Below are 57,671 nucleotides of genomic sequence, written 5' to 3'. Positions count from 1 at the left end.
GCCGCCGCCTACATCGGCACGCGCACGCCGGCGCAGATTTCCGACTACATGCGCTCGAAGGAGGGCGGGGCGCTGCTGAAGACGGTGCTGGCCGCCAACCTGAGCTCGGTCGCGCCCATTCCCGACGGCACGGTGATCCCCGCCAACCCGATCGACGCCATTGCGGCCGACAAGTACGTCAAGGTGCCCACCATCGCCGGCAACACGCGCGACGAGGGCAAGCTCTTCGCCTCGCTGCTGCCGCTGTTCGGAGGCGCGCCCGGCTGGAAGATCGACGACGCCAAGCGCCTCACGCTGATGATGAACTTCGACCCCGACGCCGCCGCGCAGCCGCTGACCTCGGCCGACATCATCGACACGTCCTACCTGCCGGTAGATACGGCCGTCACGGGCTACAACGCCAAGACCCGGCTCATCACCAAGCTGCTGTTCGAGGCCAACCGCGACAACCTGCTCGACACCATGAAGACGCGCCAGTCCAACCTGTGGAGCTACCGGCTCGACTGGGCGCAGGAGGCGTACCCGTGGAACGAGGTGTACGGCGCCGCGCATGCGTTCGACCTGCCGTTCGTGTTCGGCAATTTCGGTCCGTCGGTGCTGTCGAACACCATCGGCGGCAAGGCCAACGAGAAGGGGCGCCTGGCGCTGTCGGCCGCGGTCATGGCGAGCGTGGGCGCGTTCATGCGCAATGGCGACCCGAATACGCCCGAACTTGGTGCAACCTGGGCGCCGTGGCCGTCGAAGCTGTTGTTCGACGCCACCCTCACGACGCTGAAAAACGGCGTGGAGTGAGCCGCTTCGTTCAATCGTGCAGTGCGGGTTTGTGTCATTGTGGAAGTGGCCGAAGCTTGCGTGAATCCTTTGATCGCCAAGTTTTCATGAAGTCATTTCTTTTAGGAGTCCGTAGATGCTGGGTTTGATGCAAGACCAACCGCTTTTGATCTCATCGCTGATCGAGTTCGTCGAGCGCCACAACGGCGACGGCGAGATCGTCTCGCGCCGTGTCGAAGGCGATATCCACCGCTGCACGTGGCGCGACATCGCATCGCGCGCCAGGCAGGTGGCCAATGCGCTGGACGGCGAGCAACTGCTGTTCAGCGACCGCATCGCCACGCTGGCCTGGAACGGCTACCGCCACCTGGAGCTGTACTACGGCGTGAGCGGCAGCGGCCGCGTGCTGCACACCATCAACCCGCGCCTGCACCCCGACCAGATCGCGTGGATCGCCAACCACGCCGAAGACCAGATCCTGTGCTTCGACCTGAGCTTCCTGCCGCTGGTGCAGGCGGTGCATGCCAAGTGCCCCACGATCCGCAAGTGGGTGGCGCTGTGCGACGCCGACAAGCTGCCCGCCGACAGCGGCGTGCCCAACCTGGTGAGCTACGAGAGCTGGATGGGTTCGCAGTCCACCGACTACGACTGGCCCAGCTTCGACGAGAACTCGGCCTCGAGCATGTGCTACACGAGCGGCACCACGGGCAACCCCAAGGCCGCGCTGTACAGCCACCGTTCCACGCTGCTGCACGCGTACGCCGCCGCGCTGCCCGACGTCATGCGCCTGTCGGCACAGGATTCGGTGCTGCCGGTGGTGCCGATGTTCCACGTCAACGCGTGGGGCATTCCGTATTCGGCGGCGCTGGTGGGCTGCAAGGTGGTGTTCCCGGGCCCGGCGCTGGACGGCAAGTCGGTGTACGAGCTGATCGAGGCCGAAGGCGTGACGTTTGCGGCCGGCGTGCCCACCGTGTGGCAGATGCTGCTGGGCCACATGCAGGCCAACGGCCTGAAGTTCAGCAAGCTCAACCGCACGGTGATCGGCGGCTCGGCCTGCCCGCCGGCCATGATCACGGCGTTCCAGGCGCTCTACAACGTCGAGGTGCTGCATGCCTGGGGCATGACCGAGATGAGCCCGCTGGGCACGCTGTGCACGCTGAAGAACAAGCACCTGTCGCTGCCGGCCGATGCGCAGCTGCAGATCCGCATGAAGCAGGGCCGCGCCATCTTCGGCGTCGACATGAAGATCGTCGACGGCGAGGGCAACGAGCTGCCGTGGGACGGCAAGGCCTACGGCGACCTGCTGGTCAAGGGCCCGTGGATCGTGAAGGAATACTTCAAGGGCGAGGGCGGCAACCCGCTCGTTGCCGATGCGCAGAACCGCGGCTGGTTCCCCACCGGCGACGTGGCCACCATCGACGCCGAGGGCTACCTGCAGATCACCGACCGCAGCAAGGACGTGATCAAGTCCGGCGGCGAGTGGATCAGCTCCATCGAGATCGAGAACATCGCCGTCGCGCACCCTGGCGTGGCCATGGCCGCATGCATCGGCGTGTTCCACCCCAAGTGGGACGAGCGCCCGATCATCGCCGTGGCCAAGAAGCCCGGCGGCGAGGTCACCCGAGAAGAACTGCTGAAGTTCTACGAAGGCAAGACCGCCAAGTGGCAGATCCCCGATGACGTGGTGTTCGTCGACGCCATTCCGATCGGCGCCACCGGAAAGATCCTGAAGACCAAGCTGCGCGAGCTGCTCAAGGACTACAAGCTTCCCACCACCACCCCCTGAACCCACAGGCAAAGCCCTGCCGCACTGTCGCGCACGCGATAGGAAAGCCGCCTCGGCGGCCTTCCTTCCGGGCAATCCCTGTGCGGTGAAAAAAAGGGCGCTTGTACGCTGCGATCCCGCCATTCAAAAACTGGAGACTCTTCATGCAATTTGCTATCAAGTCAGTAGCTGCCTGCGTAATGTTGGTGAGCGCCGCCGCCGCATTCGCTCAAAAAGGCGAGACCGTCAAAGTCGCCTGGCTCGACCCGCTTTCGGGCCTCATGGCCGCGGTCGGCACCAACCAGCTCAAGACCACGCAATTCCTTGCTGAAGAGTTCAACAAGAAGAACCAGTCGGGCGTGAAGTTCGAGATCATCGGCATCGACAACAAGCTCAGCCCGCAGGAGACCACCGCCGCGCTGCGTTCCGCGCAGGACCAGGGCGCGCGTTACATCATGCAGGGCAACGGCTCGGGCCCGGCGCTGGCGATCATCGACGCCATCGAGAAGAACAACTCGCGCAACCCCGGCAAGGAGTTGCTGTTCATGAACTATGCGGCGGTCGACCCCGACCTGACTAACAGCAAGTGCAGCTACTGGCACTTCCGGGTGGACGCCGACACCTCCATGAAGATGGAGGCGCTCACCACCTGGATGAAGGACCAGCCCGACATCAAGAAGGTCTACCTGCTTGGCCAGAACTACGCCCACGGCGTGCAGGTGGCCAAGTACGCCAAGGAAGACCTGAAGGCCAAGCGCCCCGACATCCAGGTCGTGGGCGAAGACCTGCACCCGCTCGCGCAGGTGCGCGACTTCTCGCCGTACATCGCCAAGATCAAGGCCTCGGGCGCCGACACGGTCATTACCGGCAACTGGGGCTCCGACCTGTCGCTGCTCATCAAGGCGGCCAACGACTCGGGCCTGAACGTCAAGTTCCTGACCTACTACGCGCCGGGCGCCGGCACCCCCACGGCCATGGGCGCCACGTCCGACGGCAAGGTCTACACCGTGGCCTACGCCCACTACAACATGGGCGGCGAGATTCAGCAGCTGCTCAACGGCTACAAGAAGCGCATGAACGACGACCTGACGCAGGCCTCGATCTACCACGTGTTCGCGCTGCTGGACGCGGCCTTCGCCAAGACCAAGTCGACCGACCCCGTGAAGGTGGCCGCGGCGCTGGAAGGCATGAAGATCAAGAGCTTCAACGGCGAGGTCGAGATGCGCAAGACCGACCACCAGCTGCAGCAGGGCCTCTATATCTCCCGCTGGGAAAAGGCCAGCGCCAAGTACCCCTACGACGCCGAGAACACCGGCTACACGAACGTGCCCGTGAAGTACTACGAGTCGTACGTGGCGAGCACGCCCACGTCGTGCCAGATGAAGCGTCCCTGACCACCTGAGGCCCGGGGACTTCCAGGGCTTGCGGGCGGTATTTGTTCACGCTTTTTCGCATGCTTCCTACCCGCCGGTAGCAGCGATCTACCCGCGGGTAGCAAGCCGGTGAAAAAGCGGTGTCGCATGGGCGATAGAAACGGGCCTTCGGGGCCCCTTCTTACGGGCATTCCCTGAGGAGAGGGGCACCAAAGGCTTGTACGCTCGTGCAGGATTTTGATTCGGTTCTGATTCGGTTTGACCAGGAGATATAGATTGAATTTCGCTCTGAAAATCGCTGCCGCGGCCGTCATCGCGGCCACCGCCACCGGTGCTCTCGCCCAGAAGGGTGAAACCGTCAAGATCGCATGGCTCGACCCGCTCTCCGGCCTCATGGCCGCGGTCGGCACGAACCAGCTCAAGACCTTCCAGTTCTTCGCCGAAGAGTTCAACAAGAAGAACGCGGCCGGCGTGAAGTTCGAGATCATCGGCATCGACAACAAGCTCAGCCCGCAGGAAACCACCAGCGCGCTGCGCTCGGCCCTCGACCAGGGCGCGCGCTACATCGTGCAGGGCAACGGCTCCGGCCCTGCGCTGGCCATCATCGACGCGCTGGAGAAGAACAACGCGCGCAACCCCGGCAAGGAAGCGCTGTACCTGAACTACGCGGCGGTCGACCCCGACCTGACCAACAGCAAGTGCAGCTACTGGCAGTACCGCTTCGACGCCGACACGTCGATGAAGATGGAAGCGCTGACCACCTACATGAAGGACCAGCCGGAGATCAAGAAGGTCTACATCATCGGCCAGAACTATGCGCACGGCCAGCAGGTCTCCAAGTTCGCCAAGGAAGACCTGAAGCACAAGCGCCCCGACATCCAGATCGTCGGCGACGACCTGCATCCGCTGGCCCAGGTGCGCGACTTCGCGCCCTACATCGCCAAGATCAAGGCCTCGGGCGCCGACACCGTCATCACCGGCAACTGGGGCTCCGACCTGGCGCTGCTGATCAAGGCGGCCAACGACTCGGGCCTGAACGTCAAGTTCTACACCTACTACGCCGTGACCACCGGCACGCCGACCGCCATGGGCTCGGCGTCCGACGGCAAGGTGTACCAGGTCGGCTACGCCCACTACAACATGGGCGGCGACATGCAGAAGTACGCCGAGGACTTCAAGAAGAAGTTCAACGACGACCTCTACACCACCGACGTGTACACCGTGTTCCAGGCGCTCACCGAGGCCTTCGTGAAGACCAAGTCGACCGACCCCGTGAAGGTGGCGGCCGCCATGGAAGGCCTGAAGTTCAAGAGCTTCAACGGCGACGTCGAGCTGCGCAAGACCGACCACCAGCTGCAGCAGGGCCTGTACATCACCAAGTGGGAAAAGGCCAGCGCCAAGTACCCGTACAGCCCGGAGAACACCGGCTACACGCTGGCGCCCGTGAAGTTCTACGACGCCTACGTGGCGAGCACGCCCACCTCCTGCCAGATGAAGCGTCCGTCCTGAGTCCGGGAACACACCCACGCGGTCGAGGCCCGACTTCAACACTCGGGCCTTTTTCTTTTTTCACCTGACACGAAAGACCGATGAACGTCGAATTCTTCGTCATCTCGCTGCTCAACGGCGTGAGCTACGGCTTGCTGTTGTTCATGTTGAGCTCCGGCCTCACGCTGATCTTCAGCATGATGGGCGTGCTCAACTTCGCGCATGCCAGCTTCTACATGCTGGGCGCCTACTTTGCCTACACGCTGTCGAACGTCGTCGGCTTCTGGCCGGCGCTCTTCATCGCACCCTTGCTCGTGTTCGCGCTGGGCGCGGCGTTCGAGCGCTACTGCCTGCGGCGCGTGCACAAGTTCGGCCATGTGCCGGAGTTGCTGGTGACCTTCGGTCTTTCCTACCTCATCCTGGAGCTGGTGCAGCTGGTGTGGGGCCGCTCCACGGTACCTTACGGCCTGCCGCAGGCGCTGCAGGGCCCGCTCTTCACGCTCTACGGCACGCAGTTCCCCAAGTCGCGCTCGTTCATCATGCTGGTGGCGGTGCTGATGCTGGTGTCGGTGTGGCTGCTGCTCACGCGCACGCGCATCGGCCTGGTGATCCAGGCGGCGCTGAAGCACCCCGACATGGTCGAGGCGCTGGGCCACAACGTGCCGCGCGTGTTCATGCTGGTGTTCGGCGGCGGCGCCGCGCTGGCCGGGCTGGCCGGCGTGGTCGGCGGCAACACCTACGTCACCGAGCCGGCCATGGCGGGCTCGGTCGGCTCCATCATCTTCGTGGTGGTGGTGGTCGGCGGCATGGGTTCGCTGGCGGGCGCCTTCCTGGCCTCGCTGATCATCGGCGTGGTGCAGACCTTCGCCGTGGCCATGGACCAGTCGCTGGCGACCGGCCTGCAGGCGCTGGGCATGGCGGTGACCGACCAGACCTTCGGCTACGAACTGCTCAAGCTCACCATCTCGCAGGTCGCGCCCATCCTGCCGTATCTGTTCCTGGTGCTGATCCTCATCTTCAGGCCCAAGGGTCTTCTCGGCACGCGGGAGGACTGACGCCATGACCACTGCAACCACCACCACGCCGGCCGCGCCGGCCAAGGCGCCGACCCGGTACTACCGGTTCAAGCCGCTGAACATCGGCCGCATCCTGATCTGGTCGCTGTTCGCGCTGCTGCTGATCGTGGCGCCGATGCTCTTCAAGAGCAGCCTGGCGCTCACCATGCTGTCGCAGATCGGCTACCTGATCATCATCTGCCTGAGCTACAACATCCTGCTGGGGCAGGGCGGCATGCTCAGCTTCGGGCATGCGGTGTACGTCGGGCTGGGCTCGTTCATCGCCATCCACGCGATGAACATGGCCAGCGCCGGCCAGCTGCCGATCCCGCTGGTGCTCATTCCGCTCGTGGGCGGGCTGGGCGGCCTGTTCTTCGCCGTGATCTTCGGCTACGTGTCGACCAAGAAGTCGGGCACCACCTTCGCGATGATCACGCTCGGCCTGGGCGAGCTGGTCGCGGCCATGGCGCTGATGTTCCCGAGCTTCTTCGGCGGCGAGGGCGGCATCACCACCAACCGCGTGTACGGCACCTCGTTCTTCGGCATCACCTTCGGGCCGCAGAACCAGGTGTACTACCTGATCGCCGTGTACTGCTTCATCTGCACCGCGCTGATGTTCGCCTTCACCGGCACGCCGCTGGGCCGCATGCTGAACGCGGTGCGCGACAACCCCGAGCGCGTGGAGTTCATCGGCTACAACACGCAGCGCGTGCGCTACTACGCCTTCATCATCGCGGGCTTCTTCGCGGGCATCGGCGGCGGGCTGGCGGCCATCAACTTCGAGATCGTGAACGCGGCTGACAGCCTGAACGGGCTGCGCTCGGGCAGCTACCTGCTGTTCACCTTCCTGGGCGGCGCCACCTTCTTCTTCGGGCCGATCATCGGCGCGGCGCTGCTGGTGTTCGCGCTGGTGCTGCTGTCGGAGCTCAGCAAGGCCTGGCTGCTGTACGTGGGCCTGGTGTTCCTGCTGATGGTGATGTTCGCCCCCGGCGGCGTGGCGAGCCTGATCATGATGAACGTGCGCGTGGCGCTGTTCGGCAAGATCAAGCGCTTCTACCTGCTGTACGTGGGCCTGTTCGTCGGCGCGGCCATCATGCTGGCCGGCGCGGCGGCCGTCGTGGAAATGATCTATCACATGCAGCTCAACGCAGCGCTCGGCCCCATGGTGGCGTTCGCGGGCCTGCAGCTGGACACCTCCTCGGCCACGAGCTGGATCGTCGCGGTGGCATTGCTGGCGGTGGGCCTGGGCATCTTCGAGGTGATGCGCAGGCGCTTCGCGAAGGTCTGGGGCCAGGCGCAGGAAGAAATCGAAGCCGAGATCAAGCGGCGGGAGACGGCATGACCTATTCACTCGAACTCAAGGGCCTGCGCAAGAGCTTCGGCAAGACCGACATCATCCGCGGGGTCGACCTGGCGGTGAACGCGGGCGAGCGCATCGCCATCATCGGGCCGAACGGCGCGGGCAAGTCCACGCTGTTCAACCTGATCAGCGGGCGCCTGGCGCCCACCAGCGGCGAGGTGCTGCTGAACGGCCAGCGCATCGACGGCAAGCAGCCGTACGAGATCAATCGGCTCGGGCTGTCGCGCAGCTTCCAGATCACCAACATCTTTCCCAAGCTGAGCGTGTTCGAGAACCTGCGCTGCGGCGTGCTGTGGAGCCTGGGCTACAAGTACAGCTTCCTGCGCTTCCTCTCGAACCTGGACGACGCCAACGAGCGCACCGAAGAGCTCATCAAGCAGATCGGCCTGGAGAAGAAGCGCGACGTGCATGCGGTGAACCTCACCTATGCCGAGCAGCGCGCGCTCGAGATCGGCGTGACCATTGCGGGCGGCGCCAGCGTGATCCTGCTGGACGAGCCCACGGCCGGCATGAGCAAGACCGAGACCTCGCACTTCATCTCGCTCATCAAGCACGTCACGGTCGGCAAGACGCTGCTGACGGTGGAGCACGACATGGGTGTGGTGTTCGGCCTGGCCGACAAGATCGCGGTGGTGGTGTACGGCGAGGTGATTGCCTTCGACACGCCGGCGGCAGTGCGTGCCAATGCGCGCGTGCAAGAGGCTTATCTCGGTTCCTCCGTGGCCGATGCACAAGGAGCTGGACACTGACATGCTGAAGCTCAAAGACATCCACGCCTACTACGGCAAGAGCCATGTGCTGCATGGCGTCTCGTTCGACGTGAACCCCGGCGAAATCGTCGCGCTGCTGGGCCGCAACGGCTCGGGCCGCTCGACCACCGCCAAGGCCATCATGGGCCTGGTGCATGCCGAGGGCGGCCTGCACTGGAAGGGGCAGAACATCCTGCGGCGCAAGGCCTACGAAATTGCGCACTTCGGCATCGGCTACGTGCCCGAGAACCGCGACATCTTCCCCAAGCTCACGGTGCACCAGAACCTGCTGCTGGGGCAGAAGGGCAGCGGCAAGGGCAGCCGCTGGCAGTTCGATGACATGTACGCCATGTTCCCGCGCCTGAAGGAGCGCCAGCACACCGAGGCCGGCGTGCTCTCGGGCGGCGAGCAGCAGATGCTCACGCTGTGCCGCACGCTCATGGGCGACCCCGACCTGATCATCATCGACGAGCCGACCGAAGGCCTTGCGCCCAAGATCGTCGAGCTGGTGGGGCAGTACCTGCGCACGCTGAAGGACAAGGGCATCTCGGTGCTGCTGATCGAGCAGAAGCTCACCATCGCGATGCAGATCTCGGACCGCGCGCTCGTCATGGGCCACGGCAGCATCGTGTTCGACGGCACGCCCGACAGCCTGCGCGCCGACGCGACCACTCGCAAGGAATGGTTGGAAGTCTGATACCCCCAAGGGGATCCGGGCCGTGCCCCGGACCCCTTGTCCCGGCAGCGACTGCATGCCATTGTTGCGACGCGACAAAAGCCTAGAATCCCCCGAAAAAGAACACTCGTGCTTTTTCTTCTTTTTCTTCACACACCAAGGAACGCAGCATGACGGCTGAATACAAAGTGCTCGGCGATGTCGCCGTGATCACCATGACCAACCCTCCGGTCAACGGTCTCGGTTTCTCGACGCGCATCGGCATCACCGATGGCCTGGCCAAGGCCAATGCCGACGACGCCGTCAAGGCCATCGTCATCACCGGCGCCGGCAAGGCGTTCTCGGGCGGCGCGGACATCAAGGAGTTCGGCACGCCCAAGGCGCTGCAGGAGCCCAACCTGCTGAGCGTGATCCTCGCGCTCGAAGCCTCGGCCAAGCCCATCGTCGCGGCCATCCACTCGGTGTGCATGGGCGGCGGACTCGAGCTGGCGCTGGGTTGCCACTACCGCATTGCCGCACCGGGCACCAGCGTTGCGCTGCCCGAAGTGAAGCTGGGCCTCATTCCCGGCGCCGGCGGCACGCAGCGCCTGCCGCGCGTGCTCGGCGTGGAGACCGCACTGAACATGATCGTGAGCGGCGAGCCCGTGAAGAGCGAACTGCTCGCGAGCCTGCCCGGCCAGAAGCTGTTCGACCGCCTGGCCGCATCGGCCGAGTCGGTGTTCGAAGAGGCCGTGGCCTTCGCCAAGAGCGTGGCCGGCAAGACCGGTGAGGCGCTGCCGCTGGTGCGCAACCTGCCGTGCAAGCACCCGCAGGGCGACGCCTACTTCCAGTTCGCCAAGAACATGGTCGCCGGCATGTCGAAGAACTACCCGGCACCGCTGCAATGCGTGGACGCCGTGCAGGCTGCCACCCAGATGAAGTTCGACGCCGGCATGGCCGAAGAGCGCCGCATCTTCACCTCGCTGATGTTCACGCCCGAATCGCTGGCCCTGCGCCACCTGTTCATGGCCGAGCGCGCCGCGAGCAAGATCCCCGACGTGGCCGACGACACGCCCAAGCGCGAGATCAAGGCCGTGGGCGTCATCGGTGCCGGCACCATGGGCGGCGGCATCTCGATGAACTTCCTGAACGCGGGCATCCCCGTGAAGATCCTCGAGATGAAGCAGGAAGCGCTCGACCGCGGCGTGGCCACCATCAAGAAGAACTACGAAGCCCAGGTCAAGAAGGGCAAGCTCAAGCAGGACAAGTACGAGCAACGCATGGCGCTCCTGAGCACCACGCTGAGCTACGACGACCTGAAGGACGCCGACCTGATCATCGAAGCCGTGTTCGAAGAACTCGGCGTGAAAGAAAAAGTGTTCAAGGAACTCGACCGCGTCGCCAAGAAGGGCGCGATCCTGGCCTCGAACACTTCGACGCTGGACGTCGACAAGATCGCCGCCTTCACCGACCGTCCGCAGGACGTGGTCGGCATGCACTTCTTCAGCCCCGCCAACGTGATGAAGCTGCTCGAAGTGGTGCGCGGCAAGGCCACGGGCAAGGACGTGCTGGCCACGGTCATGGCCATCGGCAAGAAGATCAAGAAGACGGCAGTGGTCTCGGGCGTGTGCGACGGCTTCATCGGCAACCGCATGATCGAGCAGTACTCGCGCCAGGCCGGCTTCCTGCTGGACGAAGGCGCCACGCCGCAGCAGGTCGACAAGGCCGTCGAGAAGTTCGGCTTTGCCATGGGCCCGTTCCGCATGGGCGATCTGGCCGGCAACGACATCGGCTGGGCCATCCGCAAGCGCCGCGCCACCGAACGCGCCGACATGAAGTACAGCCGCACGGCCGACAAGCTGTGCGAGCTGGGCCGCTTCGGCCAGAAGACCGGGGCAGGGTGGTACGACTACCAGGCCGGCAAGCGCGACGCGATTCCGTCGGAGCTCGTCAACAAGATGATCGAAGACCACCGCAAGGAACTGGGCATCACGCCGCGCAAGATTTCCGACGAGGAAATCGTGCAACGCCTGGTGTACGCCCTGGTCAACGAAGGCGCGCACATCCTGGAAGACGGCATCGCGTCGAAGTCGGGCGACATCGACATGGTGTACCTGACCGGCTACGGCTTCCCGATCTGGCGCGGCGGCCCGATGCACTACGCATCGCAAGTCGGCCTGTACAACGTGGCCGAGACGATGAAGCGCTTCGCCAAGAACCCGCGCGACGACGCCGAGTTCTGGCAGCCCGCGCCGCTGATCCAGAAGCTGGTGGCCGAAGGCAAGTCCTTCAGCTGAGACCGAGCCGGAATCAGGACCAGGACCAGGACCAGGATTTAGACCGCCCATGTTGAAACGCATCTTCCTCGGGCTGCTGCTGGCCATCGTGCTGCTGGTGGCGGTCGTGGCGGTCAAGACCTGGACCACGCCATCGCAGCAATTGGCGGTGGCGCCCGCACCCAAGCTGGACATCGACCTGCAGGCGGCCGCCAAGCGGCTGTCGACAGCCATCACGTTCCGCACGGTGTCGGGCATGGACGACCCGGCCGCCAACGCGGCCGAGTTCGACAAGCTGCACGCCTACCTGGCGCAGCAGTTCCCCAAGGTGCACGCCACCCTCAAGAAGGAAGTGGTGGGCAACAAGGCGCTGCTCTACACCTGGACCGGCACCGACCCTTCGGCCAAGCCCGTCGCGCTGATGGCGCACCAGGACATGGTGCCCATCGCCCCGGGCACCGAGAAGGCCTGGACGGTCGACCCCTTCGCCGGCGAGATCAAGGACGGCTTCGTCTGGGGCCGCGGCACGCTCGACAACAAGAGCAATCTTTTCGCGCAGATGGAAGCCATCGAGCTGCTCATCGGCGCCGGCTTCAAGCCGAAGCAGACCGTCTACCTCGTGATGGGCGACGACGAAGAAGTGAGCGGCCTGCGTGGCGCGCTGCCCATCGCCGAGCTGCTCAAGTCGCGCAACGTGCGCCTGGACTGGGTGCTCGACGAAGGCCTGCTGGTGCTCGACGGCGTGCTGCCGGGCCTGAGCAAGCCGGCGGCGCTCATCGGCCTGGCGGAGAAGGGTTACGGCACGTTTTTCCTGTCGCTTGACACCGCGCCCGGCCATTCGTCGATGCCACCGCAGCACAGCGCCATCGGCAGCATGAGCGCGGCGCTCGCGCGGCTCGAGGCCAACCCGATGCCCGGCGGCATCAAGGGCATTGCCGGCCAGATGTTCGGCACGCTCGCGCCCGAGATGAGCGGCGTGAACCGCGTGATGCTGTCCAACCTGTGGCTCACCGAGCCCGTGGTGCGCGGCATTCTCGAGAAGAGCCCCAGCAGCAACGCGATGCTGCGCACGACCACCGCGCTGACGATCATCCGCGCGGGCAACAAGGACAACGTGCTGCCCGGCCGCGCCGAGGCCGCCGTCAACTTCCGCATCCTGCCGGGCGACACGCTCGCCAGCACCGAGGCGCACCTGCGCAAGCAACTGGCCAACGACGACATCAAGATCAAGCCGTACCCCGGCAACGCCGAGCCGTCGCCGGTGTCGCCGACCGACAGCACCGGCTACCGCGCGATCCAGCAGGCCGTGCGCCAGACCTTTCCCGACGCGGTGGTGGCCCCCGGCCTCATGACCGCCGCGACCGACTCGCGCCACTTCAGCCTCGTGAGCGACGCCGTCTTCCGCTTCTCGCCGTTCCGGCTGAAGGGCGAGGACCTGGCGCGCATCCACGGCAACAACGAACGCCTGGCCATCTCGAACTACGGCGAGATGATCGGCTTCTATCACCAGCTCCTGAGCAACACCAACGCTGCTCCGGCGCAATGACGACCACCTCTTTTCCCTTCCATCTTCAAAGGACCTCACCATGACCAGCGCCGTCATCGTTTCCACCGCCCGCACGCCGCTCGCGAAGAGCTGGAAGGGTGCCTTCAACATGACGCACGGCGCCACGCTCGGCGGCCACGCGGTGCAACACGCGGTGCAGCGCGCCGGCATCGACCCCGCCTCGGTGGACGACGTCATCATGGGTTGCGCCACGCCCGAAGGCGCGACCGGCTCCAACATCGCACGCCAGATCGCACTGCGCGCCGGCCTGCCGGTCACCACGTCGGGCATGACCATCAACCGCTTCTGCTCGTCGGGCCTGCAGACCATCGCCACCGCCGCCCAGCGCATCATCGCGGGCGAGGGCGAGGTCTATGTGGCCGGCGGCGTGGAGAGCATCTCGTGCGTGCAGAACGAAGCCAACAAGCACATGCTGGCCGACCCGTGGCTCGTGAAGCACAAGCCAGAGATCTACTGGAACATGCTGCAGACGGCCGAGCAGGTCGCCAAGCGCTACAACATCGCCCGTGACGCCATGGACGAGTACGGCGCGCAAAGCCAGCAGCGCGCGACCGCCGCGCTGGAAGCGGGCCTGTTCAAGGCCGAGATCGCCCCCATCACCGTGCTGGCCGGCGTGGCCGACCCGGTGCTGGGCCTGCGCACCAAGGAAGTCACCATCGAGAACGACGAAGGCATTCGTCCCGGCACCACCAAGGAAGGCATCAGCGGCATCCGCCCGGCCATCCCCGGCGGCGTGATCTCGGCCGGCAATGCCAGCCAGTTCTCCGACGGCGGCGGTGCCTGCGTGGTGGTTGACGAGAAGTACGCCGAGCAGAAGGGCCTGAAGCCCCTGGGCCGTTTCCTCGGCTTCGCCGTGGCCGGCTGCGAACCCGACGAGATGGGCATCGGCCCCGTCTTCGCCATTCCCAAGGTGCTCAAGCGCCTGGGCCTCACGGTCAACGACATCGACCTGTGGGAGCTGAACGAAGCCTTCGCCGTGCAAGTGATCTACTGCCGCGACAAGCTGGGCATTCCGGGCGACCGCCTGAACGTGAACGGCGGCGCCATCGCCGTGGGCCACCCCTACGGCGTGAGCGGCCAGCGCCTCACGGGCCACGCGCTCATCGAAGGCAAGCGCCGCGGCGCCAAGAAGGTCGTGGTCACGATGTGCATCGGCGGCGGCATGGGTGCCGCGGGCGTGTTCGAGGTCTTGTAAGCATGTCCGGCTTGGGCCACGACCAGGAGGTCTCGCCCGAAGCCGTTCTGGCCTACGGGCGCCGCGTGCTGGCATCGCAGCCGTTCAGTGCGCTGATCGGTGCGGAGTTGCACGCGTTCGGGCCGGGCGAGGCCGAGCTTCAGCTGCCGCTCACCGCGCAGCTGAAGCAGCAAAACGGCTTTGCCCACGGCGGCATCGTGAGCTACATGGCCGACAACGCGCTCACCTTCGCCGGTGGCAGCGCATTGCGCGTGCCGGTGGTGACCTCCGAATTCAAGATCAACTACGTGCGGCCCGCCCTGGGCGACCGGTTGATCGCACGCGCCCGCACGGCGCATGCCGGCAGCTCGCAGGCCGTCTGCACCTGCGAGGTGTTCGTGGTGAACGACGGCATCGAAAAGCTCTGCGCGCTGGCGCAGGGCACGATCGCCAGGCTGCCCGATCCCCCGAAGAAGCAGCAAGTAGCGCCCTGAAAAGCAGCAAGTAGCAAGAAGAGACACCATCATGAGCCTGCGTTCCACCCTCGACTTCCTGCTCTACGACTGGCTCGACGCCGAGTCGCTCAACCAGCGCGAACGCTTTTCCGATCACTCGCGCGAGACCTTCGACGCGGTGCTCGACACCTGCGAGCGCATCGCGCGCGAGAAGTACGCGCCGTTCAACCGCACGGTGGACACGCAGGAGCCGCATTTCGACGGCGAGAAGGTCATCCTGCCGCAGGCCACGCACGACGCGCACAAGGCCTTCGTCGAATCGGGAATGATGAGCGCCGCGCAGGACTACGACATCGGCGGCATGCAGCTGCCGTACACGCTGTCCGCCGCCGCCAACAGCTTCTTCGCGATGGCTTCGGTGAGCATCGGCTCCAACATGCTCACCAGCGGCAACGCCAACCTGCTGATGGTGCACGGCACCGGGATGCAGAAAGAGGTGTTCGCCAAGAATGAATTTTCCGGCCGCTGGGCCGGCACCATGTGCCTGTCGGAGCCGCAGGCCGGTTCGTCGCTGAGCGACGTGGCCACGCGCGCAGTCCCTGACGGCGACGACTTTCAGGACGACCCGCTGGGCCCGCGCTACCGCCTCATGGGCAACAAGATGTGGATCTCCTCGGGCGACCACGAGCTGACCGAGAACATCGTGCACATCGTGCTGGCCAAGATCCCCGACGAAAACGGCAAGCTGGTGCCCGGCACGCGCGGCATCTCGCTGTTCATCGTGCCCAAGCGCATGGTCGACACGCTGGGCGAACTCACCGGCCAGCGCAACGACGTGGCGCTGGCGGGCCTGAACCACAAGCTGGGCTGGCGCGGCACCACCAACACGCTGCTGAACTTCGGCGAGGGCAAGTACCCGGTCGGCGGCAAGGCCGGCGCGGTGGGCTACCTGGTCGGCGCGCCCGGCAAGGGCCTGCACTGCATGTTCCACATGATGAACGAGGCGCGCATCGGCGTCGGCACGGCGGCCACCATGCTCGGCATGGCGGGCTACCACGCCTCGCTGGAATACGCCAAGGGCCGCCCGCAGGGCCGGCTGGTGAAGAAGGCCGAAGCGGCCGGCGCCGCGGTGACCAAGGACTCGGCCGCGCCGCAGGTGCGCATCATCGAGCACGCCGACGTGCGCCGCATGCTGCTCGCGCAGAAGGCGTACTGCGAAGGCGCGCTGGCGCTGGAGCTGTACTGCGCCCGCCTGGTCGACGAGCAGAAGACCGGCGACGCACAGGCCGCCGACGACGCGCGCCTGCTGCTCGAAGTGCTCACGCCCATCGCCAAGAGCTGGCCCAGCGAGTGGTGCCTGGAAGCCAATTCGCTGGCCATCCAGGTGCACGGCGGCTACGGCTACACGCGCGACTTTCCGGTGGAGCAGTACTGGCGCGACAACCGCCTGAACATGATCCACGAGGGCACGCACGGCATCCAGGCGGCCGACCTGCTGGGGCGCAAGGTGCTGATGGAGAAGGGCCGCGGCCTGCAGCTGCTGGCCGGGCGCATGACCGACACCATCGCCCGCGCGGCCGAGGTGCCGGCACTGGCGGCGCACGCCAAGGCGCTGGGCGCCGCGCTGCAGCGCATCGGCAGCGCCACCGAGGCCGCCTGGTCCACCGGCGACCCGGCGGACGCACTGGCCAACGCCGTGCCGTACATGCAGGCCTTCGGCCACACCGTGCTGGCCTGGATCTGGCTGGACGTGGCACAGCGCGCCCTGCAAGGCGACGCGCAAAAGACCCGGGCAGTAACAGCTGGCAAGATCGGCGCCACGGACTATTTCTTCCACTACGAGCTGCCGAAAATCGGTGCCTGGCTCAACGTGGTCGAAACCCGCGACCCGACCTGTACCGCTTTGCCCGAGGACGCCTTTTGATGGCCATCAACAATCCGCCGAACCCCACCCCCTCCACCCCGCCCGCCGCCAAGCCGCCGAAGCCGTACGCCCGGCTCGAGAAGTGGATCTGGATCCTGATCTACGGCGGTTTGTTCGCCTTCATCCTGGGCATCGCCACCGGCCGCACCGACACCGCGCTGGGCTGGTCCATCGCCGTGCCCGGCGGCATCGTGGCCGTGGCCGGCTTCGTGCTGATCTACGTGCGCTCGCGCCTGCCCAACACCCCCACCAAATAAGACGAGAAAGACGAGGCCCGCCATGCTCAAGCACATCGTGATGTGGAAGTTCAAGGAACACGCCGAAGGCACCGACAAGGCGACCAACCTGCTGAAGGCCAAGGCGCTTCTCGACGCCTGCGCCAAGCTGTCGCCCGGCACGCACCGCTTCGAGGTGGCCATTGCCCAGCCCGGCCTGGAAGCCACCTACGACCTGGTCCTGTACGCGGAATTCACCGACGCCGCCGCGCTCGCGGCCTATTCGGAGCATCCGCAGCACGTGGCACTGAAGCCGTTCATCGGCGCCGTGCGCGAAGCGCGCCAGTGCATGGACTACGAGATCTGACCCACCCGAACCCCGGAGACAACCCATGACCGCCCGCACCGTTCAAAAACTGTTCGACCTCACCGGCAAGACCGCCCTCATCACCGGCGGCTCGCGCGGCCTGGGGCTGCAGATGGCCCATGCGCTCGGCGAAGCCGGCGCGAAGATCATGCTGAGCTCGCGCAAGGCCGACGACCTGGAGCAGGCGGCCGCCGAGCTGCAGGCCGCCGGCATCGACGCGCGCTGGATCGCCGCCGACTGCGCCCGCGAGGAAGACACCCGCCGCCTGGCCGACGAGACGCTGGAGCGCATGGGCGCGGTCGACATCCTCGTGAACAACGCGGGCGCCAGCTGGGGTTCGCCGGCCGAGAGCCACCCGGTCGAGGCCTGGGACAAGGTGATGAACCTCAACGTGCGCGGCTACTTCATCCTGTCGCAGCACATTGCCAACGCCTACATGATCCCGAAGAAGGCAGGGCGCATCATCAACATCGCGTCGATCGCCGGCCTGAACGGCAACCCGCCCGAGATGCAGACGCTGGCCTACAACACCTCCAAGACCGCCGTCATCGGCTTCACGCGCACGCTGGCCGCCGAATGGGGCCGCTACAACATCAACGTGAACGCGATCTGCCCGGGCTTCTTCATGACGAAGATGGCCGCCGGCCTGATCAAGTCGCTGGGCGAGGAAAAGATGGCGGCGCAGGCGCCGCTGGGCCGCCTGGGCGACGACGAGGACCTGAAGGGCCTCGCGCTGCTGTACGCGAGCGATGCCGGCAAGCACATCACCGGCCAGTGGCTGGCGGTGGACGGCGGTGTGAGCGTGGTGCTGGGTGCGGCCTGACATGTCTTCTTCCTCTTCCGATACCAGCGACATCAACATCCGCTCGTACACGAGCCAGATCCCGTTCGCGCGCCACCTCGGCTTCGAGCTGACGAAGTTCGAGGGCGGCGAGTCCGAGATCCTGTACACCGCCAAGCCCGAGCACCTGAACACCTTCGACGTGACGCACGGCGGCGCCTGCATGACGCTGCTCGACATCACCATGGCGGCGGCCGCGCGCAGCGTGTCGCCCGAGACCGGCGTGGTCACCATCGAGATGAAGACCAGCTTCATGCAGCCTTCGGTCGGCCCGCTGCATGCGCGCGGCACGCTCATCCACCGCACCGCGACGCTGGCCTTCACCGAAGCCAAGATCTACGACGAGCAGGAGCGCGTGTGCGCCCATGCCACCGGCACCTTCAAGTACGTGAAGCGCCGGCTGCCGACCGGTCCCGCGAGCGCCAACGAGATGCGCCCGCCGTCCACCGATTGACCGACCGACCGACCGACCGATCGAATGATCGACTGATCGACTGATCGACTGAACCAGATTCCCCAGGAGCCCGACATGCCCACCAACAAGCAGATTCACCTCGACAACCGTCCCGACGGCGAAGCCGTTGCCGGCAACTTCAAGCTCGTGAGCGCCGAGACCCCCGCGCTCGCCGACAACCAGGTGCTGGTGCGCCACCACTACATGAGCCTGGACCCGTACATGCGCGGGCGCATGAACGACTCCAAGAGCTACGCGCAGCCGCAGCCGCTGGGCCAGACCATGCAGGGCGGCACGGTGGGCGAAGTGGTCGAGAGCAAGCACCCCAAGTACGTCGTGGGCGACAAGGTGGTCGGCTTCGGCGGCTGGCAGGAATACAGCGTGGTCGACGCCTCGCAGCCCGGCGCGCTGAAGAAGGTCGACACCACGCACGTGCCGCTGTCGCACTACCTGGGCGCCGTCGGCATGCCCGGCGTCACCGCCTGGTACGGCCTGGTGAAGATCATTGCGCCCAAGGCCGGTGAAACGGTGGTCATCACCGCCGCCAGCGGCGCGGTGGGCAGCGCCTTCGGTGCGCTGGCCAAGGCGCGCGGCTGCCGCGTGGTCGGCATTGCCGGCGGCCCCGACAAGTGCAAGTACGTGACCGACGAGCTCGGTTTCGACGCCTGCATCGACTACCGCCAGCACCCCGACGTGAAGTCGATGAGCGCGGCGCTGAAGGAAGCCTGCCCCAAGGGCATCGACGGCTACTTCGAGAACGTCGGCGGCTACATCTTCGACGCCGTGCTGCTGCGCGCCAACGCCTTCGCCCGCGTGGCGCTGTGCGGAATGATCGCGGGCTACGACGGCGCGCCGCTGCCGCTGGCGAACCCGGCACTGATCCTCATCAACCGCATGAAGATCGAAGGCTTCATCGTCAGCGAGCACATGGAAGTGTGGCCCGAGGCGCTCGCCGAACTGGGCACGCTGGTGGGCACCGGCAAGCTCAAGCCGCGCGAGTCTGTTGCGCAAGGCATCGAGGCGGCGCCCGAGGCCTTCCTGGGCCTGCTGAAGGGCCGGAACTTCGGCAAGCAACTCGTCAAGCTGATCTGAATGCCCCGATGAACTGAGGCGCACGGCAAAGGAGGCCGGTCATGGCAACGACGCACGAGGTCTTCAACCAGCCCGCACCGCTGGTCGACTACAACCTGTTCGACACCCACCGCTCCCTGCGCGATGCGCTGAAGTTCAACGCGCCCACCCTGCAGACCACGCAGCTGCACGAGCTGGGCGCTACCCTCGGCTCGGCCGGCATGCAGGCGCATGCGCGGCTGGCCAACGTCCACACGCCCGAGCTGCACACGCACGACCGCTTCGGCCGCCGCATCGACGAGGTGGAGTTCCATCCGAGCTACCACGCGCTGATGACCGCCGCGGTGGGCGCGGGGCTGCACGGCACGCCGTGGACCGGCACCTCGGCCTCGCCGCACATGCTGCGCGCGGCGGGCTTCATGCTCTTCACCGAGCTGGAGCCGTCCATCCTTTGCCCGGTCTCCATGACCTATGCGGCCACGCCCGCGCTGCGCGGCAACGCGGCCGTGTACGCCGAGTGGGGACCGAAGCTCGCGAGCCTCCGGTACGACCCGGCCCTGAAAGTCTTCAGCGACAAGCCCGGCCTGACCATGGGCATGGGCATGACCGAGAAGCAGGGCGGCTCCGACGTGCGGGCCAACACCACGAAAGCCGTGCGCGACGGAAGCGACGCCTGGGGCGCGCGCTATGCCCTCACGGGCCACAAGTGGTTCTTCTCGGCGCCGATGTGCGACGCCTTCCTGGTGCTGGCGCAGGCGCCGGCCGGGCTCAGCTGCTTCTTCCTGCCGCGCGTGCTGCCCGACGGCACGCGCAACGCCATCCACGTGCAGCGCCTGAAGGACAAGCTCGGCAACAAGGCCAACGCGAGTTCGGAGGTCGAGTTCCACGGCGCCACCGCCTGGCTCGTGGGCGAGGAGGGCCGCGGCATTCCGCAGATCCTCGAGATGGGCACCATGACCCGGCTCGACTGCGCGCTGGGCACCAGCGGGCTCATGCGCCAGTCGCTGGCCATCGCGCTCGACCACGCCGCGCAGCGCCACGCCTTCGGCAAGCCGCTGATCGAACAGCCGCTCATGAAGAACGTGCTGGCCGACCTCGCGCTGGAAAGCGAAGCGGCCACGGCCCTTGCCATTCGCCTGGCAAAGGCCTTCGACCATCCGGATGACGAGCACGAGCGCCTGATGGCCCGCCTGCTCACGCCGGTCGCCAAGTTCTGGATCTGCAAGCGCGGCAGCCACTTCGCGCAGGAAGCCATGGAGTGCCTCGGCGGCAACGGCTATGTGGAAGAGGGCGGCGAAGGCGTCATGGCGCGCATCTACCGCGAGATGCCGCTCAACTCCATCTGGGAGGGCGCGGGCAACATCATGGCGCTCGACCTGCTGCGCGGCCTGCGCAAGGGCGACGCGGTCGCGGCGCTGGCCAAGGAACTCGCGCCCGCGCGCGGCCAGCACGCCGCACTCGACCGCCTGGCCGATGCCTTGCCGGCGCGCGTCGAGGCCATGGCCTCCGAGGCGCAGGCGCGCCGTCTGGCACAGGACGTGGCGCTCGCCGTGCAAGCTGCACTGCTCGCGCAGACGGCGCCAGCCGCGGTGGTTGGCGCATTCTGTGCGTCCCGCCTGGGCGGCGACTGGGGCCATGCCTTCGGCACGCTCGGCGCCGGCACCGATTTCGATGCAATCCTCCAGCGCGCGCAACCTCGTTGAGCGCGCGCCGAATTTTCAAACCAAAGACTCACGGGAAACACGACATGGCCGACCTGATCCTCCACCACTACCTGACCTCGCCGTTCTCCGAGAAGGTGCGCCTGATCCTCGGCGCCAAGAAGCTGCCGTGGAAGTCGGTGTTCATTCCGCCGATCATGCCCAAGCCCGAGGTGGAGGTTCTCACCGGCGGCTACCGCAAGACGCCGTTCCTGCAGATCGGCGCGGACATGTACTGCGACAGCGCGCTCATCGCCGACGTGCTCGAGCACCTGCAGCCCGAACCCACGCTCTACCCCGAGCCCGAGAAGGGCCTGTCGCGGATCCTCGCGCAGTGGGCCGACACCACGCTGTTCTGGGCCTCCATGGCCTGGAACCTGCAGCCCAAGGGCGCGGCCGAGGTGTTCGCCAAGGCGCCGCCCGAGGCGCTGAAGGCCTTCGGCGAAGACCGCGGCAAGATGAGCGCCGGCAACATGACCCGCCTGCGCCCGGCCGACGCCACCAGCGCCTACAAGTCGTACCTGCGCCGCCTGTCGGACATGCTCGACGACAAGCCCTTCTTGCTCGGCGAGGTGCCCAGCATCGCCGACTTCTCGGCGTACCACTCGCTCTGGTACACGCGGCGCATCGAGGCGGTGCGGACCATCCTCGAGCTGACGCCCGCGGTGGTCGACTGGATGGACCGCATGGCCGCCATCGGCCATGGCGCGCCCGAGAAGTTCACCGCCGACGAGGCCATTGCCGTGGCCAAGGCCGCCACGCCGCACACGCTGCTGACCGACAGCACCTTCCAGGACGACCACGGCATTGCGCTGGGCAGCGCCGTCACCATCCGCGCCGAGAGCTTCGGCCTGGAGGAAACGCCCGGCACGCTGGTCGCGGCCACGCGCACCCACTACACGCTGGCGCGCAGCAGCGAGCGAACGGGCACGGTGCATGTGCACTTTCCGCGCATCGGCTATGTGCTGAAGGCGGCCGAAGCCTGAACCGGGGCCGAAGCCCCGGCCGGGGCACCTTCGTGACTGCGCTCGCGCGCGTTCCGTATTTCAATTGCAGCTCCAACGTCAGAGACATTCAACAGAAGGACACCGGCAAATGATTCAGGACTTCAAGGGCAAGACCGCCGTTCTCACCGGCGCGGGCTCGGGCTTCGGCCTGGAGTGCGCGCGCATCGGCGCCGCCCGCGGCATGAACCTCGTGCTGGTCGACGTGCAGCAGGACGCACTCGACAAGGCCGCGGCCGAAATGGAAGCCGCCGGCGCGCAGGTGCTGGCGCGCAAGGTCGACGTGTCCGACGCCGGACAGATGGAAGCCCTGGCCGCCGCGGTGAAGGAACGCTTCGGCGCGCCGCACTTCGTGTTCAACAACGCGGGCGTGGGCGCCGGCGGCCTGGTGTGGGAAAACACCGTGGCCGACTGGGAATGGGTGCTGGGCGTCGACCTGTGGGGCGTGATCCACGGCGTGCGCCTGTTCACGCCCATGATGCTCGAGGCCGCCGCCAAGGACCCGGCCTACCGCGGCCACATCACCAACACCGCCAGCATGGCCGGCCTGCTCACGCCGCCGAACATGGGCATCTACAACGCCGCCAAGGCGGCCGTGGTGAGCCTCACCGAGACCATGTACCAGGACCTGAACCTGGTCACCGACCAGATCGGCGCGAGCCTGCTGTGCCCGTACTTCGTGCCCACCGGCATCACCAGCAGCGAGCGCAACCGCCCCAACGCGCCCAAGGACAGCGAGCTCACCAAGAGCCAGCTCATCGGCCAGGCCATGAGCAACAAGGCGGTGAGCAGCGGCAAGATCACCGCCGCCGAAGTGGCCGCCAAGGTGTTCGACGCCATCTCCGACAACCAGTTCTACGTGTTCAGCCACCCGAAGGCGCTGGGCAACGTGAAGAGCCGCATGGAGAACATCGTGTCGGGCGTCAACCCGGCCGACCCGTTCCTGGAGCGGCCGGAGATCGGGCAGAAGCTGCGCGAGCAGCTGCGCTCGGCCTGACACAGGCTTGGGAGCCAAGGCTTCCTCAGGAGGCCTGCAGCTCGCCCACCAGCGCATCGACGCGATCGAGCGCTTCGGCAATCGACCGGTCGAGCAGGTCACCCGGGTCTTCGGCGTGCTCGATGGCCACGCTGTGGACTTCGGTGAGCCCCAGCAACGCCAACGGGCTCGCGATGCCGGGCGTCAGCAGGTCCATCTGCGCCTGGAACCCGCCCGGCCCGTAGCCGCTGCTGCCGCACGAACTCAGCAGCACCGTGCGGCGATGGCGCTCCGCCAGCAGCGGCACGTACGGGTTCTCGCGGCTGCGGTCGAAATCGAAGGTGGCGCCGATGCGCACGATGTTGTCGATCCATGACTTCAGCGGCGCCGGCATGCCGAAGTTGTACATCGGCACGCCGATCACCAGCACATCCGCGCGGCGGAGCTCCGCGATCAGCGCGTCGCTCTCCGCGAGCACGGCGTGCATCCACGGCTCGCGCTCGGCCGGCGGCGTGTAGCCCGACGCAATCCATTCGCCCGTGACGTGGCCCGGCGGCGTGGCGCCGATGTCGCGGTAGATCACTTCGTCCTGCGGGCGCGCGGCGCGCCATGTCGTCACGAAGCGGTGGCCGAGGCGGCGCGAATGCGAGCCGTGCGCGTGGGTGCCTGACAGGCCGGGGCGGGCGCTGGCGTCGATGTGGAGCAGGGTGGTCATGGCGGGGTCCTTGGTGCGGAGTTGCGGAGTAGGTGTATGAGATGGGTGAGGTGAATTCAGCTGTCTGCTTGACACGGTTTTCAATCTATCCAAGCATCCGGAGCGCGACAAACGACGAATTCTTTGCGCCGCTGAAAAATAAATTCATCCATGGCCAACCTGCGTCAACTCCCGCCGCTGGCCGCGCTGCGCGCCTTCGAGGCCGCCGCGCGGCACTGCAGCGCCAAGCTCGCGGCGAACGAACTCTCGGTCACGCCCACGGCCATCAGCCACCAGGTGCGCCAGCTGGAAGACGCGCTGGGCGTGGCGCTCTTCATTCGCCAGCCGCGGCAACTGGTGCTCACGCCGCAGGGCAGGGAACTGCAGGCGGTGCTGAGCGAGTCGTTCAACGCCATGGCCCATGCGGTGGCCCGACTGCGTGCGCCGCCGCAGCGCCAGGCCATCACGCTGTCGGCCACGCCGGCGGTGGCGGCGCGCTGGCTGCTGCCGCGCGTGAGCGGCCTGCGCGCGCTGCATCCGCGGCTCGACCTGCGCATTCACGCGTCGCACGAGGCGGTTGCGCTCGACGGCGTCACGGCCGACATCGCCGTCCGCTACGGCAAGGGCCAGTGGCCCGGCATGGTGGCCGAGAAGCTGTTCGACAACGTCTTCGCACCCGCCTGCAGCCCCGCGCTCAAGCTGCGCCGGCGCGGCGACCTGAAGCGGCACACGCTGCTGCATTTCGCGGTGCCCGGCAGCAAGACCCAGCCCGGCACGTGGACCGCGTGGCAGCAGCAGGCGCAGGTGCCCGCGCTCGACGTGTCGGCCGGGCCCGTGTTTTCCGACGAGACCCACACCGTGTCGGCCGCGCTGCAGGGCCAGGGCGTGGCGCTGATGAGCCTCGCGCTGATCGCCGACGAACTGCGCGCGGGCAACCTCGTGCAGCCTTTCGGGCCGCAGTTGCCGGGCCTGCCGTTCTACCTGGTGTGCCCGCAGGCGCGCCGTGCCGATCCCGCGGTGGCGGCGGTGTTCGATTGGGTGAAGGGGCTGCAGCCGCCGGGCGAGGCGGCCTGATCTGAAATGAGGGTCACACCGAAGCCCGGTAAGGTTCAGCTCTTTTCAACGGAGACACGCTCTTGCCAAACCTGACCAGCCGCCTGCTGGGTCCCCTGGACCCCTCCGAGACCTTCTGGGGCGAGCAAGCCGATGTGCAGCTCGCCGGCGAAGCCGTGCGGGTCTGGTACTTCGTGCACGGCGCCGACGGGCAGGCCGTGCTCGACGATGCCGAACGCATGCTCGATCACCTCGATGCGCTGGACGCCGCTGCGCGCAGGGCCATCGGCGCGCAGCTTGCAGAGGAGGGCTCGACGGTCGCGGAGTTCAAGGAATTCCACGTCGAGGACATCGGCGACATGGCCCACACGTTGTTCAACACCACGAACCTCGACGAAGTCACCGGCGAAGTCTTCATGGCCTCCCTGGTGCTCAACGCCGTGGCCGTGACGCCCGGCAGCGCGTCGCGCGCGATCTCGCTGGACTACGCCGTGGGGGCGGGCAAGCCCACCGACCAGGTGCTGATGGTGAGCTTCTCGCCGACCGGAGAAGTAACAGACATCGCGCACGAAAGCTGAGCCGCCAGCGCATAAAAAAGTTGCGTGGCGACAACGGCCCCGAAGGATTTACCAACGGGTGCTAACAAAGTCACAAAATTGCCGAATTCAACCCAAGAGACTGCCGCGCTTCGGAAACGTTTTGAGATGCTTTTGAAAACCTAAAGGCTACTATCGAAGGCATCAGGAAGATCAAAAAGACCAGGCAGACAAGGACAATCATGGAGACCTACCCAACCCTTCGCCAAGCCACAGGCGTTGCCCGCACCCTGAGCAAGCACTCGTCTTGCACCATGGTGGTTTATCGCGTGGACGACGAAAAGTTCGTTGCCGCGCATTCCACCGACCGTGTGGAGGGCACCATCGAAGGCGTGTACCGCGACGGTTATGTCGTGCAGACGCTGCTCACCAAGAAGACCTGACGGGCGGCCGGCTCGCTCCCCCCATTCCATGAAGCCTCCTGCGGGAGGCTTTTTGCTGGGCGCTCCAAGACCCTGCGGGCGATGCGGTGTTGTCACCGCTTCGCCGCAAGAGCTTCACTAGAATCGCCGCTCCCTTGGGGAGTAGCCGGCTTCCGGACTTCGGAAGCGCTCGCGTCAACATACTCGGTTCGCACCTTGCGACCGTGGCGCGAGCAGCCGAAAGGTTGGCGAGACCAGCGGTGCACGAACGCGGCTTTGGCCGGCGGGTTCGTGTGCCGCGGCGTCTTGAACCGGCCTTGCTTGCTACTTCCAACATGAACATCGCCTCCACGATTCTTCTCGCATTCGCCATGTCGACGGATGCTTTCGCCGCTGCTGTCGGCAAAGGCGCGGCCCTGCGCAAACCCTCCTGGCGCGAAGCCTTGCGCACCGGGCTCATCTTCGGCGTCATCGAGGCGCTGACCCCCGTCATCGGCTGGGCCGCCGGCCTGGCGGCCGCCAGCTACGTCGCGCGGTGGGACCACTGGATTGCCGTGACGCTGCTCAGCGTGCTGGGCCTGCGGATGATCTGGGCCGGCTTCGGCGCGCCCGACGCGATCGACGAGAAGCCCAGCCGCAACACCTTCTGGACCCTGGCCATCACCGGCTTCGCCACCAGCATCGACGCGATGGCGGTGGGTGTCGGCCTGGCCTTCATCAACGTCAACATCGCCTGGACCGCGCTGGCCATCGGCCTGGCGACGTTCACCATGGTCACGCTCGGCGTGATGGTGGGGCGCGTGCTGGGCGCGGTGGTCGGCAAGCGCGCGGAGATTCTGGGCGGTGTGGTGCTGATCGGGATCGGGTTCCTGATTCTTTACGAGCACCTGAACGGCATGGCTTGAGCGACGTCGGCACGGCCCCGGCCGGTATCCTCGCCGGGTCGTCCATCCACCCGCACCGCACCTCATGATCGAAAGCACGCTCCCCGATTTCAAGTTGCCCGAAGCCGAGGACGACTACGACCGCCGCCTGCTGGCGGATGTCACCCGCATCGGCTGGCACCACGTGCATGTCGAGGGCGACGGCGACGGGCCGGCCTTCGCTTTCTCGCTGGGCTTCTACGCCAACTACCGCCAGCCCGAAGTCATCGTCTTCGGCCTTCCCCCGAAGACGGCCCAGCAGTTCCTGAACATCGTGGCCGTCAAGGTCGCGGGCGCTGGCGGAGCGCTTGTTCCGTTCAAGGCCTACGAAGACATCGCCGAGGGCGTGCGCATCGCATTCGTGCCGGTCGCGCGGCGGCACTACCCCGAATACCTCGGCTACGCGGGTTGGTTCTATGCGTCGATCAAGGCCGACCTGCCGGTGCTGCAGATGGTGTGGCCCGACAGGCAAGGTCTCTTTCCTTGGGAGCAGGGCTGGGACACCAGCTTCGCCTCCGCGCAGCCGATGCTGTGCGACAAGGAAGACCAGCCCGCCGGCGCCGACGCCGGCGATGACTGGCCCTTCGACAGCCCGCCGAACGTCATGTGCTTCACGGTGCGCGGCATCCTCGAAGACGCGAAGCCGATCCTCATGGTGTCCCGGGACGAGGAAGACGGCGCCTGGCAGTTCCTGACCGGCGACGCGTTCGAGATGGCCGACGCGAAGCTCGTCTCGCTGCAGAGCATGGTCGAGCGCGACGCGAGCCTTCGGGCACTGGCCGACATGCCCGCGGGCTGGATGGCATGGCGAGAGAGCCCGGCGTCGGCGTGGAGCCGGCAGGCGCAGAGCCAGCAGACGGACGACTGAACGACGACCGAGCGCCGGGGCTGCGCGCCGCGCTTGCCTTGCTCTTACTGCGAACTCGGCACGGCCTGCATCAGCAGTGTCAGCGCCTTGCGCAGGCTCGCGACCGAAGCCTGCTCGCCCTTGTCGTAGCCCATGCGAACCACCACGAGGTCGTGCGACGGCACGATCAACACCACCTGGCCGCCGGCACCGAGCATGTAGTAGGCCGTGGTCGGCACGGGCCACGTGCTGGTGCCGTTGAGCCAGAAGAAGCCGCCGTAGATCGGGCGCTTGTCCGCGGCCCAGGCCGGTGCGAGCGTGCTCACGAACTTGACGAAACCTTCGGGCAGCAGGCGCTCGCCGTTCCACACGCCGTCCTGCAGGTAGAGGTTGGCCAGCCGCGCCCAGTCGCGCGCCGACATGAAGTCGTAGCCCTGCGCCAGGAAGTTGCCGTAGGGGTCGGTCTCCAGCGTCATGGTGCGGATGCCGATCTTGTCGAACAGCGCGCGCTGCGGGAACGACAGGTATTCTTCGCCGCGTTTCTCGACCGCGAGCCGGACCAGGTAGTTCGCCAGCACCGGGTCGGTGTTGCGGTAGCGCCCAACAGTGTTCGGCGGCCATTGCTGCGGACGGGTGGCCGCGTAGTTGAACGCATTGATGCGCCCGGTGTAGAAGTAGATGTGATCGGGGTAGGTGCCGTTGGGGTCGAAGTCGGGATCGTCCGGCGCCTTGATGCGCAGCCCGCTCGACATGTGCAGGATGTCGGAGATGCGGATCTCCTTGCGCTTGTCGCCGTCCGCTTGCCACTCCGGAATGGGCGCGCGCTGGTCGAGCTGGTATTCGCCCTGCTTGATGAGCGTGCCCAGCAAGGTGGCGGTCACGCTCTTGCCCATCGACCACGACTCCAGCGGCGTCGTCGCATTGATGCCGCTCATGTAGCGCTCGCCGACGACGCGTCCCTTGTGCGTGACGACGAAGGCGGCCGTATAGGCCTGCGGCACTTCGAAGGCGGCGTCGACCGCCTGGCCCAGCTTCGTGGCGTCGATGCCGGGCGCGGCTCCCGCGGGCATCACGTTGCCCATCGGCCAGTCCTGCGTCGCGGGATCGGGGAGGGTGCTGGTGACGGTCACGGGCGTGAAGAACACGCCGTCCTTGCCGGGCGGCAGCGTGATGCAGCCTTGCGAGCCGAAGTAGCGCGCCACCAGCGTCGTGCCGTTCGGCATGGTGATGCGAACTTCCTTCTTCGCGCGATCGACCACCGGCTTGCCGACCTTGCTGCGCTGCGCGTACGGGCCGGTGAAGTAGCCGACGCTCTCCGCGGCAACATCGGGGTCGAGGCCGGTGATGAATGCGGCGGAGCACATGGCCTTGGCGTAGCCCGACGTGTTGAGCTCCAGCGGATCTCCGGGCGGCGGAACGTAAGGGGTGTCGAGTTCGTAGGTTCTCGCGCGTGCGATGAGCGCTTCGCGTGCCGGCAACTCGGGCGCTGGCGCTCCGGTTGCGGGTGGTGCGACGCCTGTGCCGAAGCCGACGCCGATGCCTCCTCCGCCACCGCCCCCACCACCGCCTCCGCATGAGGTCAAAGCTATTACAAGAAGCGCACCTGTTGCAATGGCAAGAGGGACGCGGGCAATCCTCGTCATGAACTCTCCTCGTTTTTTTGTTGGCGCGTGAGTCTCTCCAAAGGCGTGACGAAGTGCAAGCCTTGCGTTCAGCTTGTGCTCAGTCTCCTGCAGCCTGCGAAACGATCCAGTCCCACACCGCACGAACCGGCGCTTCGTTCTCCCGCCCATTGGCCACCGCCAGAAAGTAGCTGCCCGTATCGAGCGCAGGTCCGAAGGGCTGCACGAGCGCGCCGCTGCGGATCTCCGGCGCCGACAGCGTGACGCTCAGCAGCGCAACGCCGTGCCCGCCGAGCGCGGCGAGCATCGCGTGCGATTCGTCGGAGAACGACAGCGCCGCTGACTTCATCGCGCGACCCCTCGGCGGCGCGATGCCTGCTTCGCGGAACCAGCGCGGCCACACGGCGGGTGCGATCGCATGCGGCTGCCAGTCGCAGTGAATCAGCTGGTGCTTCGGCAGGTCCGCGACGCGCTTGAGGCCGAGCATCGGACTGCACAGCGGCACATACCGCTCGGACATCAGCTCGCGCGACACCAGCCCCGGCCAGTTGCCGCGGCCCGAGCGGATGGCGATGTCGGCGTCGCCACGCGCAAGGTCGACCAGCGTGTCGCTCGCATGCAACCGCAGCTCGACGCCAGGGCAGGCGGTGCGAAAGGCCTCGATGCGCGGCAGCACCCAGCGCGCCGCAAAGGCGGTGTTGGTGGTCAGCGTCACGGCCTGCGATGCCGCAGGCCTGCGCAGCTTGTCGACGCCGGCCTCGAGCACGTCGAAGCCCGTGCGCAGGTCGTCGAAGAGCCGCTGCCCGGCGGGCGTCAGCGCGAGCTGCCGCGTGAGCCGGCGAAACAGCGGCTGGCCGAGCGTGTCTTCCAGCGCACGCACCTGGTGGCTGATGGCCGACGGCGTGACCGACAACTCGAGCGCCGCGCGCTGGAAGCTCAGGTGCGCGGCCGCAGCCTCGAAGGCGCGCAGCGCCAGGAGCGGCGGCAGCCGGCGGGCAGGGCGGACAGAGCTGACAGATGAGCCAGGCTCGTTCATGGAGAGAGAAACGATCGTTTGTGAGGCATGGCTTTCGTCCATAAATTCAGGGCCTTGGCAGCCATTGTGGCAGCGCAGGACGAAACAGATTCACTCATCCATCACCACCATGACCCTGAACCTCCTCCACATCGACGCCAGCGCCCGCCCTGGCCGTTCCGGCACCGACCCGCACGGCTCGCACACGCGCCGTCTCTCCGCGCGCTTCGTGGAGCGCTGGCGCGCGGCGCGGCCCGACGACCGCATCGACTACCTCGACGTAGGGCAGCGCCCGCCGTCGCACGTGGACGGCCGCTGGATCCACGCGGCCTTCACGCCACCCGCCGCGCGCGAGCCGTGGATGGCGGATGCGCTGGCCGAAAGCGATCGCCTGGTCGACCAGCTCATTGCGGCCGACCTGGTCGTGATCGGCCTGCCCATGTACAACTTCAGCGTGCCGGCGCAGTTCAAGGCCTGGATCGACAACATCGTGCGCGTGGGCCGCACCTTCGGCTTCGACCGCGCGCGCGGCGCGGTGCCTTACTGGCCGCTGCTCGCCGATGCGGGCAAGCGCGTCGTGCTGCTCGGCGCGCGCGGCGACCATGGCTACGACAAGGGCGGGCGCATCGCGCACCTGAACCACACGGAAGACAGCGTGCGTTCGGCGCTGGGCTACATCGGCATCACCGAGGTGTTCGAAGCGGCGGTGGAGTCCGACGAGTTCGGTGGAGAGCAGCTCGCACTGTCGCTGCGGCGAGCGGAGGAGCGCGTCGACGGGCTGGTCGACACGCTGCTGCACGGCGCCAGCACCGGCACCGGCTTCAGGCCGTCAGCGTCTTGCGAAACCCGATCGATAGCCGGTTCCAGCTGTTGATGGTGTTGACGGCCATCGTCAGGTTCACCTGCTCGGCCTCGCTGAACTGCGCGGCCAGCGCCTCGTAGGCGGCATCGGGCACGTGCGTGCGCGCCACGTCGGTCAGGGCTTCGGTCCAGGCCAGCGCGGCGCATTCGCGTTCGGTGAAGAAGGGCGTCTCGCGCCACACGCCGAGCGTGGCCAGGCGGCGGTCGGTCTCGCCGGCCTTGCGCAGGTCGGCCGTGTGCAGGTCGATGCAATAGGCGCAGCCGTTGATCTGCGAGGCACGCAGCTTCACCAGGTCGACCAGTTGGGGGTCGAGGCCGAGCTTGCCGACGGCCACTTCGAGCGCAATCAGCGCCTTGATGGCTTCGGGGGAGGCTTTGTAGAAATCGAGGCGGGCTTGCATGGTGCGGGTTCCTTCGTTCGGTGGTGGTTGAATGTGGCCTCGATGCTAGGAGCGAGGCGCGCCGCCGCGGGCTGCCAATCCGGCGCATTCGCAGGAGACCAATCCGATGGAATTGCACGTCGTCATCGAAGGCGACAAGGACCTGGCCGGCCAGCTGTACCGGCAGCTCAAGGACGCCATTCGCAGCGGCCGGCTGGCCGCGGGCGAGAAGCTGCCGCCGTCGCGCCTGTTCGCCGAACAGCTGGGGCTGTCGCGCAAGACGGTGTCGCAGGCCTATGCCCGGCTGACCCTCGACAAGCTGCTGACCGGCCGTGTCGGCAGCGGCACCTTCGTGGCGGACGGCGCGGCGCGCCGGCAGGCACCGGTGGCGCCGGCCCGGCCGCTGGCGGGCGCGGCCATGGCCGAGCACTGGCGCGGCATGCGCACGCCGTTGCGGCACCCGGCGCCGGCCGGCAGTTCGCGCTACGAGTTCATCGGCGGCGCACCGGCGCGCGACCTGTTCCCGCATGCGGACTGGCGCCGCTGCGTGCTGCATGCGCTGCGCCAGGGCGCGCGCTCGCGCGGGCTGTATGGCGACGCCGAAGGCCTGCGCGAACTGCGCGACGGCATCGCGCGGCATGCGAGCTTTTCACGCGGGGTGCGCTGCGCGGCGGCCGACATCCTGGTGACCAACGGCGCGCAGCAGGCGCTCGACCTCATCGCACGCGTGCTGGTGGAGCCGGGCAGCACGGTGGCCATGGAGGAGCCCGGCTACCCGCCCGCGCGGCTGCTGCTGAGCGCGCAGGGCGCGAACGTGATCGGCGTACCGGTCGATGGCGAAGGCCTGGTGGTCGAGCGCATTCCCGACGGCACGCGGCTGATCTACGTGACGCCCGCGCACCAGTTTCCGCTGGGCATGCCGATGAGCGAGCGCCGCCGCAAGGCGCTGCTGGCGCGCGCGGCGGCGCTGGGTGCCGTGGTGATCGAGGACGACTACGACAGCGAGTTCCGCTACGAGGGCCGCCCCACCGATTCGCTGCAGAGCATGGACACGCACGGCTGCGTGGCGTTCGTCGGCACCTTCTCGAAGACGCTGTCGCCCGACCTGCGGCTGGGCTACCTGATCGCGCCGCCGGCCGTGCTGGAGGCCGTGGGCACGGCCAAGCACTTGACTGACTGGCACACCTCCACGCCGGCCCAGTGGGCGTTGGCCAAGTTCATGGCCGACGGCGACCTGCACAAGCACATTCGCCGCTGCCATGCCGCCTATGCGGCGCGGCGCGAGCGCATCGTGCGGCGCTTCGCGGACGACCTGTCGCCGTGGTTCGAGCTGGTGCCCGCCACGGCCGGCATCCACCTGGCGGCGCTGTGCAGGCGCGAGTTCGACGTGGCGCAGCTCATCGCGCTGGCGCGCCGCGTCGACGTGGGGTTGTATCCGCTCGCGCCGTTCTTCCACTTCTCGGCGCCGCGGCAGGGGCTGATGCTGGGCTACGGCGCGATCGACGAGACCGACATCGACCCGGCGCTCGACCGCGTGAGGGACGTGCTGCAGCAGCTTGGCTGAGCAGCAGCAGCAGCAGCAGCGGGCGGCTGAGCGGACGTGGCGGTGCGCGCGTCGTCCCAGCCGCCGCCGAGCGCCTTGTACAGGTTGACGGTGTTCACCGCCTGCTTGAGCTGCAGCTCGATGCCCTGGCGCCGCTCCAGGTACAGCTCGCGCTGCGCGTCGGCGCCGGCAAAGTAGTCTTCCAGCCCGTTGCGAAAGCGCGTGCGCGAGATCGACGCGACCCTGTCGAGCGCCTGCACGCGCGCCTGCTGCGCCTCGATCTGCGGGCGCAGGTGGCTGTCGGCGATGAGCGCGTTGGCCGTCTCGCGCAGCGCCTGCTGCACCGCGTACTCGTAGCTGGCCATGGCGGCGGCCAGCCGTTCTTCGTTCGCGCTCAGGTTGGCCGAGCGGCGGCCCCAGTCGAAGATGGGCAGCGACACGCCCAGCACCGTGGCCCAGCTGCGGTTGCCCGAACTCAGCAGGCTGGAGAACTCGCTGCTCAGCCCGCCCGCCACGGCCGTGAGCGAGAAGGTCGGATAGAACGCCGCCTTGGCCGCGCCCACGCCCGAGTTGGCGGCCTCCACGCGCGCATAGGCCGCCAGCAGGTCGGGGCGGCGCTGCAGCAGGCTGGCCGGCAGGCCCACGGGCACGTCGGCCACCGAACGCTCGGGCCAGGGGCGCTGCATGCCGATGTTCGCCGGCACGGGCTGGCCGACCAGCACGGCCAGCCATTGCAGGTCCTGCCCCACGCGCATGCGGAACTCCTCGCGCTGCACATTGGCACGTTCCACCAGCGACTGCGAACGCAGCACGTTCAGGTCCGACGTGCCACCCACGGTGCGGGCGCGCTGCATCACGCGGGTGCTGTCGCTCTGGCTGGCCAGGTCGCTCTCGGCCAGCGCGAGCAAGGCGCGGTCGGCCCGCAGCGTGAGGTAGGCGTTCGACACCTCGCCGACCAGGTTCATGCGCGCGGCCCACAGGTCACGTTCGCTGGCCAGCGCCTGCGCACCGGCCTGCTTCACGCTCGCATCGACGTGGCCGAAGAAGTCGAGCTCGTACGCGGTGATGCCGGCCTGCACCGCGTAGGTGGTGCCCACGCTGCCCACGGCCTGGTTGTTGGTGACGATGCCGTCGGGGCTCAGCGAAGTGGTCACGTTGCCGCGGCCGACCGAGCCGGCCAGCCCGATCTCGGGGAACAGGCTCGAACGCGTGCCGCCGTACACGGCGCGCGCCTCGCGGGCCTTGGCGGCGTACACGCGCAGGTCGCGGTTCTGCAGCAGCGCGCTGGCGATGAGGCCGCGCAGTTCCTCGTCGCGCACGAAGGCGTGCCGGGCCACGGGTTGCGCGGCGGCGCTGCCGGTGCCCTCGGCCCATTGCGCGGGCACGACCACGTCGGCGTTCTTCAGCGCCGGCGTGAGGTTGCAGCCCGACAGCACCAGCACGCCGATCAGCAGCACCGCGACCATGGGCAGCGGCGCGGCGAAGGCGCGCGTCCACGCAACGCGCATGCGCGGCCATTGCCAGCCCGCGCTGCCCAGGAAGGCAAGCGCGGCGCGGCCCGGCTTCACCTGCGTGGCGACGTGGCTCGGCGGCAGGCTGAAGACGTGGCGGATCAGGTGGTCGTGCAGCACCTCGTCGTGGTCGAAGGCCAGCTCCACGCCTTTGGGCGAACGGCCCTTGAGCAGCGCCGACACCCAGCCCACGCGGTCGACATGCAGGTCCAGCCGCTCGCCGACGGGCATACGCCGCAGCAGGGCGCTTTCGCGCAGCAGCGCGCCGTCGACCGCGATCTCCACGAAGCGCGTCGCGCCCACGCCCGCGGTGCTGCGCAGGGTGGTGTCGGCGTCGTACGGAAAGCGCTCGTCGTGCGCGGGGCGCGGGCGGTCGATGCAGGCGATGAGCGCGGCCAGGCAGTACACGGTGGTCACGATGGTCCACACCACGTTGAGCATGTCGCCGGTGGTCATGGCGCTGCCGATGGCGCCCAGCGCCGCCGCTTCCATGGCCGCGATGAGCCCGCCGAAGGCCAGCACCATGTTCCAGTGCACGACGGTGCGCGAGCGGTCCTGCCCCTTGGCCGTGACCTTGAAGGGCCGCCCGAACGGTCGCATGAGCGAGGACACGATGGTGCGCGTGACGGCCATGGCGGCCACGATCTGCGTGACCTCGGTGAACACCGGCAGGCAGCGCCGCTGGCTGATCCAGTAGGTGTAGCCCCAGAACATCACGAGCGGCGGCAGGCCGTACAGCGCGAAGGCGCGCGGCGTGGCATGGAAGGCCGACACGCCCGCATACCAGTAGAGCACCGGCGCCGCCAGCATCAGCAGGATGAAGGGCTTGGTCAGCCAGTGCAGCAGGCCGTGCACGTAGTGCACGCGCGCCGCGAAGCTGTAGCCGCGGCCGCGCAACGGGCCGTCGCGCAGCAGCGCCACCTGGATGGTGCCCAGGCACCAGCGGCTGCGCTGGTTGATGTAGTCGACGATGCTGTCCGCCGAGAGCCCGTTCGACAGCCGCTCGTTGAGCCAGCGCGTGACCCAGCCGAAGCGCATCAGCGTGTAGGTGGTGTAGATGTCCTCGCACACGCTGCCCGTGGGGAAGCCGCCCGCGTCGGTGATGGCGTCGCGCCGGATCACGAACGAGGTGCCCACGCAGAACGCCACGTCGGCCGCGTCCTTGGCAGGCTGCAGCACGTCGAAGAACACGCGCTGCTCGTCGACCCAGCTGTCGGTGGCGCGCAGGTTGTGCTGGATGGGGTCGGCGTTGTAATAGAACTGCGGCGTCTGCACCAGCCCTACCTTCGGCTCGTCGAACAGGCCGAGCGTGCGGTAGACGATGTTGCGATGGGGTGTGAAGTCGGCGTCGAGCACCAGGATGTACGGCGCGTTGGTGGCCGCCGCGGATTGGCGCAGGCCGTTGTTGAGGTTGCCGGCCTTGGCGTGCGTGTTGTCGGGGCGGCGCGCGTAGTGCACGCCCTTGCGTTCGCAGTAGTCGCGCAGCCAGTCGCGCCGCGTGTCGTCGAGCACCCACACGTTCACATGCGGATAGTCGATGGCCTGCGCGGCCAGAATCGTTTTCTCGAGCACGGCCAGTTCTTCGTTGTAGGTGCAGATGAACACGTCGACCGCGGGCACCTCGCGCCCCCGCGCACGCAACGCGGCCTCGCCCCGGTCGGCCTGCGCGTGGTTGTCGCGCCGGCGCGTGAGCATCTGGATCGACAGCAGCGTGTAGACGATGGCGACCATCTCGAACACCAGGAACACCCATGCCACCAGCGTGCCGAAGCCCAGGTCGGCCGGCGGCAGCGTCTCGGCCAGCCGCCATGCCGTGTAGCGCACCAGCACCAGCGCGGTGAGAAAGCCGAACAGCACGCGGTGCGAGGCGCGGTCCGCGCGGGCGTGGAAGATCATGATCAGCGCAAGCGCCGCAACCAGCAGGTTGACCCTGAACTCGGGCGTGTCGATCAGTTCGGACATGGCTTTTCTCCTGAGGCTGCGGTAACGACGGTTCCGGTGAACGGGTTCCAGCCCGTGGCGGCGAGCGCGATCCAGGCGGTGGCGCCCAGGTGGGGCCAGCGGTAGTAGAAGAAGTCGGCGCCGGCCGAGTCGGGGCCGATGGCCAGTCCGGTCGAGATGCGCGGGCTGGGCGTGGCGTAGTACAGGCCGTTGTCGGCGCGTTGCGAGGCGAGCAGCAGCCACAGCGCCTCGGGGGCCGCGCCTTTCACGGCCACCAGCGTGGCGGCCGCCTGCGCGCTGCCCTCGGTCCAGATGCCGTCGGGCTGCTGCGAGAAGCCGTAGCCGTCGCCGAAGCGGTGGTTGCGCTCGACCCAGGCCAGGCCCGCGCGCCAGGGGCAGGAGCCCGGCGGTGCGGCGAGCAGGGGCCACAGCTGCGCGTCGAGGCCCGAGCCGGTGGTGGCCAGCGTGGTGCCGTCGGCCTTGGTGCCGATGAAGAAGCGCTGCTCCTGCGCGCTCCACATGCGCGCGACGAAGGCCAGTGCCACGGCGGCCTGGCGCGTCTGTTCGGGCCGCGCGCTGTTGCGTGCAGCCCAGGCGGCCGTCATGGCGATGTCGATGTTGTGCTCGGTCGATTTCCAGGTCTGCGCCGACTGGGCGTTGTCCCAGCCGTACCAGCCGCCCTGGTAGCCGTCGGGGTCGGCGGTGGCGCGCGTGCGCTGTTCGGCCCACGCGAGCAGCCGCGCGGTGGCCTCGCTGTAGCGCGGGGAGGGCGCCACGCGGTCGACGTTCAGCAGCAGCAGCGCGGCCCACGCCACGTTGCCGGTGGCCGTGCTGAGCTGGTAGGCGTCGGCGATCCACTGGTTCCTGGCGCTGTCCCAGTAGCCCGACAGCACCGGCTTGCCCTCGGCCAGCGGGCCGGCGCGGTAGGCGTTGCGCACGCGGCCGTCGGTGTACAGCGGGTCGCGCTCCACGGCGAGCACCACGGCGTCGGCAATGCGCGTGGCGGAGGCCGTGTCGCCGCAGGCCAGCAGCGCGATGCCGGCGAGCGCGTTGTCGTAGACAAAGGCCACGTTCGCCAGGCTCGGCGCGAGCTCGGGCACGCCTTCGATCAGCTGCACGGTGCGGTAGCTCGTCAGAAGAAGCGGCGAAGAGGGCGCGCCGCGCGCGTCGGTGGCGACCGCGCGGCGCAGGCCGTCGCAGCTCTGCTGGGCCAGCGCATGCTGCACTTCGCCGGCCATCATCTTGGGCGCGGCGCCCAGGCCGAGCGCGGCGGCCAGCAGCAGCGCGCAGCGCCTGAGGATGAACAGGGCGTGTTCCATGGTCGGCTCATGCGGCGTCGCGATGCGCGCTACGAGGCCAGCCTCGCCGACACCACCTTGCCCGGCGCGCACAGGCCGCGCTGCTCCAGCCACTCCGGCATGGCGGCCTCGATGTGCGCCACGGCATACACCGAGCCCTGTTCCGCGAACGGAAAGGGCACCGCATAGCGGCTCTGGAAGTCTTCCGGCGCCACCGGCAGGATCTGCGTGACGCGGGCCGACACCTCGGGGCGGCCGTCATCGGTCTTCACCGCGATCGTCGAGCCGATGTCGAGCCGCCTGGCCACCCGCGGCGGGAACACCGCCACCACCTCGATGCGGCTGCAGTCGATCATGCGCACCAGCGTGGCGCCCTGCGGCACGTAACTGCCCTGCGGCATGAGCACCGTGTGCACCTGGCCGGGCTGCATGGCGCGCACCTCGAAAGCGGCCATGCGCTCGATGCGGCGGCGCTCGTCGGTCTCGAGCGCGGCGACCTCGCGCAGTTGCTGCTGCAGCGCCTGGCTGTCGTGCTGCGCGCGCTCGATGTCGCCGGCCAGCGTCTCGCGGCGGTTCGCCAGCGTCTGGTACACCGTCGCGCCGCTGCCGCCCACGAACACGCCGCGGCTCGCGCTGGCCACGCTCTGGCCCAGGCCCACATAGGCCTGCTCGGCAACGGCGGCACTGGCGCGCGAGATGCTCAGCTGCGCCTGCGCGGCGTCCATGGCCTGCGGGCTCACCGCACCTTCGTCGAGCATCGCGGAGGTGTGGCGCACCTTCAGTTCCTGCTCGGCCACGCTGCTCAGCGCCACCTCGCGCTGGCGCTGCGCCACCTGCCACGCGTCGCGCGTCTGCGCCATCGAGGCCGTGCGGTACAGCTTCACCTGCTGCTCGACGAACTGCAGCTCCTCGTTCGACGCGTTGAGCTGGTTGGCCAGCTGCGCCACCTGGCTTTGCAGCGCCAGCCGCTGCGTGGTCAGCGTGGTGAGGATGTCGCGGTTGATGGTCGGGTTCTGCACCGTGGCCACCACCGCGCCGGCCTCGACCTTGTCGGAGGCGCGCACCGTCATGCGCGTGACCACGCCGCTGATGGGCGAGGTGACCAGCAGCACCGGCGCCTGCAGCACGGTGCGCGTGGCCTGGCGCGACACCAGCGGCTGGATCAGCGTGGTGATGACCAGCCACAGCACGAAGGCCAGCAGCGCGTAGCCCGCGAGGCGCGGCACCAGCGACTCGCCGGACTCCTTCGGTGCCGGCCCCTTGCCGCTTTTTCGCCGCAGGCGGCGAAACCAGCCGGTGGCCTCGGCGTGCGCGAGTTCGTCGGATTCCCGGACAGTGCTTGCGTTCATGAGCGCCTCGCAATCGTTGACGTGAAGGTCGGATGGACCGGCGTCTCCGCTGTCGCGGCACATCTTTGGGGCGTGCCATCTGCTTGTGCTGCAGTGCAGCAATACACATGCCAAAAACTAATAGTTTCTGCTTCATTCGGAAACAGGATGTACCGGTGCCGGACGAGCGGCCGCGGCGTGTCGAATGCGACCGGCAGGAACTTGCACGTACCGTTGCGCGCGAGCGCCCGCAAACATCCAAAGTCTTCCGCGGTACGTAGAAGACACCGATACTCTCTACCGGTAACTCCCGCCGGCCACGCACCGGCCCTCACACAGATCAATGAACGAACCCGGCCTTTCGAAAATCCGCTTCGGCTTGCACACGCGCCTGAGCCTGGGCGTGGCCGCGGTGGTCCTGGCCGCAACCTTCGCCATCGCCACCTACGCGCTGCACCTGGTCAAGAGCAGCATGCGCGCCTCGATCGCGGCCGAGCAGCTGGGCCGCGTGAGCGCCATCTCGGACGCCATCGACCAGAAGCTCGGCAGCCGCCACATCCTGCTGCAGACCTTGGCCGAGAGCATCGAGACGCAGGATTTCGCCGACGCACAGCCGCTGCAGGGCTTCCTTGAAAAGCACGCATCGCTGCGCCAGGCCTTCGACAACGTGGCCTTGCTCGACATGGACGGCAACCTGGTGGCCAACCTGAACGGCGCGCTGAAGAACGGCAGCGTCAACGTCAAGGACCGGGCCTACTTCCAGCAGACCGTGGCCAACAAGACCGGCATGGTGTCCGAGCCCTACCGCAACCGCCTGAACGGGCTGGCCCAGGTGGCCATCACGCAGCCGGTGATCGACGGTGCCGGGGCGGTGCGCTACGTGATCTCGGGCGCCATCAACCTGAAGGACCGCAACATCCTGGGCGCGCTGGGCGACGTGAGGTTCGGCAAGAGCGGCTACCTGTTCATCTTCACCACGGACGGCGTGGTGGTCGACCACCCGGACCTGGCGCGCATCCTGAACAACGTGAAGGACAGGGGCGGCAAGGGCGGCAACCCCGAGATCCTGCGCGCAATGGCCGGCTTCGAAGGCACGGGCGAGGGCGCCGACGAGGCCGGCGTGCCCAGCCTCTACGCCTTCGACCGCACCGAGCGCACCAACTGGATCGTGGGCGCCATGTACCCGAGCGCCGAGGCCTTCGCCAGCATCGAAGCCATCGAGCGCGGCGCCTTGCTTGGCGCGCTGGTGCTGTCGCTGTCGGCCGGGGCGCTGGCGCTGGTCGTGATGCGCCGTCGGCTGAAGCCGCTGGCCGAGCTGCACCGGCACATGCAGTCGGCGCAGCAGTCGCCGGGCGAAATTTCACGGCCGCCGGCCAGCTACGCGCGCGACGAGATCGGCGACCTGGCGCGCACCTTCGACGCGCTGATGGCCCAGCGCCACGCCAGCGAACTCAGCCTTGCGCACAGCGAGGCGCAATTGCGCACCATTGCCGACAACATCCCGGCGATGGTCTCGCATGTGGATGCCTCGCTGCGCTACACCTTCGTCAATGCGCGCATCCTGGCGCTGCACAACGGCGCGCAGCTGGTCGGACGCTCCATGCCGGAGTCGCGCGGCGGCAACTACGCCGTGGTCGAGCCGTACTTCGCGCGCGCGCTGGCCGGCGAGACGGTGATCCTCGAGAAGACGGGCGACCCCTCGCTGGGCATCGGCCACCGCACCTACCAGGCCCACTACATTCCCGACCTCGACGCCGACGGCGCGGTGCGCGGCGTGTTCGCGATGACCTTCGACATCACCGAAGAGGGCAACATCCGCAAGGCCGTGGCCGAGCAGGAAAAGCGCCTGCGCGACGTGACGGACAACATCCCCGCGCTGGTGGGCTACTTCGACCGCAACCAGAACTGCCTGTTCGGCAACATCCGCGCGCGCCAGATGGCGGGCCTGGGCGACAAGCCCATCGAGGGCGTCACCTTGCGCGCGGCGCTGGGCGACGCGATGTACGAGCAGCACAAGCCCTACCTGCCGGTGATGCTCTCGGGCAAGAAGGTGCGCTTTCCGGTGCGCGCGCCCATGCGCGGCAAGGAGGGCTACTTCCAGGTCAACCTGATCCCCGACACCAACCCGCGCGGCGAGGTGGTGGGCTTCTACCTGATGAGCTTCAACATCACGGCGTTGAAGGAAGCGGAGCTGCGCCAGGCCGAGAGCGAGCTGCGCCTGCGCACCATCACCGACAACATGCCGGCGCTGATCACCTACATCGACCGCGACGAGAAGATCACCTTCGCCAACGCGACCAGCCGTGAATGGCTCGGGCTCGACCCGATGCAGCTGCTGGGGCGCCACCTGCAGGACGTGGCGGGCCGCGACGTGTACCTGGCGCGCCGCCCCATGCTGGCGCGCGCGCTGGCGGGCGAGCGCGTCGAGTTCGAGGCGCGCACGCAGCGCAAGGGCTTCGAGCGCATCACGCAGGTCATCTACGTGCCCGACGTGCGCGCGGACGGGCTCACGCACGGCATCTTCTCGCTGGCGCTCGACATCACCGCGCTGAAGCTGGTGGAGCACCAGCTCATCGAGCTGGCGCGCATGGACACGCTCACCGGTTTGCCGAACCGCCTGGCCTTCAACGAGTACCTGCCCGACGCCGTGCTGCGCGGGCGGCTCACCGGCAACGCGATGGCGCTGATGTTCCTGGACATCGACCGCTTCAAGACCATCAACGACACCTTCGGCCACGCGCTGGGCGACGCGGTGCTGGTCGAGTACGCGCGGCGCCTGATGGCCAGCGTGCGCGGCACCGACAAGGTGGCGCGGCTGGCCGGCGACGAGTTCGTGCTGGTGCAGGAGAACCTCAGCGGCCCGCACGCGGCTGCGACCGTGGCGGAAAAGATCGTCGAGCGCATCGGCACCCTGCCGTTCGTGGTCGAGGGCCAGACCATCGCCGTGACCACCAGCATCGGCATCGCGTTCCACCGCGCGGCCGATACCTCGGCCTCCGCCGAAGAGCTGCTGGCGCGCGCCGATGCCGCGCTCTACAACTCGAAGGCGGCGGGGCGCAACCGCTACGAGTTCTTCCTGCCGCCGGGCAGCCCGCGCGACCCGCTGATGCTGGGCGGCGGTGCGCGGGCCGACCAGGCGCCCGAGGCGCAATAGCGCTTTTCAGCGCGGGCCGAGAACGTGGTTCTCGTGACGCGCTTCGCCCAGCGCGAACCACGTGCGGCCCTTCACGACGAAACCCTGCTTCTCGTAGAAGCGGCTGGCGCGCCGATTCCCGGCGTTGACCGCGAGCCACAGCGCATCGCGGCCGGTGCGCTCGCGCGCGGCGGTGCGCGCCGCTTCGAGCAGGGCCGCGCCGATGCCGGCGCCGGTGAACGGCTCCTGCACGTAGAGCCTGCAGAGTTCGGTGTCGCACGCGGGCTCCAGCGCTTGCTCCGCGCCGAAGCGCACGAGCGCGTAGCCGACAAGCTGGCCGTCGACCTCCGCAACGCGCAGCGCGGCCCGCGGGTCCTCGGCCAGCGCGGTGAAACTGGCGGGCGTGAAGGTGTCGAACACGTAGCGCGCGAGCAGGTCGTTCACGCCTTCGGTCGCGTAGGTGGAAAGCCAGACCTGGATGGAGAGCGCTGCGAGGGCGTGCGCGTCCGCGGCAGCAGCGGGGCGCACGGCGGTGGAGGTGGAGGTGGAGGTGGAGGTGGAGGTGGAGGTGGCCATGCTGGCGGCACGCCCGCCACGTTCTTCGCGAAGGCAGGCCTGCAGGCGCGCGATCAGCGCTTCGACCTCGTGCTCGCCCAGATCGAGCGGGTCGCCGTGCGCGCCCGAGGCGATCAGGCAGATGGCCGAACCGTCGTGCCAGGCCTCGAGTCGTTGGTGTTCATCGGGGATGCGGGGTGGGGTCGGCATGGCGTCGAAGGCAAGGGCAGTGCGCGGATTCTGCGCTTGCACTGGCGCCTGCACCCGAGGCGGGTGCGCGACACCGGCCCGCTCAGGCCTGCGCCGAAGCGCAATCGGCCAGCTCGCCGCGCGGTTCGCGCTTGTCGAGCGCGCGGCTCCACAGCGCGATCGCCAGGCCGGCCAGCGTGAGCAGCGCGGCCACCCAGCCCAGTGCGCGCAGCCCCGGGCCGTGGTCGATCACCACGCCGCCGGCCCAGGCGCCGAGCGCATTGCCGAGGTTGAAGGCCGCGATGTTGAGGCTGGACGCCAGGTTCTGGCCCGCGCCCGACGCCTTCTCGAGCACCCGCAACTGCATCGGCGCCACGGTCGCGAACGAGGCCACGCCCAGCAGCCCGACGAACACCACCGCGGTGAACGGCGTGCCGATGGTGAACTGCATTGCGCCCAGCACCGCGGCCAGCACCACCAGCGTGCCGAGCACGGCGGCCATCGGCGCGCGGTCGGCCAGCTTGCCGCCGAAGATGTTGCCGACGGCCATCCCGCCGCCGAACACCAGCAGGATGGGCGACACCGCCGATTCAGACAGCCCCGTGAGTTGCGTGAGCAGCGGCTGGATGTACGTGTACACCACGAACACGCCGGCGAAGCCGAGCACCGTCATCGCCAGGCCCAGCAGCACCTGCGGGCGCGCCAGCACGGCCAGTTCTTCACGCAGCGGCGCGGGCCTGGTTTCTCCCTTCACGCGCGGCACGAACACGGCGAGCACCGCGAACGCCAGCACGCCGATCAGCGTCACCGCCCAGAAGGCCGAGCGCCAGCCGAACTGCAGGCCCAGCCATGCGCCGGCCGGCACGCCCAGCAGCGTGGCGGCGGTCAGGCCGGTGAACATGATCGCGATGGCCGAGGCGCGCCGCTCGGGCGCCACCAGCCCGGTGGCCACCACCGAGCCGACACCGAAGAAGGTGCCGTGCGCCAGCGAGGTGACGACGCGTGCGGCCATCAGCATCTCGTAGGTGGGCGCCAGCGCGCAGGCGAGGTTGCCGAGCGTGAAGATCGCCATCAGCGCGAGCAGCACGGTCTTGCGCGGCAGCTTGCGGGTGGCGATGGTGAGCACGGGCGCGCCCACCGCAACCCCGAGCGCATAGCCCGAGATCAGCAGGCCGGCGGCCGTGATGGAGACGTGGAGGTCCGCCGAGACCTGCATCAGCAGGCCCATGATGACGAACTCGGTGGTGCCTATTCCGAAGGCACCGGCGGTGAGGGCGAGGAGAGCGATTGGCATGATGCCCTGTACTGTGAAGACATTCGGCTTCGATGACTAGAATGCCGCCAGTACACAGACTTGTGACTTGAACTCACAGAACAGCCGGAGAAAAGAGCCATGCCGCGCATCGACGTCAACCGCTCCGGCGAGATGGAAGCCTTCGTGCAGGTGGTGGAGTCCGGCGGGTTCTCGTCGGCGGCGCGCCTGCTGGGCATGACGCCGTCGGCCGTGAGCAAGCTGGTGGCGCGGCTCGAGCTGCGCCTGGGCATCCAGCTGGTGCACCGCTCCACGCGCAAGCTGCAGCTCACGCCCGAAGGCAGCGCGTTCTACGAGCGCAGCACGCGCGTGCTGGCCGACATGGACGAGGCCGAGCGCTGTGCCGCCGCCGGTGCGGCGCCGCGCGGGCGGGTGAGCATCAACGCCAGCGTGTCCTTCGGCCAGCACCGGCTGGTGCCGCTGGTGCCGCGCCTGCTGGAGCAGCACCCGCAGATCACGCTCGACATCGCGCTGACCGACCGCATCGTGGACCTGATGGACGAGCGCGCCGACATCGCGATCCGCTGGGGCCAGTTGCCTTCTTCCGAGCTGGTGGCGCGGCGGCTCGGCGAGACCAGCCAGGCCATCGTGGCGGCGCCTTCTTACCTTGCGGGGTACGGCACGCCGCGCACGCCGCAGGAACTGGAAGCGCACAACCGGCTGGGCTGGAGTTTCCGGCGCAATTCGCCCGATTGGCCGCTGCGCGTGGACGGCCGCACGGTATGGCTGCCGGTGGCCGGCCCGGTGCGCGCGAGCGACGGCGAGACGCTGCGCCACCTGGCCATGGCGGGCGCGGGCGTGGCGCGGTTGTCGCTGTATCACGTGCAGCACGACATCGACGCGGGCCGGCTGGTGCCGCTGCTCGAGGAGTTCAACCCGTGCGAGGTGGAGCCGATCCACGCGGTGTACATCGGCAAGGCCGGCACGCTGCCCGCGCGGGTGCGGGCGGTGCTCGACTTCCTGGTGGCCTGTTCGGGCGTGGGCGGCGGGCGTTACACGCTCAGTCGCACGCCGCCGATGCCGGGGAATTCCACCGTCACCTGATCGCCGCGCCGGCACGGCAGGATGCCGACCCACGAGCCGGTGGTGACCACCGTGCCCGCGGGCACGGTCTGCCCGTGGCGCGTGAGGTGGCGCAGCCAGATCGGCAGCAGCCAGGCCGGGTCGGCCAGCGGATGCGTGCCTTCGCGCACCACGGTGTCTGCATCGCCGACCTTGGCCTCGCAGCGCTGCGAGGCCCAGTCGACGGCGGCGTACGGCTTCCACTCGCCGAGCAGCAGCGCGCCGTGCACCTGCGAATCGGCCAGCCGGAGCAGGGCGGGCGTGGCGGCGAGGTCTTGCCAGCGCGAGTCGACGATCTCGACCGAGACGGTCATGGCGTCGACGAGCGATGCGGCGTTGTCGTGATCGAGCTTGGCGGCTTGCGCGGGCGTGACGTCCTGGCCCAGCCGCAGCGCGGCCTCGGCTTCGATGCCGGGCGCGTTGAACGAGAGGTCGCCGAAGTCCGCCGGGCTCCGCCGCACGCCGGCCGGCGGCAGCGGTGCGTGCGTGAGCGTCGCGGTGCGCGAGCCGCCGCCCGACTTCCACGTGCCGGGCACGGGCTGGCCGTCGAACCAGCCGAGCGCGGCCGCGACGGCGTCCTGCACTTCATAGGCCTGGGCGCCGGTGGCGAGCGTGTCGGTCCAGGGCGAGGCGTCGAGGGTGCGGTTGCCGCGGCGCGCGGCGACCAGGGCATCGGTGAGGGCAGTCTGAGAGGGGTTCATCCGGCGATTCTGTCAGTTGCGGCCTAGGTTTCCACGTGCACGTTGCCGTCCTTCACCACCTTCGCCCATTTCGCGATCTCGGTGCTGATGAACTGCTTGAACTTGTCCTGCGAGCCGCCGCCGTCTTCCGCGCCGTAGGTGTCCAGCCGCTCCTGCACGTCGGGCATGGCCAGCACGGTGTTCACGTCGCGGTTCACCTTCTGCGCGATCGACGCCGGCAGCTTGCCCGGGCCCGCAAGGCCGTACCACGTGGTCGCCTCGAAACCCTGGAAGCCTTGCTCCTGCATCGTGGGCACGTTCGGATGGCCCTTGGCGCGCTTGGTGCGCGTTTGCGCAACCGCGATCACGCGGCCGTTCTTCACATGCGGCGTGGCCGCCGTCATGGTCTCGAAGCTGTACTGGATCTGCCCGCCCATCAGGTCCGCCAGCAGCGGGCCGCTGCCCTTGTACGGCACGTGCAATGCATCGACACCGCCTTGCAGCTTGAACATCTCCAGTGCCAGGTGCTGCGCCGAGCCCGCGCCGGCCGAGCCGAAGCTCACCGTTCCCGGCGTGGCCTTGCACGTGGCCACGATGTCCTTCACCGTGAGTGCCTTCTGCCCCGGGTTGGCGATCAGCAGGTTGGGCGTGACGCCCACCAACACGATCGGCACGAAGTCGCGCTCCACGTTGTATCGCAGCTTGGGCTGCAGGCTGGGCGCGAGCGCGTGGCTGTTGATGTGGGCCATGAGCAGCGTGCTGCCGTCGGCGGGCTGCTGCGCCACGTAGTCGGCCGCGAGCACGCCGGCCACGCCACCCTTGTTCTCCACGATGACCTGCTGGCCCCACATGATCGTGAGCTTCTGCGCGACCACGCGCGCCAGCGCATCGGTGCCGCCGCCCGGCGGAAACCCGACCACGATGCGCACCGGCCCCGAAGGCCACTCCTGCGCGAACAGCCGGGGCACGCCCAGCGTGGCGGCCGCGGCGCCCGCGGCCTGGATCAGGGAACGTCTTTGCATCTTCTTTGTCTCCGTTGTGGGTTGGAATCCGATGCGCGCCGGGGCGCTGCGTGGCTATGTGTGCCTGGGCGCGGTCATGCGGCCTTCTGCAGCGCGGCCGGTGCCGAGTGGCTGGCGAAGTGGTCCATCGCCGCGTGCACGCCGCTGCCGGCCAGCTTGATGCCGGAAAGCTTCATGCCCATCTCGACGCCCGCGACCATGGCCACCAGCGTCAGGTCGTTGCTGTCGCCCAGGTGGCCCATGCGGAACATGCGGCCCTTGAGCTTGCCCAGGCCGGTGCCCAGCGAAAGGTCGAAGCGCTGGTGGATGAGCCGGCGCAGCGCGTCGGCATCGACGCCTTCGGGCGTGATGACGCCGGTGAGCACCGGCGAGTACACGGCCGGGTCGGCGCACTGAATGGGCAGGCCCCAGGCATTGACCGCCGCACGCACGCCCGCGCCCCAGCGCTGGTGGCGCGCGAACACGTTGTCCAGCCCTTCGCCGAGCAGCATGTCCAGCGCCTCGGAAAGGCCGTACAGCAGGTTGGTGTTGGGCGTGTAGGGCCAGTAGCCGTCCTTGTTCATCTCGACGATCTCGTCCCAGGCCCAGAAGGCGCGCGGCAGCCTGGCGTGCTTTGCGGCTTCGAGCGCGCGCGGCGAGAGTGCGTTGAAGCTGATGCCCGGCGGCAGCATCAGGCCCTTCTGCGAACCGCTGACGGTCACGTCCACGCCCCATTCGTCGTGCCGGAAATCGGCGCTCGCCAGGCCCGAGATGCTGTCGACCATCAGCAGGGCGGGGTGGCCCGCCGCGTCGATGGCCTTGCGCACCGAGGCGATGTCGGAGGTGACGCCGGTGGAGGTCTCGTTGTGCACCACGCACACGGCCTTGATCTTCTTTTCGGTGTCCTTGCGCAGGCGGGCCTCGATGAGCTCGGCCTGCACGCCGCGGCGCCAGCTGGGCGCGTTGGGCAGTTGCGCGTCGGCGCCCGACCACGCCAGGAACTCGGTCGAGACGCCCAGGCGCGTGGCCATCTTCTGCCACAGCGAGGCGAAGTGGCCGGTCTCGTACATCAGCACGTGATCGCCGGGGCTCAGCGTGTTGGCGAGCGCGGCCTCCCAGGCGCCGGTGCCCGACGCGGGGTAGATCGCGACCGGGTGCTTCGTCTTGAAGATCTGCTGGATGCCGCCCAGCACCTTCAGGCCCAGCGTGCCGAATTCGGGCCCGCGGTGGTCGATGGTGGGCAGGCTCATGGCCCGCAGGATGCGGTCGGGCACCGGGCTCGGGCCGGGAATCTGGAGGAAGTGGCGACCGGTGGGGTGGATGTCGAGTTGCAGCATGGACTGTCCTTTCGCTTTTTAGTTTTGCATTCAAAATGCATTTTTGTTTGATGGTTTACCCTGATCTACTTGGGTTGTGAGCCCGAATTTTTGCATTCAAAATGCAAACAAGGGAACACACCATGACCGCAGAAATCATCGAAATCTCCAGGCTCGCGCTGCACGACCAGGTGGCGTCGCGCTTGCGCACCATGCTGGTCGAAGGGCGCATCGCGCCCGGCGCCAAGCTCAACGAGCGCGAGCTGTGCCTGCAGCTCAACGTGTCGCGCACGCCGCTGCGCGAGGCCATCAAGCTGCTCGCGGCCGAAGGGCTGGTCGACCTGCTGCCCAACCGCGGCGCGGTGGCCGTGAAGCTCACCGAGGCCGACGTGCTCAACACCTTCGAGGTGCTGGCCATGCTCGAGGGCATGTCGGGCGAGCTGGCGGCCAAGCGCATCACCGAAGAGGAACTGGCCGAGGTGCGTGCGCTGCACTACGAAATGCTGGCCTGCTTCTCGCGGCGCGACCTGTCGGGCTACTACCGCCTGAACGCGCGCATCCACACCGCCATCAACGACGCGGCGGCCAACCCGGTGCTGTCGAACACCTATCGCTCCATCAACGCCCGCGTGCAGTCGCTGCGCTTTCGCACCAACCAGAACGAGGCGAAGTGGAAGCACGCGGTGGACGAGCACGAACAGATGATCGACGCGCTCGCCAGGCGCGACGCCGCCGCCATGCGCAAGGTGCTGGTGGCGCACGTGCTGCGCAAGCGCGACACCGTGCTGGAGCTGTTGCGCGCCGGCGAGATCTATCCCGTCACGAAGACAAGCTGACCCGCGCCGAGCTTCCCCCTCCAAAAAAACCAAAGCCCCACCATGCGCATCGATCCCGCCAGCCACATGCAGCCAGCCGGAACCGTTCTTCCGCCCAACGACACCTGCGAGCTGCTCGCGCGCCGCCTGCGCGCCGACACGCAGGGCGAGGTGCTGTTCGACGACGGTTCGCGCGGGCGCTACGCCACCGACGCGTCGATCTACCAGATCACGCCGGTCGGCGCCTTCGTGCCGACCAGCGAGCGCGACATTGCCACCGCCATCGACATCGCCCGCGACCTGAAGGTGCCGGTGCTCGCGCGCGGCGGGGGCACCAGCCAGTGCGGGCAGACCACGGGCGCGGCGCTGGTGATCGACAACAGCAAGCATTTCCGCCGCGTGCTCGACGTGAACGTGGAAGAGGGCACCGCCACCGTCGAGCCCGGCCTGGTGCTCGACCACCTCAACGCGCAGCTCAAGCCGCACGGCCTGTGGTACCCGGTGGACGTGTCGACCAGCGCGCAGGCCACGCTGGGCGGCATGGCGGGCAACAACTCGTGCGGCTCGCGCTCCATTGCCTACGGCAACATGGTGCACAACGTGCTGGGCGCGAGCGCGTGGCTGTCCAACGGCGAACTGGTCGACTTCGGCCCGGTCGGCACGCTGGGCGTGCGCGCCGCGGGCATTGCGCAATTCGTGCGCGGCCTCGCGCGGCAGCACCGCGAGCAGATGGCCGAGCACTGGCCCAAGGTGATGCGCCGCGTGGCGGGCTACAACCTGGACATCTTCGACAACCAGAGCGAGCGCCCCTACACGGCCGACGGTTCCGTGAACCTGGCGCACCTGCTCATCGGGTCCGAGGGCACGCTGGCCTACACCAGGAGCCTGACGCTCAAGCTCGCGCCGCTGCCGCGCGCCAAGGTGCTGGGCATCGTCAACTTTCCGACCTTCCACGCGGCCATGGACGCCGCGCAGCACATCGTGAAGCTGGGGCCGACCGCGGTGGAGCTGGTCGACCGCACCATGATCGAGCTGAGCCTGGCCAACCCGGCGTTCAGGCCCACGGTGGAAACGGCGCTCATCGGCAAGCCGGCGGCCATCCTGCTGGTGGAGTTCTCGGGCGCGGACAGGGCCTCGCTGTTGCCGCAGCTCAAGCAGCTCGTCGAGCTGATGGGCGACCTGGGCCTGCCGGGCAGCGTGGTCGAGATGCCCGACGACGCGCGCCAGAAGAACCTGTGGGAGGTGCGCAAGGCGGGCCTCAACATCATGATGAGCCTGAAGGGCGACGGCAAGCCGGTGAGCTTCATCGAAGACTGCGCGGTGCCGCTCGAGCACCTGGCCGAGTACACCGACGCGCTCACCGAAGTGTTCGCCCGGCACGGCAGCCGCGGCACCTGGTACGCGCATGCCTCGGTGGGCACGCTGCACGTGCGGCCGATCCTGGACATGCGCGTGGACGGCTCGGCCAAGATGCGCGCCATCGCGGAAGAGGCCAGCGCGCTGGTGCGCAAGTACAAGGGCGCGTTCAGCGGCGAGCACGGCGACGGCCTGTGCCGCGGCGAGTGGATCGAATGGCAGTTCGGCCCGGCCATCAACGAGGCCTTTCGCTCGATCAAGCGCAAGCTCGACCCGATCGGCCTGTTCAACCCCGGCAAGATCATCGACCCGCCGCGCATGGACGACGGCGCGCTGTTCCGCTTCGCGCCGCCCACCGCGCCCAAGCCGTACCGCCGCATCGAACTCAAGCCCGTGCTCGACTGGTCGGGCTGGAACGTCAACGCCGACCCCGTGACGGAGGTGACCACCGCCCCGGGCACCGGCGGCGACAGCACCGGCGGCCTGGCCAAGGCCGTGGAGATGTGCAACAACAACGGCCACTGCAGAAAGTTCGACGCCGGCACCATGTGCCCCAGCTACCGCGTGACGCGCGACGAGCAGCACCTGACGCGCGGGCGCGCCAACACGCTGCGCCTGGCGCTGTCGGGCCACCTCGGCCCCGACGCCTTCACCAGCGAGGCCATGCACGACACCATGGACCTGTGCGTCGGCTGCAAGGGCTGCAAGCGCGACTGCCCCACGGGCGTGGACATGGCGAAGATGAAGGTCGAGTTCCTCGACCATTACAAGAAGCGCCACGGCCATACGCTCAAGGACAGGCTGGTGGCCAACCTGCCCGACTACGCGCACAAGGCCAGCCGCATGCCGTGGCTGCTGAACCTGCGCAACAGCGTGCCCGGCGCCGCGTGGCTCGGCGAGAAGCTGCTGGGCTTTTCCGCGAAGCGCTCGCTGCCCGCATGGCGCAGCGACACCTTCTGGCGCGCCAAGGCCGACGAGCCGGGGCTGTTCGTCGAGCGCGACGTGGCGCTGTCGATCGCGCGGCGCGGCGGCAAGGCGGCGGTGCTCTTCGTCGACACCTTCAACGGCACCTTCGAGAGCGAGAACGCCTTTGCGGCCGCGCGCGTGCTGCAGGCGGCGGGCTATGTGCTGCACACGGTGGAGAAGCGCGGCGGGCACCACTGCTGCGGCCGCACCTTCCTGGCCAGCGGCATGGTCGACGAGGCGAAGAAGAAGGCCGAGGCGCTGATCGACGCGCTGGTGCCGCTGGCGCGCGCCGGCGTGCCCATCGTCGGGCTGGAGCCGTCCTGCCTGCTCACGCTGCGCGACGAGACGCTGGTGATGGGCTTCGGCGAAAAGGCCGAGATGGTGGCCAGGCACGCGCTGCTGTTCGAGGAGTTCATTGCGCGCGAAGTGAAGCAGGGCCGCTTCGAGATCGCGTTGAAGCCGGCCGAGGCGCCCATCCTGCTGCACGGCCATTGCCACCAGAAGGCCTTCGGCGCGGTGAGCCCGGTGATGGAGGTGCTCAAGCTGATTCCGGGCGCGCAGCCCGAACTCATCGAGAGCTCGTGCTGCGGCATGGCCGGCAGCTTCGGCTACGAGGCCAGCCACTACGAGGTGTCGATGCAGATGGCCGAGGCCAGCCTGCTGCCCGCCATCCGCAAGCAGCCGAACGCCATCGTGGTGGCCGACGGCACCAGCTGCCGCCACCAAATCGAGGACGGCGCGAAGCGCGAGGCGGTGCACGTGGCGGTGCTGCTGGAGCGGCACCTGCTGCACGTCGATCCGGCGGGCGAGGCTTGACGGGCGTCATGGCGGCACCGGGCAGGGGGCGGGCAGGAGCGGGCACGAACGGGCGGGCTGCCGCAGAATAGGCGCGCCACCCCGTTCCGATGTCGACCACGCTCACTTCCCCCGTTCCCTCGCAGCCCGTGCTGCGGCTGGCCTTCGCGCTGTCGATGGGCGCGGCCGTGTCGCTGGGCATCACCCGCTTTGCCTACGGGCTGCTGCTGCCGCCCATGCGCGCCGACCTGGGGTGGAGCTATGCGCTGGCCGGCGGCATGAACACCGCGAACGCGGTGGGCTACCTGATCGGCGCGCTCATCACGCCCGCGCTGATGCGGCGCTTCGGTGTCACGCGGCTGCTGGTGTGGGGCGCGGTGCTGGCCAGTGTCTTCATGGCCGGCAGCGGCTTCGTGACCGCCGCGCCGGCCTTGCTGCTGCAGCGGCTGCTGGCCGGCGTGGCCAGCGCCTGGGTGTTCGTGGCGGGCGGGTTGCTGGCCGCGCGGCTCGGCGAGGGGGGGTCTTCGCGCAGCGGCCTGCTGCTGGGCATCTATTACGGCGGCACGGGCTTCGGCATTGCGTTGTCCGCGCTGCTGGTGCCGCAGGTGCTGCGCGCGGCGGCCGATGTGCCGCACGGCTGGACCTGGGCCTGGTGGGCGCTGGCGGTCGCGAGCGCGGCGGCCACGTTCCTGCTGGCCTGGGCCGGGCGCGCGATGCCCGACCGGCCGGCGCATGCATCGCCGGCAGCGGCCAGCACCCACGCGCCGCCGGTCGCGCTGCGCCGCTTCGGCTGGGCGCTCGCGGGCTATGCGCTGTTCGGCATGGGCTACATCGGCTACATGACCTTCGTGATCGCGTTGCTGCGAGAGCAGGGCGCAAGCGCCGGCTTCGTCACGCTGTTCTATGCCTTGCTGGGCGTCGCCTGCGTGGCCTCGTCGCGCTTGTGGGCCGGGCTGCTCGACCGCTACCGCGGCGGGCAACCGCAGGCGCTGTTGAACGGCCTGCTCGGCGTGGCCACGCTGCTGCCGGTGCTGAGCCCTTCGGCGCCGGTGGCGCTGGTGTCGGGCGTGCTGTTCGGCGGGGTGTTCCTGTCGGTGGTGGCCTCGACCACCGCGCTGGTGCGCCACAACCTGCCGCCGGCGCGCTGGGTGCAGGGCATCAGCATGTTCACCATCGTCTTCGCGGCCGGGCAGATCGTCGGGCCGACCGTCACCGGCTGGATTTCCGACGGTGCCGGCGGCCTTGCGCGCGGCCTGGTGGCCTCGGCGATCGCGCTGTGGATGGGCGCGGTGCTGGCGTCGCGCCAGCATGCGCTGCAGGAGGCGCCATGACCGGCTTCGCCCTGTTCGAGACGGCCATCGGCATGTGTGCGCTGGCGTGGGGCCCGCAGGGCCTGGTCGGCGTGCAACTGCCCGCCGACGACGGCGAACAGGCCACGCGGGCGCGCATGAAACGGCGCTTTCCGGCGCTGCACGAAGGCCCGCCCGACGAGACGGCGCAGTGCGCCATCACCGCCATTCAAGGCCTGCTGCAGGGCGTGCACGACGACCTGGGCCACATCGTGCTCGACATGCGCGGCGTGTCGGAGCTTCACCAGCGCATCTACGCCATCGCCCGGCGCATTCCGCCGGGGCAGACGCGCACCTACGGCGACATTGCCGAAGAGCTGGGCGACAAGGGCCTCGCGCGCACTGTGGGGCAGGCGATGGGACACAACCCCTTCGCGCCGGTGGTGCCGTGCCACCGCGTGCTGGCGGCGGGCAACAAGCCCGGCGGCTTCTCGGCCGGCGGCGGCGCGCTGACCAAGCTGCGCATGCTCGACATCGAGGACGCGCGCCCCAACGGGACGGCTTCGCTGTTCTGACGCGCGGGCCCCGGGCCCGGCCGCCCGTGCCGCCGCCTCCCTGCGGGCTTAGGCCGTAGGACATATGCACTCCGCGCGCTTCTTTTTTAGCCGGAACGGCTTACATTGCGCGGTCATGCAATCCAGGCCGGCGAACAAGGCTCGCCGCGACCCAGCCAAATCCGGCGGCCCACGGCCCGCCCGATCTTCAGGGGAGTCCAGCAAGCGCTGACGACAGCGCTGTGGTCGGTCCCGAGAGAAAGGGCGTGGCACATGAACAAGACATTTCGCAGCGCGTGGAATGCGTCGTTGGGGGCCTGGGTGGCCGTTCCCGAAACCAGCATGGCGCGCGGCAAGCCGAGCCGCACGGGCAAACGGCCACCGGTGGTATTCGCCCTGGCGGCCGCCGCGTTCATCGTGATGCAGGCCTGGCCGAGATCGGCGCTGGCGGACCTCATCCTGACGAGCTCCACCTGCACGACGGCGGCGTCCGGCACACCGGGCCGGGTGAATCCGGGCGCGACAACCGACGGGCCGGGCGGCGTCGGCTCACCCGCACAGGACGGCTCGGGCGCCTATTCGGTCATTGCCGGTTGCGGCGCGAGCGGCGGCGGTTTCAGCTCCGGCGTGGTGTACGGCACTTTCGCCAAGGCCACGGGCATCGGCGGCGCGGCCTTCGGCTTCCTCGCGACCGCGCAGCACTGGAGCGCGGCCTTCGGCCTGGAGGCGTCGGCGGGCGGCATCTCGAGCATTGCCATGGGCTTCGGCGCCAACGCCTCGGCGCTGAACGCCGTCGCCATCGGCGGTGCGGGCGGCGACGGCGTCACGCCGCTGAGCGTCGCCAACTCGACCACGGCCTCAGGCGCGGGGGCGATCGCCATCGGCAGCAATGCGACCAAGGGCGCGCAGGCCGCGGCCGCGGACAGCATCGCGCTGGGAGGCCAGTCTTCCGTGGCGGCAGGGGCCACCTCGGGCATTGCGGTCGGCCGTGGCGCGACGGTCGGAGGCGCCTTCGGCATCGCGCAGGGCGACGGTGTGGTGAGCGGCGCCACGGGGCAGAACGTGGCCATCGGTTCCGGCGGAACCACGGCCAACGGCGGCTCGGCGGCCGGCGGCGCCGTGGCCATCGGGCGCGGGCAGAAGGCCACGGGCGACGGTGCGGTCGCCATCGGCGACCCCGACACCGCCACCGGCACCGGTGCCGTGGCCCTGGGCAATAACAACAACGCCATCGGACAGGGCGCCGTCGCCATCGGCAACGCGAACAACGCCAACGGGCAGGCCGCGCTGGCCTTCGGCGACGGCTCCACGGCCAACGGCGCGCGCTCGATCGCATTGGGCAGCGCCGCCAATGCCGCCTTCGGCAACGACATCGCCTTCGGCACCAACGCGCTCGCCATCGGCGATGCGAGCGGCACGGCGCCGTCGACGGCCTTCGGCACCAGCGCAAGAGCCACCGGCGGCGCCTCGACGGCCTTCGGCACCTTGACCAACGCCTCGGGCCAGACCTCGGCCGCCTTCGGCTACGCCGCCCTGGCCACCAAGCAGAACGGCGTGGCGATCGGCACCTCTTCGGAATCGCGCGGTGCCAGCAGCACCGCGCTGGGCGCGTTCGCGCAGGCGTACGGCGACAACGCCATCGCGCTCGGCGGCTCCTTTGCGTACAACACCAACGACATCGCGCTGGGCTCCAACGCCACGGCCGGCTCGGCCGGCTCCACGACGCCCACCCGCAACATCGCGATCGGTTCGGGCGCGGCCGCCACCGGCGGCTTTTCCACCGCCATCGGCCGGACCGCGAACGCCAGCGCGCTCGGCGCCACGGCGCTGGGCAGCAACGCGAGCGGCGGCGCTGCGGCTGCGGCACCCGACGCCGTTGCCATCGGTGGCCAGTCGAGCGTGGCGGCCGGCGCCACGTCGGGCATTGCCGTGGGCCGCGGCGCCACTGTGAGCGGCGCGTTCGGCATTGCGCAGGGCGACGGCGTGGTCAGTGGCGCGACCGGGCGCAACGTGGCCATCGGCTCCGACGGCACCACGGCCAACGGCGGCACGGCGACGGGCGGCGCGGTCGCCATCGGGCGCAAGCAGACGGCGGTGGGCAATGGCGCGGTGGCCATCGGCGACCCCAACAGCGCCACCGGCACCGGCGCGGTGGCCGTGGGCGCGGACAACGTCGCGAACGGCGACGGCGCGGTGGCGCTGGGCAACCAGTCACAGGCCGTGGGCAGCAGCGCGGTGGCGCTGGGCAACACCGCCGCGGCGCTCGCGGCCAATGCCATCGCCATCGGTGCCAACGCCAATGCGCAGTACGCGAACAGCGTGGCCATCGGGTCGGGCTCGATCACGGGCGCCTCGGCCCCCACGGGCACGGGCTTCCTGACCGGCACGGCCGCCCCGGCCTCGGAGGTCTCGGTGGGCGCGCCCGGCGCGTTGCGCCGCGTCACCAACGTGGCCGACGGCTCGGCGCCGCAGGATGCGGTGACGGTTGCGCAACTGAGCACCAGCGGCGCCAGCCTGTCGACAGCGATCAGCACGGTGTCGAGCGACGTGTCGAGCCTGTCGACGTCGACCTCGACCGGGTTGAGCACCGCGAGCAGCAGCATCGGCAGCCTGTCTACGGGGCTGAGCACGACGAACAGCAACGTAAGCAGCTTGTCGACTTCCACTTCGACGGGTTTGAGCACGGCAACGAGTGGCATCGCGAGCTTGTCCACGGGGCTGAGCACGACGAACAGCAACGTGAGCAGCCTGTCGACCTCGACTTCGACAGGCCTGAGCACGGCAACCAGCGGCATCGCGAGCTTGTCCACGGGGCTGAGCACGACGAACAGCAACGTAAGCAGCTTGTCGACTTCCACTTCGACGGGTTTGAGCACGGCAACGAGTGGCATCGCGAGCTTGTCCACGGGGCTGAGCACGACGAACAGCAATGTGAGCAGCCTGTCGACTTCGACTTCGACGGGCTTGAGCACGGCAACGAGTGGCATCGCGAGCTTGTCCACGGGGCTGAGCACGACGAACAGCAACGTGAGCAGCTTGTCGACCTCGACTTCGACGGGCCTGAGCACCGCAACCAGCGGCATCGAAAGCCTGTCCACCGGTCTCAGCACCGCGACCAGCAGCATCGACAGCTTGTCGACCTCGACGTCCACCGGTCTGAGCACCGCGACAAGCGGGATCTCGAGCCTCTCCACAGGCCTGAGCACAGCCAACAGCGGCATCTTCAGCCTGTCCACCGGACTGAGCACGACGAACAGCAGCGTGGGGAGCTTGTCGACGGGCTTGAGCACGACCAACAGCAATGTGAGCAGTCTGTCGACCGGGCTCAGCACGGCGACAAGCGGCATCTCCAGTTTGTCCACGGGACTCAGCACGACGAACAGCAATGTGGGCAGCTTGTCGACCGGCTTGAGCACGACGAACAGCAATGTGGG

Annotated in this window: 47 protein-coding genes and 1 riboswitch (2 of these 48 cut by a window edge); of the genes, 35 read left to right on the top strand and 12 right to left on the bottom strand. The window is 68.4% G+C overall.

Features of this window, described 5'->3' with window-relative positions:
• The 21 genes from BM004_RS13300 to BM004_RS13200 form a co-directional block, all read left to right on the top strand.
• A protein-coding gene (locus BM004_RS13300) for a carboxylesterase/lipase family protein (protein ID WP_093213892.1) crosses the window boundary here: on the top strand, window positions 1-792 show its end. Its footprint begins 1,044 nt before the window's first position; only the last 792 of its 1,836 coding nucleotides appear in the window; its start codon lies off the left edge, out of view; its stop codon occupies window positions 790-792.
• A gap of 115 nt (window positions 793-907) precedes the next feature.
• Window positions 908-2,557, top strand: a complete 1,650-nt coding sequence (locus BM004_RS13295) for a 3-(methylthio)propionyl-CoA ligase (protein WP_093121608.1) — start codon at window positions 908-910, stop codon at window positions 2,555-2,557.
• A gap of 143 nt (window positions 2,558-2,700) precedes the next feature.
• Window positions 2,701-3,930, top strand: coding sequence for a branched-chain amino acid ABC transporter substrate-binding protein (locus BM004_RS13290; protein ID WP_093121611.1), 1,230 nt, complete (start codon window positions 2,701-2,703; stop codon window positions 3,928-3,930).
• 255 nt (window positions 3,931-4,185) lie between these two features.
• A complete protein-coding gene (locus BM004_RS13285; RefSeq protein ID WP_093121614.1) occupies window positions 4,186-5,418 on the top strand; it encodes a branched-chain amino acid ABC transporter substrate-binding protein in 1,233 nt (410 codons plus the stop codon).
• Between the two features lie 80 nt (window positions 5,419-5,498).
• On the top strand, window positions 5,499-6,452 hold the full coding sequence (locus BM004_RS13280) for a branched-chain amino acid ABC transporter permease (protein WP_093121617.1): 954 nt from the start codon (window positions 5,499-5,501) through the stop codon (window positions 6,450-6,452).
• A gap of 4 nt (window positions 6,453-6,456) precedes the next feature.
• Window positions 6,457-7,794: a branched-chain amino acid ABC transporter permease gene (locus BM004_RS13275; RefSeq protein WP_093213888.1), complete on the top strand. Its 1,338-nt coding sequence runs from the start codon at window positions 6,457-6,459 to the stop codon at window positions 7,792-7,794.
• Window positions 7,791-8,561: an ABC transporter ATP-binding protein gene (locus BM004_RS13270; RefSeq protein WP_093121622.1), complete on the top strand. Its 771-nt coding sequence runs from the start codon at window positions 7,791-7,793 to the stop codon at window positions 8,559-8,561. The genes BM004_RS13275 and BM004_RS13270 overlap by 4 nt, the downstream gene beginning before the upstream one ends.
• Before the next feature lies 1 nt (window position 8,562).
• The gene (locus BM004_RS13265) at window positions 8,563-9,258 is read left to right on the top strand and encodes an ABC transporter ATP-binding protein (RefSeq protein WP_093213885.1); all 696 of its coding nucleotides are present in this window, start codon (window positions 8,563-8,565) and stop codon (window positions 9,256-9,258) included.
• 149 nt (window positions 9,259-9,407) lie between these two features.
• Window positions 9,408-11,513, top strand: a complete 2,106-nt coding sequence (locus BM004_RS13260; protein ID WP_093121627.1) for a 3-hydroxyacyl-CoA dehydrogenase NAD-binding domain-containing protein — start codon at window positions 9,408-9,410, stop codon at window positions 11,511-11,513.
• Between the two features lie 49 nt (window positions 11,514-11,562).
• Window positions 11,563-13,038: a M20 family peptidase gene (locus BM004_RS13255; protein ID WP_093213882.1), complete on the top strand. Its 1,476-nt coding sequence runs from the start codon at window positions 11,563-11,565 to the stop codon at window positions 13,036-13,038.
• A 40-nt stretch (window positions 13,039-13,078) separates the two neighbouring features.
• The gene (locus tag BM004_RS13250) at window positions 13,079-14,254 is read left to right on the top strand and encodes an acetyl-CoA C-acyltransferase (RefSeq protein ID WP_093121633.1); all 1,176 of its coding nucleotides are present in this window, start codon (window positions 13,079-13,081) and stop codon (window positions 14,252-14,254) included.
• A gap of 2 nt (window positions 14,255-14,256) precedes the next feature.
• Window positions 14,257-14,727: a PaaI family thioesterase gene (locus BM004_RS13245; RefSeq protein ID WP_093121635.1), complete on the top strand. Its 471-nt coding sequence runs from the start codon at window positions 14,257-14,259 to the stop codon at window positions 14,725-14,727.
• A 31-nt stretch (window positions 14,728-14,758) separates the two neighbouring features.
• The gene (locus BM004_RS13240) at window positions 14,759-16,612 is read left to right on the top strand and encodes an acyl-CoA dehydrogenase (protein ID WP_093213880.1); all 1,854 of its coding nucleotides are present in this window, start codon (window positions 14,759-14,761) and stop codon (window positions 16,610-16,612) included.
• Complete coding sequence (locus BM004_RS13235) at window positions 16,612-16,869, top strand: hypothetical protein (RefSeq protein ID WP_093213877.1); 258 nt, start codon at window positions 16,612-16,614, stop codon at window positions 16,867-16,869. Before BM004_RS13240 ends, BM004_RS13235 begins: the two co-directional genes overlap by 1 nt.
• 22 nt (window positions 16,870-16,891) lie before the next feature.
• A complete protein-coding gene (locus tag BM004_RS13230) occupies window positions 16,892-17,194 on the top strand; it encodes a Dabb family protein (RefSeq protein ID WP_093213873.1) in 303 nt (100 codons plus the stop codon).
• Between the two features lie 25 nt (window positions 17,195-17,219).
• Window positions 17,220-18,017 carry an SDR family oxidoreductase gene (locus BM004_RS13225; RefSeq protein ID WP_093121646.1) on the top strand — a complete coding sequence of 266 codons (798 nt, stop codon included), beginning with the start codon at window positions 17,220-17,222 and terminating at the stop codon, window positions 18,015-18,017.
• Window position 18,018: 1 nt separating this feature from the next.
• Window positions 18,019-18,489: a PaaI family thioesterase gene (locus tag BM004_RS13220; protein WP_093213871.1), complete on the top strand. Its 471-nt coding sequence runs from the start codon at window positions 18,019-18,021 to the stop codon at window positions 18,487-18,489.
• Window positions 18,490-18,564: 75 nt separating this feature from the next.
• Window positions 18,565-19,581, top strand: coding sequence for an NADP-dependent oxidoreductase (locus BM004_RS13215; protein ID WP_093213868.1), 1,017 nt, complete (start codon window positions 18,565-18,567; stop codon window positions 19,579-19,581).
• Window positions 19,582-19,622: 41 nt separating this feature from the next.
• A complete protein-coding gene (locus tag BM004_RS13210; protein ID WP_093213866.1) occupies window positions 19,623-21,263 on the top strand; it encodes an isovaleryl-CoA dehydrogenase in 1,641 nt (546 codons plus the stop codon).
• 44 nt (window positions 21,264-21,307) lie between these two features.
• Complete coding sequence (locus tag BM004_RS13205; RefSeq protein ID WP_093121658.1) at window positions 21,308-22,246, top strand: glutathione S-transferase family protein; 939 nt, start codon at window positions 21,308-21,310, stop codon at window positions 22,244-22,246.
• 109 nt (window positions 22,247-22,355) lie between these two features.
• Window positions 22,356-23,261 (top strand): SDR family oxidoreductase, encoded by a 906-nt coding sequence (locus BM004_RS13200; RefSeq protein WP_093213864.1) that lies wholly within the window; start codon window positions 22,356-22,358, stop codon window positions 23,259-23,261.
• 25 nt (window positions 23,262-23,286) lie between these two features.
• Here BM004_RS13200 and BM004_RS13195 read toward each other — a convergent pair whose 3' ends face one another.
• Window positions 23,287-23,955, bottom strand: coding sequence for an FMN-dependent NADH-azoreductase (locus tag BM004_RS13195; protein ID WP_093213862.1), 669 nt, complete (start codon window positions 23,953-23,955; stop codon window positions 23,287-23,289).
• A gap of 150 nt (window positions 23,956-24,105) precedes the next feature.
• On the opposite strand from BM004_RS13195, the gene BM004_RS13190 reads away from it, so the two are divergent.
• From BM004_RS13190 to BM004_RS13175, 5 genes are all read left to right on the top strand, one after another.
• Window positions 24,106-25,008, top strand: a complete 903-nt coding sequence (locus BM004_RS13190; RefSeq protein ID WP_093213859.1) for a LysR substrate-binding domain-containing protein — start codon at window positions 24,106-24,108, stop codon at window positions 25,006-25,008.
• A 62-nt stretch (window positions 25,009-25,070) separates the two neighbouring features.
• On the top strand, window positions 25,071-25,565 hold the full coding sequence (locus BM004_RS13185; RefSeq protein ID WP_093213857.1) for a DUF2004 domain-containing protein: 495 nt from the start codon (window positions 25,071-25,073) through the stop codon (window positions 25,563-25,565).
• A gap of 200 nt (window positions 25,566-25,765) precedes the next feature.
• Window positions 25,766-25,966, top strand: coding sequence for a hypothetical protein (locus tag BM004_RS41780; protein ID WP_143072430.1), 201 nt, complete (start codon window positions 25,766-25,768; stop codon window positions 25,964-25,966).
• Between the two features lie 131 nt (window positions 25,967-26,097).
• Window positions 26,098-26,275, top strand: a riboswitch (yybP-ykoY riboswitch).
• A 5-nt stretch (window positions 26,276-26,280) separates the two neighbouring features.
• Entirely contained in the window at window positions 26,281-26,850 is a 570-nt protein-coding gene (mntP, locus tag BM004_RS13180; RefSeq protein ID WP_093121672.1) for a manganese efflux pump MntP, read from the top strand.
• A gap of 64 nt (window positions 26,851-26,914) precedes the next feature.
• A complete protein-coding gene (locus BM004_RS13175) occupies window positions 26,915-27,736 on the top strand; it encodes a DUF4262 domain-containing protein (RefSeq protein ID WP_093213854.1) in 822 nt (273 codons plus the stop codon).
• Window positions 27,737-27,780: 44 nt separating this feature from the next.
• On the opposite strand, the gene BM004_RS13170 is transcribed toward BM004_RS13175, so the two are convergent.
• Window positions 27,781-29,193 (bottom strand): serine hydrolase domain-containing protein, encoded by a 1,413-nt coding sequence (locus BM004_RS13170; protein ID WP_256219883.1) that lies wholly within the window; start codon window positions 29,191-29,193, stop codon window positions 27,781-27,783.
• Between the two features lie 244 nt (window positions 29,194-29,437).
• Window positions 29,438-30,373, bottom strand: coding sequence for a LysR substrate-binding domain-containing protein (locus BM004_RS13165; protein ID WP_093213851.1), 936 nt, complete (start codon window positions 30,371-30,373; stop codon window positions 29,438-29,440).
• 109 nt (window positions 30,374-30,482) lie between these two features.
• On the opposite strand from BM004_RS13165, the gene BM004_RS13160 reads away from it, so the two are divergent.
• Window positions 30,483-31,226 (top strand): FMN-dependent NADH-azoreductase, encoded by a 744-nt coding sequence (locus BM004_RS13160; RefSeq protein ID WP_256219882.1) that lies wholly within the window; start codon window positions 30,483-30,485, stop codon window positions 31,224-31,226.
• Here the strand turns inward: BM004_RS13160 and BM004_RS13155 are convergent.
• Window positions 31,174-31,614: a carboxymuconolactone decarboxylase family protein gene (locus BM004_RS13155; protein ID WP_093121679.1), complete on the bottom strand. Its 441-nt coding sequence runs from the start codon at window positions 31,612-31,614 to the stop codon at window positions 31,174-31,176. The genes BM004_RS13160 and BM004_RS13155 overlap by 53 nt on opposite strands.
• A gap of 106 nt (window positions 31,615-31,720) precedes the next feature.
• On the opposite strand from BM004_RS13155, the gene BM004_RS13150 reads away from it, so the two are divergent.
• A complete protein-coding gene (locus tag BM004_RS13150; RefSeq protein WP_093213849.1) occupies window positions 31,721-33,157 on the top strand; it encodes a MocR-like pyridoxine biosynthesis transcription factor PdxR in 1,437 nt (478 codons plus the stop codon).
• Here the strand turns inward: BM004_RS13150 and BM004_RS13145 are convergent.
• The 3 genes from BM004_RS13145 to BM004_RS13135 are packed head-to-tail and all read right to left on the bottom strand — an operon-like array spanning window position 33,082 to window position 39,235.
• Window positions 33,082-36,609 carry an efflux transporter outer membrane subunit gene (locus BM004_RS13145; protein ID WP_093213846.1) on the bottom strand — a complete coding sequence of 1,176 codons (3,528 nt, stop codon included), beginning with the start codon at window positions 36,607-36,609 and terminating at the stop codon, window positions 33,082-33,084. The two genes, BM004_RS13150 and BM004_RS13145, sit on opposite strands and share 76 nt — an antisense overlap.
• Entirely contained in the window at window positions 36,597-37,907 is a 1,311-nt protein-coding gene (locus BM004_RS13140; RefSeq protein WP_256219881.1) for a hypothetical protein, read from the bottom strand. Before BM004_RS13140 ends, BM004_RS13145 begins: the two co-directional genes overlap by 13 nt.
• Before the next feature lie 29 nt (window positions 37,908-37,936).
• Window positions 37,937-39,235 (bottom strand): HlyD family secretion protein, encoded by a 1,299-nt coding sequence (locus BM004_RS13135; RefSeq protein ID WP_093213844.1) that lies wholly within the window; start codon window positions 39,233-39,235, stop codon window positions 37,937-37,939.
• 322 nt (window positions 39,236-39,557) lie between these two features.
• On the opposite strand from BM004_RS13135, the gene BM004_RS13130 reads away from it, so the two are divergent.
• Complete coding sequence (locus BM004_RS13130; protein WP_093213841.1) at window positions 39,558-42,368, top strand: PAS domain-containing protein; 2,811 nt, start codon at window positions 39,558-39,560, stop codon at window positions 42,366-42,368.
• A gap of 6 nt (window positions 42,369-42,374) precedes the next feature.
• Here the strand turns inward: BM004_RS13130 and BM004_RS13125 are convergent, their stop codons facing one another.
• A complete protein-coding gene (locus BM004_RS13125; protein WP_256219880.1) occupies window positions 42,375-43,112 on the bottom strand; it encodes a GNAT family N-acetyltransferase in 738 nt (245 codons plus the stop codon).
• A gap of 82 nt (window positions 43,113-43,194) precedes the next feature.
• A complete protein-coding gene (locus BM004_RS13120; protein ID WP_093213839.1) occupies window positions 43,195-44,385 on the bottom strand; it encodes an MFS transporter in 1,191 nt (396 codons plus the stop codon).
• A gap of 99 nt (window positions 44,386-44,484) precedes the next feature.
• Here BM004_RS13120 and BM004_RS13115 point away from each other — a divergent pair, with 99 nt between their 5' ends.
• Entirely contained in the window at window positions 44,485-45,447 is a 963-nt protein-coding gene (locus tag BM004_RS13115; protein ID WP_093213837.1) for a LysR family transcriptional regulator, read from the top strand.
• Here the strand turns inward: BM004_RS13115 and BM004_RS13110 are convergent.
• The 3 genes from BM004_RS13110 to BM004_RS13100 form a co-directional block, all read right to left on the bottom strand.
• Window positions 45,396-46,166: a fumarylacetoacetate hydrolase family protein gene (locus tag BM004_RS13110; RefSeq protein WP_093213834.1), complete on the bottom strand. Its 771-nt coding sequence runs from the start codon at window positions 46,164-46,166 to the stop codon at window positions 45,396-45,398. The two genes, BM004_RS13115 and BM004_RS13110, sit on opposite strands and share 52 nt — an antisense overlap.
• 23 nt (window positions 46,167-46,189) lie before the next feature.
• Window positions 46,190-47,167, bottom strand: a complete 978-nt coding sequence (locus tag BM004_RS13105; protein ID WP_093121698.1) for a tripartite tricarboxylate transporter substrate binding protein — start codon at window positions 47,165-47,167, stop codon at window positions 46,190-46,192.
• A 74-nt stretch (window positions 47,168-47,241) separates the two neighbouring features.
• Window positions 47,242-48,483 (bottom strand): pyridoxal-phosphate-dependent aminotransferase family protein, encoded by a 1,242-nt coding sequence (locus BM004_RS13100; protein ID WP_093121700.1) that lies wholly within the window; start codon window positions 48,481-48,483, stop codon window positions 47,242-47,244.
• Window positions 48,484-48,605: 122 nt separating this feature from the next.
• Between BM004_RS13100 and BM004_RS13095 the strand changes: the two genes are divergently transcribed.
• The 5 genes from BM004_RS13095 to BM004_RS13075 form a co-directional block, all read left to right on the top strand.
• Window positions 48,606-49,298, top strand: coding sequence for a GntR family transcriptional regulator (locus tag BM004_RS13095; protein ID WP_093213832.1), 693 nt, complete (start codon window positions 48,606-48,608; stop codon window positions 49,296-49,298).
• A 42-nt stretch (window positions 49,299-49,340) separates the two neighbouring features.
• A complete protein-coding gene (locus BM004_RS13090; protein ID WP_093213829.1) occupies window positions 49,341-52,415 on the top strand; it encodes an FAD-binding and (Fe-S)-binding domain-containing protein in 3,075 nt (1,024 codons plus the stop codon).
• 89 nt (window positions 52,416-52,504) lie between these two features.
• Entirely contained in the window at window positions 52,505-53,725 is a 1,221-nt protein-coding gene (locus tag BM004_RS13085; protein ID WP_093213826.1) for a YbfB/YjiJ family MFS transporter, read from the top strand.
• Entirely contained in the window at window positions 53,722-54,258 is a 537-nt protein-coding gene (locus tag BM004_RS13080; RefSeq protein ID WP_093213823.1) for a methylated-DNA--[protein]-cysteine S-methyltransferase, read from the top strand. Before BM004_RS13085 ends, BM004_RS13080 begins: the two co-directional genes overlap by 4 nt.
• Before the next feature lie 252 nt (window positions 54,259-54,510).
• Window positions 54,511-57,671 carry the 5' portion of an ESPR-type extended signal peptide-containing protein gene (locus tag BM004_RS13075; protein ID WP_093213821.1) on the top strand. It continues 2,086 nt past the right edge of the window, so only the first 3,161 of its 5,247 coding nucleotides appear in the window; its start codon is at window positions 54,511-54,513; its stop codon lies off the right edge, out of view.

Source organism: Variovorax sp. OK212 (assembly GCF_900112425.1).
Taxonomy (GTDB): domain Bacteria; phylum Pseudomonadota; class Gammaproteobacteria; order Burkholderiales; family Burkholderiaceae_C; genus Variovorax.
This window is presented reverse-complemented; position numbering and strand designations above follow the sequence as displayed.

Excerpts from the sequence above, each read along its gene's own strand:
- BM004_RS13255 (WP_093213882.1), top strand. The coding sequence starts at position 11,563 with ATGTTGAAACGCATCTTCCTCGGGCTGCTGCTGGCCATCGTGCTGCTG.
- BM004_RS13225 (WP_093121646.1), top strand. The coding sequence starts at position 17,220 with ATGACCGCCCGCACCGTTCAAAAACTGTTCGACCTCACCGGCAAGACC.
- BM004_RS13080 (WP_093213823.1), top strand. The coding sequence starts at position 53,722 with ATGACCGGCTTCGCCCTGTTCGAGACGGCCATCGGCATGTGTGCGCTG.
- BM004_RS13220 (WP_093213871.1), top strand. The coding sequence starts at position 18,019 with ATGTCTTCTTCCTCTTCCGATACCAGCGACATCAACATCCGCTCGTAC.
- BM004_RS13105 (WP_093121698.1), bottom strand. The coding sequence starts at position 47,167 with ATGCAAAGACGTTCCCTGATCCAGGCCGCGGGCGCCGCGGCCGCCACG.
- BM004_RS13120 (WP_093213839.1), bottom strand. The coding sequence starts at position 44,385 with ATGCCAATCGCTCTCCTCGCCCTCACCGCCGGTGCCTTCGGAATAGGC.
- BM004_RS13190 (WP_093213859.1), top strand. The coding sequence starts at position 24,106 with ATGGCCAACCTGCGTCAACTCCCGCCGCTGGCCGCGCTGCGCGCCTTC.
- BM004_RS13260 (WP_093121627.1), top strand. The coding sequence starts at position 9,408 with ATGACGGCTGAATACAAAGTGCTCGGCGATGTCGCCGTGATCACCATG.
- BM004_RS13155 (WP_093121679.1), bottom strand. The coding sequence starts at position 31,614 with ATGCAAGCCCGCCTCGATTTCTACAAAGCCTCCCCCGAAGCCATCAAG.
- BM004_RS13100 (WP_093121700.1), bottom strand. The coding sequence starts at position 48,483 with ATGCTGCAACTCGACATCCACCCCACCGGTCGCCACTTCCTCCAGATT.
- BM004_RS13270 (WP_093121622.1), top strand. The coding sequence starts at position 7,791 with ATGACCTATTCACTCGAACTCAAGGGCCTGCGCAAGAGCTTCGGCAAG.
- BM004_RS13125 (WP_256219880.1), bottom strand. The coding sequence starts at position 43,112 with ATGCCGACCCCACCCCGCATCCCCGATGAACACCAACGACTCGAGGCC.
- BM004_RS13265 (WP_093213885.1), top strand. The coding sequence starts at position 8,563 with ATGCTGAAGCTCAAAGACATCCACGCCTACTACGGCAAGAGCCATGTG.
- BM004_RS13175 (WP_093213854.1), top strand. The coding sequence starts at position 26,915 with ATGATCGAAAGCACGCTCCCCGATTTCAAGTTGCCCGAAGCCGAGGAC.
- BM004_RS13135 (WP_093213844.1), bottom strand. The coding sequence starts at position 39,235 with ATGAACGCAAGCACTGTCCGGGAATCCGACGAACTCGCGCACGCCGAG.
- BM004_RS13165 (WP_093213851.1), bottom strand. The coding sequence starts at position 30,373 with ATGAACGAGCCTGGCTCATCTGTCAGCTCTGTCCGCCCTGCCCGCCGG.
- BM004_RS13250 (WP_093121633.1), top strand. The coding sequence starts at position 13,079 with ATGACCAGCGCCGTCATCGTTTCCACCGCCCGCACGCCGCTCGCGAAG.
- BM004_RS13095 (WP_093213832.1), top strand. The coding sequence starts at position 48,606 with ATGACCGCAGAAATCATCGAAATCTCCAGGCTCGCGCTGCACGACCAG.
- BM004_RS13275 (WP_093213888.1), top strand. The coding sequence starts at position 6,457 with ATGACCACTGCAACCACCACCACGCCGGCCGCGCCGGCCAAGGCGCCG.
- BM004_RS13160 (WP_256219882.1), top strand. The coding sequence starts at position 30,483 with ATGACCCTGAACCTCCTCCACATCGACGCCAGCGCCCGCCCTGGCCGT.
- BM004_RS13205 (WP_093121658.1), top strand. The coding sequence starts at position 21,308 with ATGGCCGACCTGATCCTCCACCACTACCTGACCTCGCCGTTCTCCGAG.
- BM004_RS13245 (WP_093121635.1), top strand. The coding sequence starts at position 14,257 with ATGTCCGGCTTGGGCCACGACCAGGAGGTCTCGCCCGAAGCCGTTCTG.
- BM004_RS13230 (WP_093213873.1), top strand. The coding sequence starts at position 16,892 with ATGCTCAAGCACATCGTGATGTGGAAGTTCAAGGAACACGCCGAAGGC.
- BM004_RS13195 (WP_093213862.1), bottom strand. The coding sequence starts at position 23,955 with ATGACCACCCTGCTCCACATCGACGCCAGCGCCCGCCCCGGCCTGTCA.
- BM004_RS13145 (WP_093213846.1), bottom strand. The coding sequence starts at position 36,609 with ATGTCCGAACTGATCGACACGCCCGAGTTCAGGGTCAACCTGCTGGTT.
- BM004_RS13295 (WP_093121608.1), top strand. The coding sequence starts at position 908 with ATGCTGGGTTTGATGCAAGACCAACCGCTTTTGATCTCATCGCTGATC.
- BM004_RS13240 (WP_093213880.1), top strand. The coding sequence starts at position 14,759 with ATGAGCCTGCGTTCCACCCTCGACTTCCTGCTCTACGACTGGCTCGAC.
- BM004_RS13115 (WP_093213837.1), top strand. The coding sequence starts at position 44,485 with ATGCCGCGCATCGACGTCAACCGCTCCGGCGAGATGGAAGCCTTCGTG.
- BM004_RS13110 (WP_093213834.1), bottom strand. The coding sequence starts at position 46,166 with ATGAACCCCTCTCAGACTGCCCTCACCGATGCCCTGGTCGCCGCGCGC.
- BM004_RS13085 (WP_093213826.1), top strand. The coding sequence starts at position 52,505 with ATGTCGACCACGCTCACTTCCCCCGTTCCCTCGCAGCCCGTGCTGCGG.
- BM004_RS13290 (WP_093121611.1), top strand. The coding sequence starts at position 2,701 with ATGCAATTTGCTATCAAGTCAGTAGCTGCCTGCGTAATGTTGGTGAGC.
- BM004_RS13090 (WP_093213829.1), top strand. The coding sequence starts at position 49,341 with ATGCGCATCGATCCCGCCAGCCACATGCAGCCAGCCGGAACCGTTCTT.
- BM004_RS13215 (WP_093213868.1), top strand. The coding sequence starts at position 18,565 with ATGCCCACCAACAAGCAGATTCACCTCGACAACCGTCCCGACGGCGAA.
- BM004_RS41780 (WP_143072430.1), top strand. The coding sequence starts at position 25,766 with ATGGAGACCTACCCAACCCTTCGCCAAGCCACAGGCGTTGCCCGCACC.
- mntP (WP_093121672.1), top strand. The coding sequence starts at position 26,281 with ATGAACATCGCCTCCACGATTCTTCTCGCATTCGCCATGTCGACGGAT.
- BM004_RS13140 (WP_256219881.1), bottom strand. The coding sequence starts at position 37,907 with ATGGAACACGCCCTGTTCATCCTCAGGCGCTGCGCGCTGCTGCTGGCC.
- BM004_RS13210 (WP_093213866.1), top strand. The coding sequence starts at position 19,623 with ATGGCAACGACGCACGAGGTCTTCAACCAGCCCGCACCGCTGGTCGAC.
- BM004_RS13150 (WP_093213849.1), top strand. The coding sequence starts at position 31,721 with ATGGAATTGCACGTCGTCATCGAAGGCGACAAGGACCTGGCCGGCCAG.
- BM004_RS13130 (WP_093213841.1), top strand. The coding sequence starts at position 39,558 with ATGAACGAACCCGGCCTTTCGAAAATCCGCTTCGGCTTGCACACGCGC.
- BM004_RS13235 (WP_093213877.1), top strand. The coding sequence starts at position 16,612 with ATGGCCATCAACAATCCGCCGAACCCCACCCCCTCCACCCCGCCCGCC.
- BM004_RS13200 (WP_093213864.1), top strand. The coding sequence starts at position 22,356 with ATGATTCAGGACTTCAAGGGCAAGACCGCCGTTCTCACCGGCGCGGGC.
- BM004_RS13280 (WP_093121617.1), top strand. The coding sequence starts at position 5,499 with ATGAACGTCGAATTCTTCGTCATCTCGCTGCTCAACGGCGTGAGCTAC.